Source organism: Kitasatospora sp. NPDC004615 (genome assembly GCF_042873545.1).
Taxonomy (GTDB): Bacteria; Actinomycetota; Actinomycetes; order Streptomycetales; family Streptomycetaceae; genus Kitasatospora.
This window is the reverse complement of sequence record NZ_JBIALQ010000002.1, coordinates 544549-601145: the sequence shown is the minus strand read 5'-3', so window position 1 is coordinate 601145 and position 56597 is coordinate 544549. Positions and strand designations below refer to the sequence as shown.

The window sequence follows — 56597 nt, the reverse complement described above, 5'->3', positions numbered from 1 at the left end:
GGGGCGAGGGTGGTCAGCGCACCCACGCCTTGAACGGTTCGGTGTCCAGGCTGATCCCGACCGGGTCGGGCAGCACGACGGTCTTGCCGAAGGGCCGCCGCACCAGGCTTGCGTACTGGCCGTCCTCGGGCTCGCTGTGGACCAACACTTCGCAGCTGTCCCGGTCAATGAGGAGATAGACCGGGATACTGGTCTCCGCGTAGGCCCGCGGCTTCTCGTCCCGGTCGCGGCGGTCGGTGTCGGTGTCGGTGTCGTACGAGGTCACCTCGACCACCATGACGACCTGGTCGGCGTCGGCCCATTCGCCCTGGCCGGCGAAGCCGCCCTTCGGGGCGAGCGTGCCGTCCGGCTGGGCGTGGCCCTTGCGGCAGGTCTCCACCCGCAGCCCGCGTTCGGGGTACAGCCACAGGTCGGGGCGCTGCTGCACGCACTGTTCCATCACCCAGCGGATGATCTCGTCGTGGTCGCCGTCGGGCGCTGCCTTGACTCCGATCCGCCCGTGGATGAACTCCATCCGCACGCCCTCGCGCTCGGCGGCCAGGGCGATGCGTTCGAACTCCTCGACCAGCATGTGCGGCCGGTCCTCCACTGCCGTCATCGCACACCTCCGGCTCTCCGCTTCGCCGTTGTGCTCTTCGCGCAGTACCGCTCGGCAGGAACAGGCCGGGCAATTACGGGCGCTCGCCGTGCGCTGTGCGGTGGTACGGCTTGGCCGCGCGCCCGCGTGGGCCGCTGCTTGACCTGGAGCGCGCTCCGGGTTCGAGACTCGTTGCCGCGGCCCGCACCGGGCGGGCCGCGGAGACGAGGGGAACCCGGATGCGCAAGCGCACCATCGGAACCGACCCGCGCACCCGTCGCGAGGTCAGCGTGCTCAGCCTCGGCGCGATGCTGTTCGGCACGCTCACCGACGAGGCCACCTCCTTCGCGGTGTTGGACCGGTACGTGGAGGCGGGCGGCACCTTCACCGACACCTCCAACAACTACGCGTACTGGCAGGACGGCAGCCAGGGCGGCACCAGCGAGGAGGTCCTCGGGCGCTGGCGGGCCAGCCGGGGCATCACCGACGAGGTGGTGATCGCCACCAAGCTCGGCGCCCGTCCGAAGGCCCCCGGCACCGGGTTCATCGAGAACGGAGAGGGCCTGTCCGCCGAGGTGATCCGCGCCTCGTCCGAGGCCAGCCGCAAGCGACTCGGCGTCGAGAAGCTCGACCTGCTGTACGCGCACATCGAGGACACCGCGGTGCCGCTCGCCGAGACCGTGCACGCCTTCGGGGAGCTCGTGAACGGGGGGACGGTCGGGCTGCTCGGCGTCTCCAACCACTGGTCCTGGCGGGTCGAGCGGGCCCGCCACATCGCTGCGCAGGCCGGGCTGCCCGGCTACGAGGTGCTCCAGTACGGCCACACCTACCTGCGCCGCCGCGGCGACTGGCCCGGCCTGCTCAGCCAGGACGGCGACCAGGCCGCCGTCCAGGGCGACCTGATCGCGTACCTCAAGGAGAGCCCCGAACTCACCCTGGTCGCCTACTCCCCGCTGCTCGGCGGCGCCTACGTCCGCGACGACAAGCCCCTCGGCCCGTCCTTCGACCACGCCGGCACCCCGGCCCGGCTCGCCGCGCTCGATGCGGTGGCCCGTGAGACCGGGGCGACCCGCAACCAGGTGGTGCTGGCGTGGCTGCTCGGCGGCGAGCTTCCGGTGATTCCGCTGGTGGGGGCGTCGTCGGTGGCGCAGCTGGAGGAGAGCTTGGGGGCGCTGGAGCTGGAGCTGACGGCGGAGCAGCGGGATCTGCTGGACCGGGCGCGGTAAGGCGAACCAGGGGCGCGTGGGGGCACCTCCCAGCCCCCCAGGGCTGGGGGAGAACTGCGCGAAGCGGAAGGCACCCAGCGGCAAGATCGCGACGCGGGGCCATGACTTGCACGTGATCGCGACGTTTCGGACGTGGTGTGCGCTTGTCGCGCCGTTCCCCGCGCCCCTGGTCGCTTGCTCGACGGCACTAGGCTGGGGGTTCGTTCCACCCCCCTTCCCCAGGAGTGCAGCTTCGTGGCCGTCAACCTCGCCACCATCGAGTCCGTCACCAAGGTGTACGGCACCAGGGCCCTGCTGGACGGGGTGAGTCTCGGCGTCAGTGAGGGGGACCGGATCGGTGTGGTGGGCCGGAACGGTGACGGCAAGACCACGCTGATCCGGATGCTGGCGAAGCTGGAGGAGCCGGACAGCGGGCGGATCACCCACTCCGGTGGGTTGCAGATGGCGGTGCTGACGCAGCACGACTCGCTGGATCCGACGGCGACGATCCGGCACGAGGTGATCGCGGACCGGGCCGACCACGAGTGGCTGGGCGATGCGCGGATCCGGGACATCATTCAGGGTCTGTTCGGTGGGCTTGACCTGCCGGGGTTCGCGAACGGGCTGGACACCGTGATCGGGCCGCTGTCGGGTGGTGAGCGCAGGCGAATCGCGCTGGCGAAGCTGCTGCTCGGCGAGCCGGACCTGATCGTGCTGGACGAGCCGACCAACCACCTGGACGTGGAGGGCATCGCCTGGCTGGCGAAGCACTTGCAGAACCGCCGGTCGGCGCTGGTCTGCGTCACCCACGACCGGTGGTTCCTGGACCAGGTCTGCACCCGGATGTGGGACGTTCAGCGTGGTGAGGTCCGCGAGTACGAGGGTGGTTACTCGGACTACGTGTTCGCCCGCGCCGAGCGCTCCCGGATCGAGGCGACGGAGGAGCAGAAGCGGCAGAACCTGGCCCGCAAGGAGCTGGCGTGGCTGCGTCGCGGTGCCCCGGCCCGGACGTCCAAGCCGCGGTACCGGATCGAGGCGGCGAACGCGCTGATCGCGGACGTGCCGGAGCCGCGCGACAAGTCCGAGCTGATGAAGTTCGCCAACGCGCGGCTGGGCCGGACGGTCTTCGACCTGGAGGACGTGACCGTCAAGGCGGGCGAGAAGCTGCTGCTGGAGCGGCTGACCTGGCAGCTCGGCCCGGGTGACCGGATCGGTCTGCTGGGTGTGAACGGCGCGGGCAAGACCTCGCTGCTGCGGGCGATGCAGGCCGCGTACGCGACCGAGGGCGACGTGCAGCCGGCCGGCGGCGTGATCAAGGTCGGCAAGACGGTGCGCCTGGCGTACCTCTCGCAGGAGGTGGCCGAGCTGGACCCGGAGACCCGGGTGCTGCAGGCGGTCGAGCAGATTCGCGGCCGGGTGGACCTCGGCAAGGGCCGGGAGATGAGCGCCGGGCAGCTGTGCGAGCAGTTCGGCTTCGGCAAGGACAAGCAGTGGACGCCGGTCGGCGACCTGTCCGGTGGTGAGCGCCGCCGCCTTCAGCTGCTGCGGCTGCTGATGGACGAGCCGAACGTGCTGTTCCTGGACGAGCCGACCAACGACCTGGACATCGAGACCCTCAACCAGCTGGAGGACCTGCTCGACGGCTGGCCCGGCTCGATGATCGTGATCAGCCACGACCGGTTCTTCATCGAGCGGACCACTGACACCTCGTACGCGCTGCTCGGCGACCGCCGGATGCGGATGCTGCCGAACGGCGTCGACGAGTACCTGGAGCGCCGCACCGCGATGGCGGAGGCCGCCGCCGCGGCCGCGGCCGCGCAGATCCCGGCCGCCGCGGAGACCTCCGGCCTGTCGGCGGGCGACCTGCGGGCGGCGAAGAAGGAGATGCAGAAGCTGGAGCGGCAGATCGCCAAGCTGGACCAGCAGGAGTCCAAGCTGCACGCCCAACTCGCCGAGCACGCCGCCGACTTCTCCAAGGTCGCCGAGCTGGACGCGCAGCTGCGCAAGGTCCGCGAGGAGAAGGAGGAGCTGGAGATGGGCTGGCTGGAGCTGGCCGAGCAGGTCTGAGCCCGGCGAGGGCCGCGCACCCGCGGGTGCGCGGCCCTCGCGGGTCAGCCGAGCAGGACGTCCAGTTCGTCCGCGGCCCGGGCCAGTGCGCTGCGGGTCGGGTCGTGCGGGCCGGTCGGGCGGGCGGCGCGGCCGGACGGCGGGTGGTGGGCGCGGGCGGCGTCGGTGAGGCGGTCCAGCGAGTGCAGGACGCGTTCGATCACCTCCGGTTCGGGTTCCCGTCCGCCGTAACGGAGTTGGGCGGCGTACGCGGCGACCGCGCCGGCCAGCCGTTCCAGTGCGGAGGTGGCGGGCAGCCACTCCTCGGCGAGGCGTCCGGCGGGCGGGGGTTCGGCCAGGCCCAGGTCGACCTGGCGGCGGGCGTCGGCCAGTGCCCGGTAGGCGGTGCGGCGCAGCCACACCTCGGCGACGGGTTCGACCCGGGCCACCGCGGCCAGGTACTCGTGGACGGTGGCGGCGGCCTTGACGATGCCGGGCTCGATCCGGTGCGGGGCGCGTTCGGGCCACAGCAGGTAGCCGAAGACCAGCACGATCGCGCTGGCCAGCGTGGTGTCCAGCACCCGCGGCCAGAACTCGGCGGCGCCGCTCTCCCCGCCGAGCTGCACCAGGATCAGCGCCACCGGCGTCATCACGGCGGTGTTCAGCCCGTAGTGCGCGGCCGTCGAGTACGGCAGCAGCGCCACGCACAGCGACACCGCGACGCTCAGCGCCCAGGACTCCGTGGTGACGGCCAGCAGGACCGCCGTCGCCGCGATGCCGAGCACGGTGCCCAGCACCCGGCTGACGGCCCGATGGAACACCGAGCCCAGATCCGGCTTCAGGACGAACGCCACCGTCAGCGGCACCCAGTAACTGCGGCTCAGCGTCAGCGCGTTGACGGCCGCCTCGGCGACCGCCACGCACAGCGCGACCCGCAGGCCGTAGCGCACCGAGCCGGGCGAGAGCAGACGGGCGCGCAGCCGCCACGGGTCGGGCGGCGGCGGGGCGGCGGTGTCCAGCGGCGCCCAGCGGCCCGAGACGGTGTCGGCGGCGGCCCGCAGCGCCGTGTCGAACGCCGTCCGGGACGGGGTGTCCGGCTGCCAGTCCGGGTAGGCGGGCTCGGGTCCGCCGGTGATCTGCCGGGCCAGTGCCGCCGGGAACTCCACCAGCTCCGGCGGCACCGGCCGCCACGCCCAGAGCAGCCCGGCGGCGGCCTCGGTGGTGCCCAGCGCGGCCTCGTACGAGCGGCGCAGCCAGCGCAGCCGCTCCGACTCGCGGCGGCCCGGGCGGGTCGGCGGCAGCAGGTCCTGCATCTGGTTGAGGCGTCCGGTCAGCACCCGGCGGGCCGCCGGTCCGTCTGGGGTGCCGACCGCGGCCAGCATGCCGCCGAGCGCCCGGTAGACCTCCGCCAGCGCGACGGTGCGCGGGTCGGTGCGGACGTCGGTGCGGTAGTGCAGGCCCAGCAGCAGGACCAGCGCCGCGCCGCACGGCATCATCGCGGGCGCCGCCCACCACGGGTGGGGCAGCGCCATGCCGCCGCCGAGCGAGGCCGAGACCAGCAGCAGCATCCCGGCCGCCGAGCCGCGCGGGCCGGTCGCGGACAGGGCGCCGCCGGCGAAGCCGATAAGGGTCAGCGCGATGCCGACCAGCAGGCCGCCCGCGCCGAGGTGCTGGAGCGCCGCGCCGATCAGCATGCCGGTGGTGGAGGCGGTCAGCGCCAGCGCGATCCGCGGGGCGCGCAGCCGCAGCGGCTCCACCCGGTCGTTCATGGTGGCGTGCATCGCGCCCAGCCCCGCGAAGACGCCCAGATCCAGGCGGCCGAACAGCAGGCCCGCCGACAGCGGCACCGCCATCCCGAGCGCCGCCCGCACCATCGGCCGCCACGGCACCGGCGGCCGGGCCGGCCGCAGGGCCAGCGCCCACCAGGCGGAACGGTCGGAGGAAGCACGACTGCGGCCGGGGGCTGACACGGGATCACGCGCTTTCGCTGAACGGGAGTTCGCGGCTGCTGGGCGACATTGCAGAGCAGATCGGGTCTTCTCGGGCAGTTTAGCCCGCCCACCTGGTCGAAGCTGATTTCCCAACCGGTCCGCCGACCATGTAATGTCTTCCTCGTCGCAAGGGGAACCGCAGGAACCCGGAGCAACAAGCCCCTATAGCTCAGTCGGTAGAGCGTCTCCATGGTAAGGAGAAGGTCTGCGGTTCGATTCCGCATGGGGGCTCAGCAAACGAAGGCCCCGCCACTCGGCGGGGCCTTCGGCGTTTGCCCGTTTCCCGACTCTTGGCCAAACCGCGACGGCGGTTTTTCGGTACGTCCCCTGGCGGCCCGCGCACGAATGCGCTGTGATGGTGCGTCTGTCCTGCCGAACCGGGGAGGGGGCGGCATGAGCGTGCGGCTCGTAGTGGCGGACGATCACCGGCTGATGGCCGAAGCCCTGGGCACCGCCCTGCAACAGCGCGGCCACCGGGTGCTCGGCGTGGGTTCGCCGTGCGGCTCGGTGCTCGACCTGGTCATCGGGCGGCGCCCCGAGGTGTGCTTACTCGGGACGGCCGCCGGCCCGGACGACCCGTTCGACGTGCTGCGCCGGCTGCGCCGCGACCGTCCGGAGATCGCCGTGGTGGTGCTGGGGCCGCTGAGCGCGCCCGGCCGGGTCGCGGCCGCGTTCGCCGCCGGTGCGGCGGGCTACGTGCGCAGCGACGAGCGGATCGACGTGGTGGACCGGGCGATCGCCCGGGTCCGGGCGGGGGAGGCGGCCGTCGCGGTCGAGGTGCTGCGTGCCGCGTTCGAGCACCTGCTGTGGCCGGTCGTCGAGCCCGACGACGAGGCGGTGCGGCTGCTGCGGCTGCTGACCCGCCGCGAGGTGCAGGTGCTGGGCCGGATCGCCGACGGCGAGGACACCGCGGCGATCGCCGCCGCGATGCGGATCGCCCCGTCCACGGCGCGCACACACGTCCAGCGGGTGCTGACCAAGCTCGGCGCCCGCTCCCGGCTGGAGGCCGCCGCGCTGGCCGCGCGGACCGGCATGCTGGATCAACTGGCCTGAGTTGCAGCGGTGTTCAGCGCGCCGCGTAGGCAGGGGGCGGGACGCCGACGGTGCGGGTGAACTCGCGGGTCAGGTGCGCGTGGTCGCGGTAGCCGAGCTCGGCGGCGAGCCGGGACCAGTCCGGGGCGCCCGGGCGCTGCGCCGCCTCCAGGGCCTCGTGGATCCGGTAGCGCAGGACCACCCACTTCGGGGGACGCCCACCCGGGCGGCGAACAGGCATCGCAGGCCGCGCACCGTCAGGCCGCTGCGGGTGGCGAGGTCCGCGACCCGGGCGGACCGGGGCCCGGTCGGGGCGATGGGGATGTTCGCGGAGCCGGTGGGCTACGCCGGGGACGACGCGTTCGAGGCGCTGCTGGCGCTCAGCGGGCGCGACCCCCACTGGGCGGTCCGACCGGCCGTTTAGTCAAGTGCCATATGCTCCGAGCGAGGAACACCGAGTGTTGCGGAGGTCGAGGGCATGAGCAAGTACCTGGTCACAGGCGGAGCCGGCTACGTGGGCAGCGTGGTGGCGGCGCACCTGCTGGAGGCGGGGCACCGGGTGACGGTGCTGGACGACCTGTCGACCGGTTTCGCGGAGGCCGTGCCGGACGGTGCGGAGTTCGTCCGCGGCCGGATCCAGGACGCTTCCGACGTGCTCGACGCGTCCTTCGACGGGGTGCTGCACTTCGCCGCGTCCTCGCAGGTCGGCGAGTCGGTGGCGGACCCGGAGAAGTACTGGCGCAACAACGTGGCCGGCTCGCTGGAGCTGGTGTCGGCGATGCGCAAGGCCGGCGTCGGCAAGCTGGTGTTCTCCTCGACCGCGGCCGTGTACGGCGAGCCGGAGGAGGTGCCGATCAAGGAGACCGCGCGCACCTCGCCGACCAACGCCTACGGTGCCACCAAGCTCGCCGTGGACCACCTGATCACCTCCGAGGCGATCGCCCACGGCCTAGCCGCCGTCAGCCTGCGGTACTTCAACGTGGCCGGGGCGTACGGCCGTTACGGCGAGCGCCACGAGCCGGAGTCGCACCTGATCCCGCTGGTGTTCCAGGCCGCGCTCGGGCAGCGCCCGCACATCGCGGTGTTCGGCGAGGACTACCCGACCCCGGACGGCACCTGCATCCGCGACTACATCCACATCGCCGACCTGGCCGAGGCGCACCTGCTGGCGCTGGACGCCGCCAAGCCCGGTGAGCACCTGATCTGCAACCTCGGCAACGGCACCGGCTTCTCGGTGCGCGAGGTGATCGAGTCGGTCAAGCGGGTCACCGGGCGGGAGATCCCGGTGCAGGTCGCCGACCGCCGCCCGGGCGACCCGGCGGTGCTGGTGGCCGCCGCGGACCGGGCCCGGGAGGCCCTCGGCTGGGCGCCGAAGCACCCCGAGCTCGACCGGATCGTCGCCGACGCCTGGGAATTCACCCTCGCCCACCGCGCCTGACCAGCCCCGCTCCCGGCCCGACTCCGACCCCTGAAGTCTCTGCGTACAGGAACTTCACCAAATCCCCACGCCGTACGGGCGGCCGCCCGTACGCTGATTGAGGCACCGGTGGGGGTCGGGCCAGGAGCAGGGGGGCAGGACGATGGGGCGGATTCGCGTCCTGGTGGTCGACGGCCACCGTATTTTCGCCGAGGCACTCGCCACGGCGCTCGCCGCCGAGCCCGATGTGGACGTCGGGGCGGCCGGCAGCGCCGCCGCGGCCGAACGCGCGCTGGAACGGGCGGCGGCCGAACGCCGCCCGTACGACGTGCTGCTGGTCGACGCCGACCTCGGCGCCGCCCCGGCACCACCACCCCGTCACCACCTCGGAGTGCCCCAACAGCGGCTCGCCGCCGGACAGTTGACGCGCCCACCGGCCGCCGCCCGGCCGCCCGCCGACGGGATGCGGCCGGGCGACGGGATCGCCCTGGTCGGCCGGGCCTGCCGGGCCCACCCGACGCTGCGGGCCGTGATGCTGGCCGTCGCCGACGACCCGCAACGGGCCGTCCGCGCCCTGCAAGCCGGCGCCAACGGCTGGGTGGCACGAGAAAGTTCGCTGGGCGCGCTGATGGCCGTGATCCGCGGCGTGCTGCGCGACGAGACCCACCTGCCGCCCGCCCTGCTGACCGGGGTGGTCCGCGAACTCACCTCCGCCCGCCGGGACCGCTCGGAGAGCGAACGCCTGGTCGCCGCGCTCACCCCCCGCGAGGAGGAGGTGCTGCGCTGCATGGTCGCGGGCCTGGGCAGGCAGGCGGTGGCCGAGCGGCTGTTCCTCTCCCCGCACACCGTCCGCACCCACATGCAGAACGTCCTGGGCAAGCTCGGGGTGCACTCCACGCTCGCGGCGGTCGCCGTCGCCCGCCGTGCCGGGATCGCCCCCTCCGAGCCGCCCGGGCCGCCTATCATGCCCGCCCCCGCCCCACCGCCGACCGTCGCCTCGACCGCAGGCCCCGGCGCGGGCTGAACGAGCCCCGCCTTCCGAGCAGGTTTCCACTCCGTGAGTCAGCGAGACCGGAGGTCAGATGTTGCCGCACCGCGCTTCCGCACGCCCGCACGCAGCCCGCGCCCGCACCCGCATCCCCGAGCAGCGCTACGGCTCGGCCGGCCTGCGCACCCTGGTCGTCGGGGCCGGCGCGGCCGGCACGGCACTGGTCCGCGACCTGGACCGGACCCCCGACTTCGGCCTCACCCCCGTCGGGGTACTGGACGACGACCCCGCCAAGGCCGGCCGGCACGTCTCCGGCCGCCCCGTCCTCGGCCCGCTCGCCGACCTCACCCGCCACGCCCTCGCCCACCGCGCCCAGGTGGTCGTCCTCGCCATCCCCGGCCTGCCGCACCAGCGCGTCCGGGAACTCGCCACCGCCGCCGCGGCGGCCGGCGCGGCCGTCCGCTACCTGCCGTCCTTCCTGTCCGCGCTGCGCCGCGCCGTGGTCGGCTCCGACCTGCGCACCCTGGACGTCAACCGCCTGATCGGCCGGCACGAGGTCCACGTCGTCTCGCCCGACGTCCGCACCGTCATCGAGGGCCGCCGGGTCCTGGTGACCGGCGCGGGCGGCTCCATCGGCAGCGAACTGTGCCGCCAGGTCCAGGCGTTCGGCCCCGCCGCGCTGTACATGCTCGACCACGACGAATCCAACCTGCACCGGCTCCAACTCGACATCTGGGGCGAGGCGTTGCTCACCGACGAGTCCCTGGTGATCGCCGACATCCGGGACCGCCCGCGGATCCAGCAGATCTTCCGCGACCTGCGCCCCGAGGTCGTCTTCCACGCCGCCGCGCACAAGCACCTGCCGCTGCTGGAACGCCACCCCAGCGAGGCCGTCAAGTCCAACGTCCTCGGCACCGACCACCTGGTCGAGGCCGCGCTCGCCACCGGCGTCGAACGCTTCGTCCTGATCTCCACCGACAAGGCCGCCGACCCCACCTCCGTCCTCGGCGCGAGCAAGCGTCTCGCCGAGCTGATCGTCCAGGCCAACGCGAAGGACGCCCGCAACCTCGGCACCGGCGTGTTCGCCGCCGTCCGCTTCGGCAACGTCCTCGGCTCCCGCGGCTCGCTGCTGTCCGTCCTGGAGGAACAACTGCGCAGCGGCGGGCCGGTGACGGTCACCCACCCCGACGTCACCCGGTTCTTCATGACCATCGAGGAGGCCGTCGGCCTGGTCCTGGAGGCCGGACGGATGGCCGAGGGCGGCGAGGTCTTCGTCCTCGACATGGGGGAGCCGGTGCGGATCGTGGACCTGGTCCACAACTTCGCGGAACAGGTTCAGCTGGACGCGGCGGAGGTCGAGATCCGGTACACCGGGCTGCGGGCGGGCGAGAAACTCAACGAGGCGCTGTTCTCCGACACCGAGGAACGGCTTCCCACCGCGCACCCGCGGATCTACGCGACGGCGGCGAACGCGACCGGCGTCGAGGACCTGGCGGGGGGCCTCACCGCGTTGTACGGGGCCGCGACGGGCAACGAGGATCCTGCGGTTCGCGACTGCTTGGCTGCGCTTCTGCCCGGCTACAAGAGTGCCCCGGACAAGCCTCCGGCGCTCTCGGCCCTGTATCCGGACGGCTTTTGAGTTTTTGTCTTCAGGGGCTCGGGGAACGGCGAGGCCGGGACTGCGGATGGTCAGACCTTGCGATGCGGTCGTGCTGCTTCGGGTGTCTTGAGGTATCGGGAGACCCAAAACGTATGCACGCCCAGGGCCCTGTTGATCAACCGCAGACTTGGCCCCGCCGTTCCCCGGGCCCCTGAAGAGCCGATCTTCCGGCCCCTCGAAAATCAACCTGCCCGGTCGAAAGGGATGACCAACTGGCGGAGCAGGGACGCGAGTTCGGCGCGCCGGGCGGGTGCCAGCTGCGCGAGGATCTCGCGTTCGTGGGCGAGGAGGCCGGCCAGGGCCTGGTCGGCCTTGTCGCGGCCGGCGTCGGTGAGGCGGACGAGGACGCCGCGGCGGTCGTCGGGGTCGGGGAGGCGGACGACCAGGCCCTTGGTGGTGAGGCGGTCGATGCGGTTGGTCATGGTGCCGGAGGTGACCAGGGTCTGGGTGAGGAGCTGGCCGGGGGAGAGCTGGTAGGGGTCTCCGGCCCGGCGCAGGGCGGTGAGGACGTCGAACTCCCAGGGTTCGAGGCCGTGCTCGGCGAACGCGGTGCGGCGGGCGCGGTCCAGGTGGCGGGCGAGTCGGCTCACCCGACTGAGGACCTCAAGGGGCTCCACGTCGAGGTCGGGGCGCTCTCGGCGCCATGCTGCGACCAGGCGGTCGACCTCGTCCTCCATGACGATCAGTGTATCGGGGGATGTGTCGATGTGAAGTCTCTTGACATCAAGAGATAACAAAGGAACGCTCGGCGTCCGAAAGATATCTTGACGTCGAGATACTTCTGGAGGTTCGCCATGCCCGCCGACTGGGACGCCCACCAGTACCTGCGCTACGCGGAGGAACGCATCCGGCCGCTCAATGAACTGCTCGCCCGGGTCCCCGAACTCCCGCCCCGCCCCACCGTGCTGGACCTCGGCTGCGGCCCCGGCAACTCCACCGCCGTGCTGCGACGCCGCTGGCCCGAGGCCCGCCTGCTCGGCCTGGACACCTCGCCCGCCCTGCTGGAGACCGCCCGGGCCACCGGCGAGCCCACCGCCGAGTACCGGCTGCAGGACGTCACCGCGTACGACCCCGCGCCCGAGCGGCCCGACCTGATCGCGTCCAACGCCGCCCTGCACTGGATGGACACCCCGACCGCCGACCACCTCGCCCTGCTGCCGCGCTGGGCGGCGGCGCTGCGCCCCGGCGGGGTGATCGCCTTCCAGCTGCCCGGCAACTTCGCCGCCCCCAGCCACACCCTGCTCGCCGAGCTGAGGCAGAGCGCCCGCTGGCGCGAGCGGCTGGGCACCGTCCGCCCGGACGCGTCCTGCCACGCCCCGGCGCGTTACCTGGAGGCGCTGCTGGCCGCGGGCTGCACGGCGGACGTCTGGGAGACCACGTACCTGACGGTGCTGCAGGGGCCGGACCCGGTGCTGGAGTGGGTCAAGGGCACCGCGCTGCGCCCGGTGCTGGAGCGGCTGCCCGATCCGGGCGAGCGGCAGGCGTTCCTGGCGGAGTACGGGGCGCTGCTGCGCGAGGCGTACCCGGCGGGCGAGTACGGCACGGTGTTCCCGTTCCGCCGGGTGTTCGCGGTGGCGGTCCGGCGCTGAGGGAGGGTCACTTCGCGCTGGGCAGGGCCGGGTGGCGGCCGAGGACCACCACGCCGACCACGATCGCGGCCATCCCGGCGCTCTGCCAGGCCAGCGCGGCGGGGGTGATCCGGACCCGGTCGCCGAGGAATCCGACCGCGCAGGCGATGCCGGCCAGCGGCTGGGCGGCGGTGAGCGCGGGCAGCGACATCCGCAGCGGCGCGGCCTCGAACGCGGACTGCACCAGCAGCAGCCCGACCACGCCGATGCCGATCACGGTGTACGGCTGCCAGGAGGCGAACGCGGCGGTGGCGCCGTGCTGGTCGATCAGGTCGAAGGTGGAGCGGGTGAGGGCGTCCTGGAGGCCGTAGAGCAGGCCGGCGGCCAGCGCGAGCAGGGTGGCCTCCTCGAACAGGGGGAGGCGGCGGGCCACCGAGACCAGCAGCAGGGCGAGGCCGGCGACGGTGCCGATGACCAGCCACTGCCGCACCGGTCCGACGCCGGGGCCGCCGCCCTGGGGCTGTCCGGCGGCGATGAACGCGGTGACTCCGAGCGCGATCAGGGCGACGCCGATCCAGCCGGAGCGGCCCAGCCGGGTGCCGGTGATCCGGCGGGCCAGCAGCATCGCCCAGACCAGGTTGGTGGCCAGCAGCGGCTCGACCAGGGTGACCTCGCCCTGGCTGAGCGCCAGCGCGGACAGCACCTGCCCGGCGATCATGAATCCGATGCCGAGCAGCCAGTCGGGCATCCGCATCAGGTCGAGCAGCAGCCGCCAGCGGAGCATGTCGCCCTTGGGGGCGCGCTGGGCGGCGTGCTGCTGCAGGACGAAGCCGAGTCCGAGGCAGCAGGCCGCGCCGAGGGCCAGCAGGAAGACCGTCAACGGGTTCTCCTGTCGTGCGGGACGGCCCGGTGGCCCCGGTGACGGGGCCGGGCCGGTCAGTTCTTGCGGTCCCCGACCAGCTTGGGGTGCCGTTCCAGGCCCTCCAGGCCGTGCCAGGCGAGGTTGACCAGGTGGGCGGCGACCTCCGCCTTGGCGGGCTTGCGCACTTCCAGCCACCACTGGCCGGTCAGCGCCACCATGCCGACCAGCATCTGCGAGTACATCGGCGCCAGTCGGGCGTCGAAGCCGCGGGACTTGAACTCCAGGCCGAGGATGTCCTCGACCTGGGTGGCGATGTCGCTGATCAGCGAGGCGAACGAGCCGGTGGACTGGGCCACCGGCGAGTCCCGGACCAGGATCTTGAAGCCGTCCGTGGAGGTGTCGATGTAGTCCATCAGCGCGAACGCGGCCTGTTCCAGCAGCTCCCGGGAGTGCCCGCCGGTGAGCGCGCCGGTGACCATGTCCAGCAGGAGCTGCATCTCGCGGTCGACGACCACGGCGTACAGGCCCTCCTTGCCGCCGAAGTGCTCGTAGACGACCGGCTTGGAGACCCCGGCGCGTTCGGCGATCTCCTCCACCGAGGTGCCGTCGTAGCCGCGTTCGGCGAAGACCGTTCGGCCGATCTCCAGCAGCTGCTCGCGGCGCTGCTTGCCGGTCATCCGCACCCGGCCACTTGTCTTCGCGGCGGCGCCGCGGGCCGCGCCGCGCCGCGAAGGCTGCTGATGGCCGGCGCTGTCTCCGTTGGTCCCGTTCACCCCTCCATCATGCTGCAGGCGCTGCCTCATGCGGCGCGGCGGGCGGCGATCCGCTCCGCACCCGGCCAGCGGACGTCGGTGGCCCAGCCCGCCTTCTCGAACCAGCGGATGACCCGCGCCGAGGAGTCGACCTGGCCGCGCAGAACGCCGTGCCGGGCCGAGGTGGGGTCGGCGTGGTGCAGGTTGTGCCAGGACTCGCCGCAGGACAGTACGGCCAGCCACCACACGTTGCCGGACTTGTCGCGGGACTTGAAGGGGCGTGAACCGACCGCGTGGCAGATCGAGTTGACCGACCAGGTGACGTGGTGCAGCAGGGCGACCCGGACCAGCGAGCCCCAGAAGAAGGCGGACAGCGCGCCCTGCCAGCTCCAGGTGGCCAGGCCGCCGATCACCGCGGGCAGCGCCAGCGAGAGCGTCGTCCAGAGCCAGAACAGCCGGGAGATGCGCCTCATGGCCGGGTCGCGGACCAGGTCGGGCGCGTACTTGAGCTGCGGGGTCTGCTCCTCGTCGAACATCCAGCCCATGTGCGCCCACCACAGGCCCTTGAGCAGGGCGGGCACGCTCTCGCCGTAACGCCACGGGGAGTGCGGGTCGCCCTCCTTGTCGGAGAAGCGGTGGTGCCTGCGGTGGTCGGCGACCCAGCGCACCAGCGGGCCCTCGACGGCGAACGAGCCGAGCACGGCGAGGCCGATGCGCAGCGGCCGCTTGGCCTTGAACGCGCTGTGGGTGAAGTAGCGGTGGTAGCCGATGGTGATGCCGTGGCAGGTGAGGAAGTACATGGCGACGGCGAGGCCGGCGTCCAGCCAGGACAGGCCCCAGCCCCAGGCGATCGGGACGGCGGCCAGCAGGGCCAGGAACGGCACCGCGATGAACAGGGCGAGGGTGATTCGTTCTGCGGGGCCCTGTTTCTCGCCACCCCTGGTGGCGGACAGACGGGGGAGAAGGTCCTCGGCGGCGCTCGGCGGCGCCTGCCCGGCCTGGATGGTCATGGCGCTTCCCGGGGGAGGAGGGTGGTGCCAGCGGATACCTACGTTTCCGTAACCTACGGCATCGTAGGTATCGGACGGCGGTAAGCGGAAGGCTCGCGCGCGGACGTGTCGCGGTGTTCGTCGGTCGCATTCCGGCAGGACGGCCACCCGAGTCGGGTGTGTCGTTCGTGTGCTTCGCGGAAGGTGGTGGAGCTACGGGCCGTCAACCCGTAGGCTGTGCTGGGCGCGGCAACCGCGCCTTTCCGCCGTGGTGTAATGGCAGCACAGGGCCCTTTGGAGGCCTTTGTCTGGGTTCGAATCCTAGCGGCGGAGCCTCCACGACCGTTTCGGTCGTTTTCCGCCCGTCTCGTCTCGGTATTCTCGGTGCACCCTCACCCCGCATCGACCGAGGAGTCTTCCCGCGTGAGTGCAAACCAGCCCGCTGCCGTGATCGTGCTCGCCGCCGGGGGCGGTACGCGGATGAAGTCCAAGGCCCTGCCGAAGGTGCTGCACGAGATCTGCGGCCGTTCCCTGGTGGGCCACGCGGTGTCCGCCGCCCAGGAGTTGACGCCCGGTCAGCTGCTGGTGGTGATCGGCCACCTGCGCGAGCTGGTGCAGGCGCACCTGGCCGAGCAGTACCCGGCGGCCCGCCCCGTCGTGCAGACCGAGCAGCTCGGCACCGGCCACGCGGTGCGCACCGCGCTGCAGGCGCTGGCCGCCGACGGCGTGGAGCTGGACGGCACCGTGCTGGTCACCACCGGCGACGCCCCGCTGCTGACCGGCGGCACGCTGTCCGCGCTGGCCGCCGCGCACGCCGAGCAGGGCAACGGCGTCACCGTGCTGACCGCCCTCGTCCCCGACGCCACCGGCTACGGGCGGATCCTGCGCGAGAGCGACGGCGCGGTCGCGGCGATCGTCGAGCACAAGGACGCCAGCCCCGAACAGCTGGCGGTCAACGAGATCAACTCCGGGGTGTTCGCGTTCGACGCCAAGCTGCTGGCGCACGCGCTGTCGCTGGTCGGCACCGACAACTCGCAGGGCGAGGAGTACCTGACCGACACCCTGGAGATCCTGCGCCGCGAGGGCCACCGGGTGGGCGCGGTGGTGGCCGCGGACCACCGCGAGATCGTCGGCATCAACGACCGGGTGCAGCTGGCCGAGGCCCGCCGCCTGCTCAACGACCGGCTGCTGGAGCGCGCGATGCGGGCCGGCGTGACGGTGGTCGACCCGGCCACCACCTGGATGGACGTCCAGGTCGGCTACGAGCCGGACGCGCTGGTGCACCCCGGTACCCAGCTGCTCGGCGCGACCCACCTGGGCGAGGGCTGCGAGGTCGGCCCGAACACCACGCTGACCGACACCTCGGTCGGCGCGGGCGCCCGTGTGAGCAACACCACGGCGGAGCGCGCCGAGATCGGCCCGGAGGCCTCGGTCGGCCCCTACGCGTACCTGCGGCCGGGCACCGTGCTGGCCCGGAAGGCGAAGGCCGGCACCTACGTGGAGATCAAGAACTCCCAGCTGGCCGAGGGCGCGAAGGTGCCCCACCTGTCGTACATCGGGGACGCCTCGATCGGTGAGGGCACCAACGTGGGTGCGGCGTCGGTCACAGTGAACTACGACGGTGTGAACAAGCACCGCACGGTCATCGGAGCCCACTGCCGCACGGGTTCCGACAACATGTTCATCGCCCCGGTGACGATCGGTGACGGCTCCTACACCGCCGCCGGATCCGTGATCACCAACGACGTCCCGGCCGGTTCGCTGGCCGTCGCGCGGGCCCAGCAGCGCAACATCGCAGGCTGGGTTGAGCGGAAGCGGCCCGGTTCGGCGTCCGCCCGCGCCGCCGCCGAGGCGTCCTCGCCGGAGTAGCCGGACCGGACGGCCGGGGATCTTGAACGGAGGTCCCCGGCCGTCGGTCACGGTCCGGGGCGCGTAACCTGAAGTACATACGTGCGCCATCGGGCCTGCTGGGCCGTGCCTCGGCGTACTCACTCAGAGTGGCAAATACACGAGGAGACGGTGCAGTGAGCGGGATCACGACCTCCGGTGAGAAGAAGCTCAAACTCTTCTCCGGTCGAGCCCACCCGGAACTTGCCGAGGAGGTTGCCCGCTCGCTGGGCACCGAACTCGTCCCGACCAAGGCCCTGGACTTCGCCAACGGCGAGATCTACGTCCGCTTCCTGGACTCCGCGCGCGGCGCCGACTGCTTCGTGATCCAGAGCCACACGGCTCCGATCAACCAGTGGATCATGGAGCAGCTGATCATGATCGACGCGCTGAAGCGCGCGTCGGCCCGCAGCATCACCGCGATCCTCCCGTTCTACGGCTACGCCCGGCAGGACAAGAAGCACCTCGGCCGCGAGCCCATCTCGGCCCGCCTGGTGGCCGACCTGCTGCGCCAGGCCGGTGCCGACCGCCTGATGGCCGTGGACCTGCACACCGCGCAGATCCAGGGCTTCTTCGACGGCCCGGTCGACCACCTGTTCGCGCTGCCGATGCTCGCCGACTACGTCGGCGACCGGGTCGCCGACCGGTCCAAGCTGACCATCGTCTCGCCGGACGCCGGCCGGGTGAAGGTCGCCGACCAGTGGTGCGACCGCCTGGACGCCCCGCTGGCGATCATCCACAAGCGCCGCGACATGACGCAGGCCAACACCATCCTCTCCGCCGAGGTGGTCGGTGACGTCCGCGGCCGCACCTGCGTCCTGGTCGACGACATGATCGACACCGCCGGCACCATCTGCGCCGCCGCCGACGCGCTGTTCGACGCCGGCGCCGCCGACGTCATCGTGGCCGCCACCCACGGCGTGCTCTCCGGCCCCGCCGCGGACCGGCTGAAGAACTCCCGGGTCAGCGAGTTCGTGTTCACCAACACGCTGCCGACCCCGGCCGAGCTCCAGATGGACAAGATCACCACGCTGTCGATCGCCCCGTCGATCGCCGCCGCCGTGCGCGAGGTGTTCGAGGACGGCTCGGTCACCAGCCTGTTCGAGGGCGTGCACTGACCTCTCGCGGGCGCTGACCCCTTGTCAGCCCCTTGATCGGCCCCCGGTTCCGCCTGGAACCGGGGGCCGATTTCACGTCCGCGCCACCGCCCGGTTAGTCTGGGGAGACTGCTCGGCGAGGGATGCCCGTTTTCGGTGCTCCGTGATCGACGCGCGAGAACGATGCGCTTTGATCGAACCGCCGAGTGTCCCCCCAAACGTTATTGAGGGTGTGGCCCGGCGGTTCTGTCGTTCCTGCACCCCTGCGCATTTCCGAGGAGTGCAGTCGTGTCCGAGATCCGCATCGCCGCTGAGTCCCGCACCGAGTTCGGCAAGGGTGCCGCCCGTCGCGCCCGTCGCGCCGGCTTCGTCCCCGGTGTCGTCTACGGCCACGGCCACGCCCCGGTTCACCTGAACCTGCCCGGCCACGACCTGATGATGGCCCTGAAGACCCCGAACGCCCTGCTGGTCCTGCCGATCGACGGCAAGGACGAGTACGTGCTGCCGAAGGCCGTCCAGCGCGAGGCCATCAAGCGCTCCATCGAGCACGTCGACCTGCTGCTGGTCAAGCGTGGCGAGAAGGTCACCGTCGAGATCCCGGTCCACACCGAGGGCGAGCTGGCCCCCGGCGGCAACCTGGTCGAGCACGTGCTGAACGCGCTCCCGATCGAGGCCGAGGCCACCCACCTGCCCGAGTCGGTCACCGTCTCGATCGAGGGCCTGGAGGCCGGCGCCTCCATCACCGCCGGTGACATCGCCCTGCCGGCCGGCGTCGCGCTGGCCGTCGAGGCCGACGCCGTCGTGCTGCAGGTCATCGGCGCCCAGGCCCCCGAGGCCACCGAGGAAGAGGCCGAGACCGAGGCCGTCGAGGGCGAAGAGGCCGCTGTCGAGGCCTGATCCTCGCGATCTCTCCGTCGCTGCCCCGGCCGCCTTCCGCTTCGTGCGGGCGGCCGGGGCAGCGGCATGTCCGGGATGATGGACGACGCAACGACACCCGCGTGAGGAGCGGCATGAGCGAGTACGACGGCCCCTGGCTGGTGGTGGGCCTCGGCAACCCCGGCGAGGGCTACGCCCGCAACCGGCACAACATCGGCTTCATGGTGGCCGACCTGCTGGCCCAGCGGATGGGCGCCAAGTTCAAGGCCCACAAGAGCCGCGCCCAGGTCGCCGAAGGGCGCCTCTCGGGCAAGCGGGCGATCCTCGCCAAGCCGATGACCTTCATGAACCTCTCGGGCGGTCCGGTCACCGCACTGCGCGACTTCTACAAGGTGCCCGCCTCGGCGATCATCGCCGTCCACGACGAACTCGACCTCGACTACGCGGCGTTGCGGATCAAGCTCGGCGGCGGCGACAACGGCCACAACGGACTGAAGTCGATCACCAAGTCGCTCGGCCCCGACTACCACCGGGTGCGCTGCGGCATCGGCCGCCCGCCCGGCCGGATGGAGGTCGCGGACTTCGTGCTCAAGGACTTCTCGTCCACCGAGCGCAAGGACCTCGACTGGTTCGTCGACCGCTCCGCGGACGCCGTCGAGGCACTGCTCGCCGACGGCCTGGAGCGCGCACAGCAGAACTACAACTCCTGACCTGCTTCGACCACCCTCCGTACACAACATTCATGCAACGCTTGCCTCGTGGAAGCTGACTGGTGGTCAGAACACGCCAGGAATCGGATACCGTCGGACCCGGTGCAAGGATTGAAGTGCCGTCACTGGGGGTATGGAGCGTGATCCGCTCGAAGCGTGTGGGCAAGGTCGTCGGTGGCACCGTGCTGTGCCTGGCCGCCGGAGGATGGGCCGCTGCGCCGGCGCTGGCCGCCGAGCCTGTCGTCGCGGTCACCCCCGAGCCGGCCGCGGCCAAGCTCGCCCCGCCCACCGGCTCCGTCGGCTCGGCCGGCGTGTACGCCGTCGGCGGCGGCCTGGTGGTGGTGGCCGGCGGTGCGGCGACCTGGCTGCGCAAGCGCAAGAAGGCCTAGCGGGAGTCCACAAACGGACGAGGTCCGCTCCGCCGGGGAGTTCCCCCGCGGAGCGGACCTCGCTGTTTCGGTGCGTCAGCCGGTGTTGCGCAGGCCGGCCGCGATGCCGTTGACGGTCAGCAGCAGCGCGCGGGCCCGCAGCGGGTCCTCGGGGCGGCCGTGGGCGACCTCCTCGCGCTGGCGGCGCAGCAGCGCCACCTGCAGGTAGGAGATCGGGTCGAGGTAGGCGTCGCGGACGGTGAAGGTCTGCTTCAGGACCTCGTTGTGCTCCAGCAGCTCGGACTCGCCGGTCAGCCGCAGCACCTCCCGCAGCGTCAGCTCGTGCTCGGCGACGATCTGGTCGAAGACGTGCCGCAACTCGCCCGGCACCAGCTGCTCGACGTAGTGGCGGGCGATCCGCAGGTCGGTCTTGGCCAGCGTCATGGCGACGTTGGACAGGAAGTTGCGGAAGAAGTGCCACTTCCCGTACATCTCGTCGAGCACGTCCGCCAGGCCGGCCTCGCGGGCCGCCGCCAGGCCGGAGCCGACGCCGTACCAGCCGGGGACGATCTGCCGGGACTGGGTCCAGCCGAACACCCACGGGATGGCTCGCAGGCCGTCCAGGCCGGCGCCGCTGTCGGGGCGGCGGGACGGGCGGGAGCCCAGGTGCAGCGAGGCCAGCTGGTCGACGGGGGTGGACGCGAAGAAGTACTTCGGCAGGTCCTCCTGCTCCACCAGCGCCCGGTAGGCGGTGTGCGCGGCCTCCGAGACCCGGTCCATCGCGGCGTCCCAGCGGGCCAGCTCCTCCGGGGCCTGGCGCGGGGCGGTGTGCAGCGCGGACGCGGCCAGCGTGGCGGAGAGGGTCAGCTCCAGGTTCTCCCGGGCCAGCGACGGCAGCAGGTACTTGTCGGAGATCACCTCGCCCTGCTCGGTGACCTTGATCTCGCCCTCCAGGGTGCCCCACGGCTGGGCGAGGATCGCCTCGTGCGAGGGGCCGCCGCCGCGGCCCACGGTGCCGCCGCGGCCGTGGAACAGCCGCAGCCGGATCCCGTACCGGTGCGCGACGTCGCGCAGCCGGCGCTGGGCGCGGTGGATCTCCCACTGCGAGGTGGTGATGCCGCCGAACTTCGAGGAGTCCGAGTAGCCGAGCATGACCTCCTGGATGTCGCCGCGCAGCGACACCAGCAGCCGGTACGACGGGTCGGAGAGCATCTCCTCCAGGATCCGGTCGGCCTGCTGGAGTTCGTCGGTGGTCTCCAGCAGCGGCACGATGCCGATCTTGGCGATGCCCGCGTGCAGGTCGATCAGCCCCGCCTCGCGGGCCAGCACCACGGCCGCGAACACGTCGTCCGCGCCCTGGCACATCGAGATGATGTACGACTCGACGATCTCGTCGCCGAACCGCTCGAAGCCCTGCCGGATGGTGCTGAACACGCCGAGCGTCTTCGCGCCCGCCGCGTCCAGCGGGGCCGGGGTCGGGGCCAGCGGGCGGCGCGAGCGCATTTCCTTCGACAGCAGGCGCTGGCGGTACTCGCGCGGCATGTCGGTGTAGCGCCACGCCTCCTCGCCGAGCCGGTCGAACAGCTGGCCCAGCGCGTGGTGGTGCGCCTCGGCGTGCTCGCGGACGTCCATGGTGGCCAGCTGGAGGCCGAACGCCTCGATGGTGCGGATCGCCCGGGCGAGCCGGCCGTCGGCGATCAGGCCGCCGCGGTGGGCGCGCAGCGAGTCCTGGATCAGCTTCAGGTCGGCGATCAGGTCCCGGGTGCCGACGTAGTCCCGGCCGGGGACGTGCGGGGTGCCGGCGGCCAGCCGCTCGCGGGTGTTCTCCAGCTTGATCCGGATGCAGGTGGCCTTCAGCCGGTACGGCTCCTCGGCGTTCATCCGCTTGTAGCGCGGGCTCAGCTCCGGAAGGTGCGTCAGGTCGGCGTCCAGCGAGGCCAGCAGCTCCTCGGAGGCGCCCGCCAGGCGCACCGAGGTGGACAGCGAGGCGCGCAGGTCGTCGATCGCCGCCAGCGCGTCCTTGATGCCGTACTCGTGCTGCAGGTTGAGCACGTCCCAGGTGACCTGCGGGGTGACGTTCGGGTTGCCGTCGCGGTCGCCGCCGATCCAGGTGCCGAAGGTCAGCGGGCGCACCCCCTCCGGCAGGGCCAGGCCGACCCGGGCGAGCTCCTCGTGCAGCTCCTCCAGCACCGCCGGCACCGCCTCGCGGTACAGCTCGTCCAGGTAGTAGACGGCGTTGCGGGCCTCGTCGGTCGGCTCCGGGCGGGCGATCCGCAGCTCGTCGGTCTGCCACAGCAGGTCGATCACCTCGGCCAGGCGGCGGTCCGCCTGCCGGCGAGCGGAGGTCTGCCGGGCCGAGTCGACCTGGCCGGTCGCCGCCTGCTCGCGGTGGATCCGCTCCAGCAGCTCGCCGACCCGGCGCAGCTTGTTCAGCACGCTGCGGCGGGCCGCCTCGGTCGGGTGCGCGGTGAAGACCGGACGCACCGCGAGGTTGGCCAGCGTGTCGGCCAGGTGCTTCGGGTCCGCCTCCTTCAGCTGGTCGGCGGTCTGCGACAGCACCGAGCCCTCACGGGCCCGGCGGGACGCGAACTCCCGTCCGCGGTGCACCTGTTCGGTGACGTTCGCGAGATGGAAATAGGTCGAGAACGCGCGCACCAGCTTCGCGGCGGTGTCCAGATCGATCGACGCCAGCAGCTGGGCCGTCGCCTCGCCGTCGGTACGGCTCAGCAGGCGCACCTGTTCGACCAGGCCCAGCAGTTCCGGGCCCTCCTGACGCACGAGGGTCTCTCCGAGCAGGTCGCCGAGGCGGCGGATGTCCGCACGCAGCGCGGCATTGTCTGCCTGGTCGGCGGTCGGGGATGGGTTGTCCGCCGAAGTGGGGACCGGAGCGGTCACGGCTGGCTCCCTGTGGTGGTGGGGTGTTCGGCAACGGCTCTGCCATCACCGCGATGCGGGTGACGGGTGCGGACCGCGCTGTCCGACGGGCAACAGCATAGGTGGCACCCGGTGCCAGAACGGAGAGGTGGCCGGATGGCGGACAGGGGGGCGCGAGCGCAGGCGGGCGAACAATCAGGGGCTCCGCCGTTCCCCGGGCCCCTGCTTTCGCACCGGCCTGCGTAAGGTGTCCGTTATGAGTAATCAGCCGGCGGGGGACGGCGTGTGGTGGTGGGCGCGGAGACGCGGCGCGGCGCTGGACGTGGGATTGGCGTTGGTGGCGGCGTCGGAGTGTGCGGCCGGGGCGTACGGGCTGGTGAGGGTCCGGCTGGAGCTGGGCCTGGGGCCGGCCGTGGTCGGGATCGTGCTCGGGGCGCTGGCCGGGCTCTCGCTGGTGGTGCGGCGCAAGTGGCCGGTGCTGCCGGTGGTGGTGGCGCTGGTGTTCGTGCCGGGCTTCTTCGGCGTGATCCTGCTGGTGGTGTCGTTGTACACGCTGGCGGCGACCTGGGAGTGGCCGGTCAGGCGGGCCCGGGTGATCGTGCTGTCGGCGGTGGCCGCGGTGGAGACCTTCGGCATGGTGGTGCTGGCGATGTTCGCGCCGAACCCGTCGCCGCCGCAGGAGCCGTTGCCGCCGGCGTGGGTACTGGTGATCGCCTCGGCGTTCGTCGCGGTCGGCATGGCGGTGGCCCCGGTGGTGACCGGCCTGTACATCGGGGCGCGGCGCCGCCTGGTGGAGTCGCTGAAGGACCGCGCGGAGGGCCTGGAGACCGAGCTGACGCTGCTCGCCGAACAGGCCCGGGAGCGGGCCTGGCGGGCCAGGGTCGAGGAACGCACCCTGATCGCCCGGGAGATGCACGACGTGGTCGCGCACCGGGTCAGCCTGATCGTGGTGCACGCGGCGGCGGTGGAGCGGATCATCCCCAAGGACCCGGCGAAGGCCCAGCAGTCGGCGAACCTGATCGGCGAGGTCGGCCGGCAGGCGCTGGACGAGCTGCGGGAGATCCTCGGCGTGCTGCGGATGACCGAGGCGCAGGACCAGGTGGAGGCGCCGGTCGGCGGTCTCGGGGAGCTGCCGGAGCTGGTGGACCAGTCCCGGGCGGCCGGCATGGCCGTCTCGCTGACCGTCAGCGGCGAGCACCTGGTGTACGTCGCGGAGGCCGAGCAGACCGCGTACCGGGTGGTGCAGGAGGGCCTGACGAACGCCCACAAGTACGCCGGCGGGGCGCGGGTGGCGGTGCTGCTGGCGTACGTGCCGAACGGTGTGCGGGTGTCGGTGGTCAACGACTGCCCGGGCGGCGCGGCCGTGCCGGTGGCGCTGCCCAGCGGCGGCAACGGGCTGGTGGGGATGCGCGAGCGGGTGCTGGCGCTGGGCGGGATGTTCCACGCCGGGCCGGAGAGCGACGGTGGCTTCCGGGTCGAGGCGGTGCTGCCGTCCCGGCTGCGGCTGGCCGTCGCACCGCTGGACTGACCTCCGGCTATGCCCCGGCCTCCGCCTATGCCTCGGCGGTGCGCAGCCGGTGCGGGGCCAGGCCGAGTACCAGGGTGGCCAGCGCCTGGTCGACGCTGTGGCCGAGGAACCATTCGCCGGTGTGGTCGAGGCTGTAGACCCGGCCCTGCTCGTCGATGGCCAGCAGCGCCTGCCCGTGCAGCTCCTCGCCGAGCGGGGCGAGCCGGGTGCCCAGGGCGCGCCCGAGGTCGGTGAGGGTGCGCGGGGCGTGCAGGCCGCAGCGCGGGTCGAGCAGGAACGGCGTACGGGCCATCGTCCGCCCGGGGCCCGGGACGTCGAAGGCCAGGCCGCCGAACTCGGCCCAGGCCTCGACCGCGGCGGGGAACACCGCGTGCTGCGGGTCCGTCGGACCGCCGTGCGCGACCATCGCATCGGCCCACTGCTCGGCCTGGCGGATCTCCCACCGGCCCGGGTGCCAGCCGGCCTGCTTGAGGGCGGCGGCCACGTCGGCCGGGAAGCGGGGTTGGGTACGGACGGTGCTGGCGTTCAGGACGTGCTCCGGTGGTTCGGGGACGGGGAACAGGAGGGTCAGCGGCGGCCGGGCGGCCCGACCGCGACGCTGGCCACGCTCAGATGATCCAGCAGCGGAGCGCAGGAGCGGCACGGCGGTGCGTGCGTGCCGTGCGCCGGGTCGCCCTCCTCGCGGATCCGCACCGTGGTCATCCGGGCGCCCTTCAGCGCCTTCCGGGCCTCCTGCACCGTCATCGGCTTGCGCGAGGCACGCTTCGAGCGGGACGCGTCGACCTGCCCCAGGTACTGCGACAGCAGTGCCGGCTCCGGGCAGCGGCCGAGGAAACGCTCCCGCTTGTCGACCGGCAGCGCCGCCAGGAACTCGCCGACCAGCGGGTGCAGCATCGGCGACAGGTCGGACTTCTCCCCGGCCAGTGTGTGCACCTCGCCGCCGCGCAGCATCAGCGCCGCGGCCACCGCGGGCAGCAGGCTGTCGCGCTGGTGCCGCAACACGGGCGGCGGGCCCGACTGGTCCATGACTGCTCCTCGACGTTGTACGGCGCACCGGCAGTTTTCCGCTGCCGGGGGTCTGCTGACGGACGGTGAATCCTCACCCCGAAGCATCCAGCCTGCCAAACGGATCCGACTTCTGCCGAGCCGGGGTGCGACACGGGGGCGCGCGGAGGTGTACGGAGGGCTCAACTCCCGTACCGCACGCTCCTGGTGGCGTTCACCGGGTTTTCCGATTGTGCCTCGGCCGGACCGGCCGGGCCGGTACCGTTCGAGCGACGCGGCGGCAAGGGGGGTCTTGCGATGGGGTCGAACGTCGTGGCGCACGAGGCGCCTGGGGAACACGTGCCCACACCGGGCAGTACCGACCGAGAACCCGACCGGCGGATCGGACTCGCCGTCGTCGGAGCCGGCTACTGGGGACCGAACCTGGTCCGCAACGCCCAACAGACCGCTGCACTGCACCTGCACTGGCTGTGCGACCTGGACGAACAGCGCTCCCGCAAGGTCCTCGGCGAGTACTCCACCGTCACCGCCACCACCTCCTACGAACAGGTGCTCGCCGACGAACGGGTGCAGGCCGTCGCCATCGCCACCCCCGCCGCCGCCCACCACCGCCTGGCCCGGGCCGCCCTGGAGGCCGGCAAGCACGTCCTGGTCGAGAAGCCGATCACCACCACCGTCGAGGAAGCCGCCGACCTGGTCGCCCTCGCCGAGGAACGCGGCCTGGTCCTGATGTGTGACCACACCTTCTGCTACACCCCCGTGGTGCGCCGGATCCGCGAGTTGGTGCACAGCGGCGACATCGGCGACATCCAGTTCTTCGACTCGGTCCGGATCAACCTCGGACTCGTCCAGCCCGACGTCGACGTGCTGTGGGACCTCGCCCCGCACGACCTGTCCATCCTCGACTTCGTGCTGCCGCCCGGCGTCGAACCCGTCGGCGTCAGCGCCCAGGCCGCCGACCCGATCGGCGCCGGCCGCGCCTGCGTCGCCTACCTGACGGTGCGCCTGTCCAACGGCGCACTCGCCCACTGCCACGTCAACTGGCTCTCCCCGACCAAGGTCCGCACCACCCTGATCGGCGGCTCCCGCCGCACCCTGGTCTGGGACGACCTCAACCCGCAGGCCCGCCTCGCGATCCACGACCGGGGCGTCGACCTCACCCCGCCCGACGAACTCACCGACGCCATCCGGCACCGCGCCCTGATCTCCTACCGGGTCGGCGACATGGTCGCCCCCGCCCTGGTCGAACAGGAAGCCCTGCGCAACGTGATGGCCGAATTCGCCGCTGCGATCGACGAGGGCCGCACCCCGCTCACCGACGGCCGGGCCGGGCTGCGCGTGCTGCGACTGCTGCACGCCGCGTCCCTCAGCCTCGAACTCGGCGGCTCGACCGTCCCCGTGGAGACCACCCGTCAGACTGCCGTGTTGGAGAGGGCCACCGTCCGATGAACGCCGCCGCCCAGCTGGAAGGCTCGCGCTGTGTGGTCACCGGCGGCGCCGGAACCATCGGCTCCACCGTCGTCGACCAACTGATCGAAGCCGGCGCCCGCGAGGTCGTCGTACTCGACAACTTCGTCCGCGGCCGCACCGAGAACCTGGCCCGCGCCCGCGAAATCGCCGCCCCCGGCCAACTGACCGTGGTGGACGGCGACATCCGCGACCGCGCGCTGCTGCGCGAACTCCTCGCCCCCCGCACCGACGTGCTGTTCCACCTCGCCGCGATCCGGATCACCCAGTGCGCCGCCGAACCCCGGCTCGCCGTGGAAGTCATGGTCGACGGCACCTTCGACGTGGTGGAGGCCGCCGCGGAGACGGGGGTGGGAAAGGTGATCGCCTCCTCCACCGCGTCCGTGTACGGGCTGGCCGACACCTTCCCGACGCCGGAGAACCAGCACCCCTACAACAACGACACCCTGTACGGGGCCGCCAAGGTCTTCAACGAGGGCCTGCTGCGCAGCTTCCACAGCATGTACGGCCTCGACTACGTCGCCCTGCGGTACTTCAACGTGTACGGCCCCCGGATGGACGTCCACGGCCGCTACACCGAGGTCTTCATCCGCTGGATGGAACGCATCGCCGCCGGACAACCACCACTGATCTTCGGCGACGGCGCCCAGACCATGGACTTCGTCTACACCGAGGACATCGCCCGGGCCAACCTGCTCGCCGCCACCGCACCCGCCACCGACCGGGTCTACAACATCGCCTCCGGCACCGAAGTGTCGCTGCGCGGCCTCGCCGACGCGCTGCTGGAGGCCATGGAATCGGACCTTGACGTCGAACACGGGCCCGCGCGGGACACCGCCGGGGGCGTGGTCCGGCGGCTCGCGGACATCTCGGCGGCCGAGCACGACCTGGGCTGGAAGCCGGAGCTGGGGCTGGCGGACGGGCTGCGGAAGCTCGTCGCCTGGTGGCGCGAACAGGTCTGACAGGGCGGACTCGAACGTCGGAAAGATCGCGGCAGGACGAGTGACTTGCACGTGGGCGCGACCCAGCGAAGGAGCAACCCGATGTCCACCATTCCCGTCATGATCCCGTGGCTCGGCGAGGAAGAGGCCCGGGCCGCGGCGGATGCCGTCCGTTCCGGGTGGGTCGCGCAGGGCCCGCGCGTCGCCGAGTTCGAGCGGGCGTTCGCCGAGGCGGTGGGCGTGCCGCACGCCGTCGCGGTCTCGTCCTGCACCACCGCGTTGCACCTGGCGCTGATCGGCGCGGGCGTCGGGCCCGGTGACGAGGTCGTCGTCCCGTCGTTCTCGTTCATCGCCACCGCCAACGCCGTCACCTACGTCGGCGCGACACCCGTCTTCGCGGACGTCGACCCGGCCGGCGGCAACCTCACCCCCGAGACCGTCGCCCCGCTGCTCACCGACCGGACCCGGGCGGTGATCGCCGTCGACCAGGGCGGCGTCCCCGTCGACCTGGACGCCATCGAGGAGCTGGTCCGGCCGCGCGGCATCGCCGTCGTCGAGGACGCCGCGTGCGCCGCCGGCTCCGTCTACCGGGGCCGCCCGGCCGGCGCGGGCGCGGACATCGCCGCGTTCTCGTTCCACCCGCGCAAGCTGCTCACCACCGGGGAGGGCGGCATGGTCACCTGCCGGGACGGCGAACTCGCCGCCCGGCTGCGGCGGTTGCGGGAGCACGGCATGAGCGTCTCCGCCGCCGAGAGGCATTCCGGGGCGGGCGGGGCGGCCGTGCTGGAGACGTACGACGAGATCGGCTTCAACCACCGGATGACGGACGTCCAGGCGGCGATCGGGCTGGTGCAGCTCGGGAAGCTTCCGGCGATGGTCGCTCGGCGGCGCGAACTCGCTTCTGCGTACCGGGAGTTGCTCGGGCCGGAGCTCGGGGGGCGGCTGGTGGGCGATCCGGCGCACGGGACGTCGAACTTCCAGTCGCTGTGGCTGCTGCTGCCGGAGGGCGCGCCGGAGCGGGGGCAGGTGCTCGCTTCGCTGGCGGCGGAGGGGGTTTCGGCGCGGCGGGGGATCATGGCTGCGCATCTGGAGGCGCCGTACAAGGGGGCGGCGAGGGTGCCGTTGCCGGTGACGGAGTTGCTGACTTCGAGGACGTTGATTCTGCCGCTGTACCACTCGTTGACGGGGGAGCAGCAGGAGCGGGTGGTGAGGGCTTTGAAGCGGGCGCTCTGACTGCTCGCGGCGCGCCCACGTGCAACTTGCTGTCTCTGCCGCGATCTTTCCGGCGTTCGTCTTCCGACTCTCGCAGTTCCCCGAGCCCCTGGTTGGTGATTCTCAGTGAACGACATTCCGCTGGTTGATCTGCACGCCGCGCACGCGGAAATCGCCGATGAGGTTCGGGAGGGCTTCGAGGCGGTGCTGGCGAGTGGGGCGTACATCAAGGGCCCCGACGTTGCCGCGTTCGAGCGGGAGTTCGCGGCGTTCTGTGGGGTGGGGCACGCGGTCGGGACGGCGAACGGGACCGACGCTCTCGAACTGGCGTTGCGGGCACTCGACTTGGCGCCGGGGGGTGGGGTGGTGCTGCCGGCGAACACGTTTGTGGCCACGGCGGAGGCTGTGGTGCGGGCGGGGCTCAGGCCGGTGCTGGTGGATGTGGACGAGGAGTGCCTGCTGATCGATGTGGAGCAGGTGGCCGAGCGGGTGGCGGGGGCCGTCGCGGTGGTGCCGGTGCATCTGAATGGGCAACTCGCGCCGATGGAAGCGGTGTTGGAGGTTGCCGGCGGCTTGCCGGTGGTGGAGGACGGGGCGCAGTCGCAGGGGGCTGCGCGGCATGGGCGGGTGTCGGGGAGCTGGGGGCGGATCTCGGCGACCAGTTTCTATCCGGGGAAGAACCTGGGGGCGTACGGGGACGCGGGTGCGGTGGTGACGGACGACGCGGAACTCGCCGGGGCGGTGCGGCTGATCGGGGACCACGGGTCGGCGCGGAAGTACGTGCATGAGCGGTTCGGGTTCAACTCGCGGATGGACACCTTGCAGGCGGTGGTGCTGCGCAGCAAGTTGCGGCGGCTTCCGGCGTGGAACGAGGCCCGGCGGGCGGCGGCCGAGCGGTACGACAAGCTGTTGGGCGGATTGGAGGGGGTGACGTTGCCGCGGACGCTGCCCGGCAACGAGCACGTCTGGCACCTGTACGCGGTACGGGTGGAACGGGATCGGGAGCGGGTGCTCGCGGAGTTGCAGCAGGCCGGGATCGGGGTGGGCGTGCACTATCCGGTGCCGGTGCACCTCCAGCCGGCGTTCCGTGAACTGGGATACCCGGAGGGCGCTTTCCCGGTCACCGAGCGGGCCGCCGGGCAGTTGCTCACGCTGCCGATGTTCCCGCAGCTCACCGAGGGGCAGCAGGTGCGGGTGGCGGAGACGCTGGTGCGGGCGGTGCGCCGGAGCTGACGTGGTGTCGGTCCCGGCCGGGCGGTACCCCGGCCGGGTACCCCCGTGACCCTTATCGTGGTCGGTCGTTGCCCTACGCTGGTCCCCGAGGATTTCGGCTTCTGCTGTGGGGGACCCCAGATGACGACAGGTCGGCCCGGCACCGCTGCCGTGCCCAACGCGGCGTACGCGGGCCAGGTGGTGCAGTTCCCGGACCCGGTCCGGGCCGAGCGGCACCCCCAGGGCGTCCGCATCGACGAGCACGGGTTCCCGGACTTCTCGCCGTACGCGGTCGCCGCCGCCGAGGTCGCCGACCCGCCGGAGGGCTTCGGCGTGGACGAACTGCGGCTCACCGACTACGTGTCGGCGAACGCCGCGCTCTACACCCAGGGCCACGAACTGTGGGCCGACCTGGACACCGCCGTCGCCACCCCGCAGGGCTGGACCTGGCACCACGTGGTCGGCCGCGCCCCGGCGGGCTGGCGGCGGATGGAGCTGATCCCGGTCGAGGTGAAGGCCCTGCTGCGGCACCACGGCGGCCTGGCGGTCTCCACCGCCGACCACGCCCGGCGCGGCACCCGCCCGCTCCAGGAGCGCCGCCCCGTGCACCTCCCGCTGGCGAAGGACGGCGGCGACCCGCTGGCCGTCACCGAGGACCTGGTGCAGCGCGCCGAACAGCGCCTGGGCCACCCGCTGCCGCCCGTCTACCGCGACTTCCTGAAGCTGGCCGGCGGCCGCGCCCCGGCCGGCGCCGCGCTGGACGTCGACCTCGGCCTGCTGGTCGACCAGCCGTTCCTCACCCTCAGCGAGGAGTACGGCACCCAGGACCTGGTGTACGCCAACAAGTGCCTGCGCGACCACCTGACCAAGGACTACCTGGCCATCGCCTACCAGCAGGGCGGCCTGCTCACGCTCAAGGTCCGCGGCGAGCAGACCGGTTCGGTCTGGTTCCTGCCCTACGACGACGCCCGCGACCAGGGCACGGACGAGCCGCCGGAGCAGCGGGTGGCCCGGCTGCTGCTGCCCTGCGGCGACAGCTTCGACGCCTTCCTGCTGCGGCTCGCGGGCAGCCCCCCGGAGCTGGAGACCGTCGCCGAACTCATGGTGGACGGCGGCTTCGCGCGCGCCGTCCCGGTGAACTGACCGAACGACAGGGGTGGGACGAGACGTGGTGACCACGTACGCGCAGGCGCAGGAGACCGCCGAGGACTGGATCAACGCCGGCGTGCCGCGCTCGCTCCAACGCGAGGTGCGGGTCCGGGAGTTCGACCTCGGCTACGTCTGCTGGGCGGTGGACGGCAGCGAGCACGGCGGCGGGCCCGGCACCTCGCCGCGGCTGGTGATCGCCCGCGACAGCGGCGCCAGCATGCTCTGGCCGCCGCTGCCGATCAACGAGGTGGTCCAGCAGTTCGAGGAGCTGTACGGGAGCCCCGCCGAACCCAACCCGGCCGGCGCCGCCAAGCCGGTGCGCGGGGCGGTCGAGGCCACCTCCTTCCTGCTCAGCCCCCCGCAGTGGCTGCAGGACGCCGGTGCCGCGGCGGTGGCCGCCGAGGCCGCGCAGCTGTCCGGGTCCGCGACGCCGCCGCCCGCCGCGATGCCGGCTGCGCCGGTGCCGACGCCGCACGTGCCGGTGCCGCCCGCGCCGGTGCTGCCCGCGCCGGTGGCTGCTGCTGCGCCGCCGGTGCCGCCGATGCCGTCCGTGCCGGGTGAGGAGGGCCCCAACTACTTCGACGCGTCCGGGATGCCCCTCCCCGGCGCGCCCGTTCCGCCCCCGCCGGGCGCGGAGGCTGCGACCGTGCTGGCGCCGGCCCAGCCGTTCCCGGTCGGTGGGACGCCCGTTCCCGGGACGCCGGTGCCGGTCGGGGCGACGCCGCCGTTCCCGCTCGGCGGGCCGGCAACTCCCGTGCCCGTCGGGGCGACGCCGCCGTTCCCGCTCGGCGGGCCGGCAACTCCCGTGCCCGGTACGCCCGTTCCGCCGGACGGCCCCGCGCCGTCGATCGACTACGCGCCGACCATGCTGGCCACCGACGGCCCGCCCGGGCTGATGGGGCTGCCCGGTGCGCCCGGCACGCCCGCGCATGGAGTACAGCTCGGCCGGTCCGGTCCGACCGCTCCGCCGCCGCCCCCGCCGAACGACCTGCTGCCGCCGACCGGCGGCCCCGCGCACGTCGGCCTCGGCCGGTCCGCTCCGACCGCTCCGCCGCCGCCCCCGCCGAACGACCTGCTGCCGCCCACCGGCGGCCCCGCGCAGGGCCCCGGCGGCCGCACCGGCCCCGGTGCCCCGCCGCCGCCCGCGCCCGCCGAGCTGAGCGGCGCCGCCGGTGCGCCCGCCGCGCCGCCGGCCGCTCCGGCGCCCGAGGCCGCCGCCGTCGCGTACCAGGCGACCCAGCTGGCCCCGGCGATCGAGATGCCGCCGACGGGTGGCATGGCGACGCCGCCGTTCCCCGTGCCCGGGCCGCAGCAGGGTGCCCCGTTCCAGGCCCCGCCGCCGTTCCCCGGTCCGCCGCAGGGCATGCCGCCGCAGCCGTTCCCGGGCGCCCCCGTGCCGCCGCCGGGCCCCGGCCCGGCGCCGGTCGCGCCGGTGCCGCCGTCCGGTGTGCCGACCACCGGTCCCGGCACCACCGCGGTGGTCAACTACCGGGCGCCGGACGGCTCCGAGCGGAGCCTGGTGATGATGTCCGAGCTCGGCACCCCGCACCCGGAGTGGAAGGCGCTGCAGGAGCTGCGCCGGATCGGCGTGCCCGCCGACCAGGTGCTGGAGGTGCACACCGACCTGGAGCTGTGCGACCTGCCCGGCGGCTACTGCGCCCGGATGGTGAAGGCGTCCTGGCCGAACGCGCGGATCAGCCACACCGCCCCGTACGGCCGGGACACCGCCGCCCGGCAGGCCGGCATGGCGGTGCTGAGCGAGCACGTCGAGCAACTGCACCAGCTGGTGTCCGCGCCGCCGCGCCCCCGTACCCAGCGGGTGCCGCTGCCGCCGCCCGGCTCGGTGCCGCCGCTGCCGCCGATGGTTCCGCAGCAGCTGGCCGCCGAGCTGGGGCAGCTGTTCGGCCCGGGCGTGTTCCGGTTCGAGCAGCGCGCGGTGGCCCGGCAGGGCGTGCCGGACGCGGTGGCCCAGACCCTGATGTGGGTCGGTCTGCCGCGCGAGTTCCCGCCGTTCTTCTGGGCGCAGGCTCAGGAGGGCCGGCCGATCCCGACGCTGGCCGAGCTGGCCGCCGAGCGCGGCCTGCCGCCCGGCCCGGACTTCGGCGGCTACCTGGTGCTCGGCAACGACTACGGCCGCCAGCTGTGCGTCCAGTACGGCACGGCCGCGGTGGTCGCCGTGGACATCGAGAACCCGGCCGAGCCGCCGCGGTTCGTCAACAGCGGTGTCCCGGAGTTTGTCCGCTGCCTGACCGTGCTGGCCCGGATGTGGCACCTGCGACACGGCCTCACGCCCGAGCAGGCCGGCCGCTGGACCACCGACCTCCAGGCCCAGCTGCTGGCGGCCGATCCGGCCGCCGTGCACACGCCCGAAAGCTGGTGGGCCGTGCTGGTCGAACAGCTCTGGGACGGACTGTTGTAGCCCCTCCCGCGCGGCCGGTTCCCCCGGCCGCGCGGCAGCGGCCTGTTTGGTTTGCGTTCGTATCTGCGCAAAATAGGTCAATGGGACGGACGATTCCGCCCACCGAACCACGCACCCGGCGGGGCTGCGCAGCCCGCGAGCACGAGGAGAACAGCCGAATGAGCGACGCCGTGTCCCAGTACGGCTTCACCGTCTCCCGGCGCGGTTACGCGCCCGAACAGGTCGACGCGGCCGTGTCCGCGCTCAGCCGCGAACGGGACGAGGCCTGGGAGCGCCTCAGCGTGCTCGGCTCCGGGCTGCGCGAGATGGAGAAGCGCCTCACCGACATCCAGCAGGCCGCCGAGGACGCCCCCGACCCCGACTTCGGCGAGCTCAGCGAGCAGGCCGCCGCCCTGCTGAAGATCGCCCAGAACGAGGCCGAGGCGATCCACAACAAGGCCAAGCGCTCCGGCGAGGACGCCCGGGACGCCGCCCACGAGGCCGGCGAGGCCGCCGCCCGGGACGCGAAGCAGTACGCCGCCAAGCAGCGCGAGGACACCGACCGGTTCGCCCGCAGCACCGACGAGCGCAGCCGCGCCGAGGCCGAGCGGATCCGCGCCCAGGCCGACGCCGAGGCCCGCGCCGTCGTGCACGCCGCGACCGGCCACGCCGCCCGGATCCGGGTCTCCGCCGCCGACGCCTCCGAGCAGTCCGAGGTCACCCTCGCCGAGCGCCGCCGCAAGGCCGACGAGGAGTTCGCCACCGCCGAGGCCGACGCGGACGCCGCCGTCGCCAAGATCACCCTCGCCGCCGAGACCCGGGTCAAGGAGGCCGAGCAGCACCGCGAGGCGATGCTCGCCGAGGCCCGCCGCCTCGACACCCAGGCCCAGGTCAAGGCCGACGCGGAGATCGCCGCCGCCAAGGAGAAGGCCGCCCGGATCAAGCTCGCCAGCGAGCGCGAGCAGGCCGACTTCACCAAGCGCCTCGACAAGGTGCAGACCCACCTCGACCACATCAAGGGCACCCTGGCCTCGCTCACCGGCGCCGCCGTCGGCGCGATCGAGGACCCGGAGGACGGGACGCCGGCCGCCGCCGCGAAGAAGGCCGACCTCACCAAGGGCCCCGTCGGTACTGCCACGGCCACCAAGCCGGCCGTCGAGAAGCCCTCCGAGAAGCCCGTCGCCGAGAAGGCCAAGCCGGTCGACCAGCCGACCGCGGTGCTGCTGGGCCCCGTCAAGGGCGAGTCGGCCGCCAGGCCCGCGGCCGCCGACCCCCGCAAGCCGTACACCCCGACCGTGGCCGAGCCCCCGGCGCCGCCCACCAAGCCCGCCAGCTTCGCCAAGGACCCGCTGCCGCCCAAGCCCGCGACCCCGCCCGCCGCGTCGGCCGAGCCGGTTGCGCCCGCCGCGCCTGTTGCGTCGGCCGAGCCGGCCGTGCCCGCGCCCGTGACCGCTCCGGAGGCGGAGACCAAGATCGTGCCCAAGATCGTCATCGTCGACGACCTCGGGCTGAACCACGACACCCGCCCCAACCGCGACCGCATCCAGCGCCGGGGCTGAGCGCCCGGAAACACCTCCGCCCCGTTCGGCAGCAGGCAGCTGTCGGACGGGGCGGAGGTGTTTCGTCCGGCGGTCAGCCCAGGAGGGTCTCGCCGATCCAGCCGCCGGGTGCGCAGCCGGGCGGGATGGCGAAGACGGCGGAGCCGATCGGGGTGGTCCACTGGTTGAGCAGGTCGGACGCGGCGAGGGCGCGCTGGATGGGCAGGAACTGGGTGGCGATGTCCCGCTGGAACGAGGCGAAGAGCAGGCCGGTGTCGGGGGTGCCGTCGGCGGCCGGGGCGTCGTCGTAGTTGAACGGGCGGCGGAAGATGCGCTGCCGGGGGTCGCTCACGTGGGCGCGCCGGACGTGGGCGAAGTCGGAGATCACCGGGAAGCCGAGCCGGTCCTTGGCGTCGAAGTCGGGCGGGTCCGTCTCGGCGGTGCCGGTGAGCGGGGCGCCGGTGTCGAGGGTCCGGCCGATCGAGAACTCCTTGGCCTTGGAGTCGGCGGCGTCCCAGGTCTCCAGCTCCATCCGGATCCGCCGCAGCACCATGGTCGTGCCGCCGCGCAGCCAGTCCGGGCCGTCCTCGGCCCACACCGCCTGGGCGAAGATGTCGCTGCCGAGCTCCGGGTTGACGGTGCCGTCGATCTGGCCCATCAGGTTGCGCTGGGTGACGCCGTCGGCCTGGACGCCGCGGCCCCGGCGGAAGCCGCGCTGCGCCCAGCGAAGCCGGGCGAAGGTGCGGGCGTCCTTGATCAGCATCCGCTGGGCGTGGGCCACGGTGAGCGGGTCGTCGGCGCAGATCTGGATCAGCAGGTCGCCGCCGCACCAGTGGTCCTGGAGCCGGTCGATGGAGAACACCGGCAGCTGTTCGACCGAGGCGGGCCGCCGGTCGTCCAGCCCGGCGGCCTTGAAGAAGCCCGGGCCGAACCCGAAGGTGACGGTCAACCTGGCGGGCAGTTCGGCGAGTTGGGCCTCGGTGTCGGCGAGCGCCGGCTCGCCCTGGGTGAGCCGCACGGCGTCGTCGGTGAGCAGCCGCATCATGCGGCCCAGCGCGGCGCGGTCCGTTCCGGCGTCCAGGTCGAAGCCGAGGAACACGCCGTGGGCCTGGGCGGGGGTGTCGATCCCCGCCTGGTGCGGCCCGTGGAAGGGGATCTTCTGGACGCCGTACGCGGGCGCTGCCGACCGCTCCTCGCCGGGGCGGCGGGGGCTGTCGGCCACGGCGGCGCCGATACCGCCGCCGGCCAGCGCCCCGCCGAGGGCGAGCGCGCCGCCGGTCAGCAGCCGGCGGCGGCCGACCGCAGCGGTGGCGGGTGCAGCGGCTTCGGTGGGGCTGGTGTCCATCGGGAGCTCAGCCCTTCGTCATGCCGGAGTTGTAGTCCTCCTTGCCGCCCGCGAACGCCTTGGCGACAGCGGTGAACTTCAGCGTCTTGCCGTCGTCGAGGGTCAGCGTGACGGTGACCTCGTCGCCCGGCTTCACGGGCTTGGACAGGCCCATCAGCATCACGTGGTCGGCGCCCGGCTTGAGCTCGTGGCTGCCGTTCGCCTCGATGACGAAGCCGCCTGCCTTCGGGCGCATGGTGGGCTTGCCGTCCACGTCCGCGACCTCGTGCAGTTCGGTCTTCGCCGAGACGGTCGAGGTGCCGGACACGACGGTGACCTTGGCGCCGGTGTTGTTGACCAGGGTGGCGAACACGCCGGTCATCTCGGTGTCGGACGCCTTCACCCACGGGTCCTTGACGGTGACCGGTGCCGAATCGGCCTTCGCGGTGGTGCTGGGCGAGGTGCTGGCCGCCGGGCTCTTGGCCGAGGAGGACGAGTCGCTGCTGCCACAGGCGACGAGGGCGGTGAGGGATATCGCCCCGACCGCCGTGGCAGCGACGAGGCGGCGCAGGCGGGGGGAACGGGCCGGGGCGGTGGTGATCGGCATGGGGGTGCATCGGCTTTCGACTCGGGTGCGGGCGTGGTTGTGTGCCGCAGTTACCGCAGTGGTCGGACCGGGTGGGCGGGAAGTTCCCGCGATGTGCCGGGAACTTCCGGGAGGCTGGCGACGACCACTGACACGTGAAGCCCCGAGTTCCCTCCCGCCCGGCGGCCGTGCCGTTGCTCTTGGCACTGCTGCTGGCCGCGCTGTCCGTCCTGGTGTCCGCGCCCCGGGCGGCGGCGCACGCGCAGCTGCTCGACTCCAGCCCGGCCGCGGACTCCGTGGTCGCCGAGTCGCCGACCTCGATCACGCTGACCTTCGACAGCGCGGTGCAGGCCGGCTACACCACGATCGTGGTCGCCGGCACCGACGGGACGTCCTACAGCGACGGCGCGCCGACCGCGACCGACCGCGAGGTGCGGCAGAAGGTCACCCGCCTGCCGAGGGGCCTCGTCCAGGTGACCTGGCGGGCGGTCGCGGCCGACGGGGCGCCGCTCCAGGGGCGCTTCAGCTTCACCAACGACGACCAGACCGCCCCGACCCAGCCGCCTCCGCGACCGTCGGCGTCCGCGTCCGCGCCCGCTTCGGGGGTGCCGTCCGCAGCCGCCACGGCCAAGGCCGAGGACAGCGCCGACTGGCAGTGGTGGGCGGCGGCCGGCGGTCTGTCGGTCGTCGCGGCGGCGGCCGTGACCGTCCTCGTGCGCCGGTCCGACGCCCGCTCGCGAGGCTGACTCACAGCACCTCGACCGAGGCTCCCGTCAGGCGGTGGCGGCAGTCCAGGACGTACTGGGCGTGGGTGGTGACGGCGGTGTAGTCGAACTCGTCGTGGTCGGCGAGCAGGATGACCGCGTCGGCGGCGGCGAGTTCGGCGGGGGTGGCCTCGACGCGGTGGACGGTGGCGAGCGGGCCCGCGTCGTGGGGTTCGGCGACGTGGACGCCGGCGACCACGTGCGGGTCGGCGGCGCGGACTTCGGCGCCCTGGCGGGTGAGGAGTTCGACGATCCGGGCCGCCGGGGTCTCGCGGGCGTCGCCGGTGTTCTTCTTGTAGGCCAGGCCGAGCAGCAGCACCCGGGAGCCGTTGACGCTGCGGCGGCGCCGGTTGAGCGCGTCGGCGAGGCGGCGGACCACGTAGTCCGGCATGTGGCTGTTGACGTCGTTGGCGAGCTCGACGAAGCGGAAGGACTGGCCGAGCGCGCGCTCCACCCGCCAGGACAGGTACGAGGGGTCGATCGGCAGGCAGTGGCCGCCGACGCCCGGGCCGGGCGTGAAGCGCAGGAAGCCGAACGGCTTGGTGGAGGCCGCGTCGATGGCCTCCCAGACGTCGATGCCGAGGTCGTGCGCGAACATCGCCAGCTCGTTGACCAGCGCGATGTTGACGTGCCGGAAGGTGTTCTCCAGCAGCTTGGTCAGCTCGGCCTCCTTGCAGGAGGAGACCGGCACCGTCCGTTCCACCAGCTGTCCGTAGAAGTCCGAGACGGCCGCGAGCCCGTCCGGCGTGGTGCCGGAGACCACCTTCGGGGTGTTCTCCAGCTTCCACACCGGGTTGCCCGGGTCGATCCGCTCGGGGCTGTAGCCGAGGTGGAAGTCGTCCCCCGCCCGCAGTCCGGAGCCGGCCTCCAGCAGCGGGGCGAGCAGCTCCTCGGTGGTGCCCGGGTACGTGGTGGACTCCAGGACGACCGTCGCACCGCGCCTCAGGTGCCGGCCCAGCAGCTTCGCGGACGCCTCGATGTAGGAGAGGTCGGGCGCGCCGTCCCGCAGCGGGGTCGGGACGGTGATCACCGCGATGTCGAACCCCGCCACGTCGGCCGGGTCGGCGGACGGCAGGTACCGGCCGCCGTCCAGCAGCGGGCGCAGCCGGTCGCCGGGGATGTCCTCGACGTACGACTCACCGACCGCGAGCCGCTTGATCCGGCGGTCGTCCACGTCGTACCCGACCACCTGATGGCCCACCTCGGCGGCGCGGACCGCGAGCGGGAGACCGACATAGCCCTGACCTGCGATGACAACGCGCATGGCGAACCCAACCCCCTGGAAATCCCCCGGTGTCCCCACACCTTCTTCACAAGAGAGTACGGAGGCGCGACCGTCGCGCGGGCGGCTTCGCGGGAAGTGGCCGGAGACGGGCGGGTGACTGAACTCGGCCACCCCGCAAGGCCGGTGGATATCGGCGGACAGCGCGCCGACGCCGAGATCTCGCGGCGCAAGCCCCAGGCAAGCGCCGCGAGTCCCGGCGTGAGTGGCGCGGGCGCCCCCACCCAGGGTCGCCCGGCCTTCGCACTCCCGACCCCCATCGAGGTGCGATCGCGCTTCCGCAGCCATCCCCCACGGTTGGATGCGGCCTGCGCTGTGCTCCATCCTGCGCGGCCACCATGGACAGACAGTGACAGGAGTGTGTCGGCTGCATGATCTCTGGACGAGCCTGTACGAATACCGGTAAGTCGCCCCGGCGCCGCCGGTCCAGGACGCCACGCCACGTGCGGGGCCCCCGCGCGGCGTAGGCTGGACACCCCCCGGGCGCACCGCGTTCCGGGACTGTCGCGCTGCCCGGCGGCCGTCTGCTTCCGGGCCAACTCCCCGCCGTGGAGAACTTGACGTATGAGCCTGTCCGGACTGCTCGATGTCGTCGTACGGGACGCCGCAATCGCCGAGGCGATCGAGGCGGCGGCCACGGGGCACAGGCAGCACCTCGACCTGGTCGGCCCGCCCGCCGCCCGGCCGTTCGCGATCGCGGCGCTGGCCCGTTCGCTGGCCGCCCGGGCCGGTGAGAGCGGCCGCCCGGTGCTGGCGGTCACCGCCACCGGCCGGGAGGCCGAGGACCTCGCCGCCTCGCTGCGCTCGCTGCTGCCGCCCGACGCGGTCGCCGAGTTCCCGGCCTGGGAGACGCTGCCGCACGAGCGGCTCTCCCCCCGCTCGGACACCGTCGGCCGTCGCCTCGCCGTGCTGCGCCGGATCGTCCACCCGCGTGCCGACGACCCCGCCGCGGGGCCGGTGCAGGTGGTGGTCGCCCCCGTGCGCAGCGTGCTGCAGCCGCAGGTGAAGGGCCTGGCCGAACTGGAGCCGGTGGCTCTGCGGCGCGGTGAGCAGCACGACCTGAACGAGGTCGCCCACAAGCTCGCGGCCGCCGCCTACGCCCGGGTCGAACTGGTCGAGAAGCGCGGCGAGTTCGCCGTCCGCGGCGGCATCCTGGACGTCTTCCCGCCGACCGAGGAGCACCCGCTGCGGGTGGAGTTCTGGGGCGACGACGTCGAGGAGATCCGCTACTTCAAGATCGCCGACCAGCGTTCGCTGGAGATCGCCGAGCACGGCCTGTGGGCGCCGCCCTGCCGCGAGCTGCTGCTGACCGACGAGGTGCGCGCCAAGGCCGCCGAACTGGCCGCCCAGCACCCCGAGTTGGGCGAGATCCTGGACAAGATCGCGCAGGGCATCGCGGTCGAAGGCATGGAGTCGCTGGCCCCCGTGCTGGTCGACGACATGGAGCTGCTGCTCGACGTGCTGCCCACCGGCTCGATCGCGGTGGTCTGCGACCCGGAGCGGGTCCGCACCCGGGCCGCGGACCTGGTCGCCACCAGCCAGGAGTTCCTGGCCGCGTCCTGGGTGGCCGCGGCCGCGGGCGCCGACCGGCCGATCGACCTGGAGGCGATCGACGTCTCCGCCGCGTCGCTCCGGTCGCTGGCCGACGTGCGCGAGCACGCCGCCGGGATCGGGCTGCCCTGGTGGTCGGTCAGCCCGTTCGCGACCAGTGACTCGACTGTTTCCGAGATCCTCGCCCGCGGCGGAGCCGCTGATTGGCACGGCGACGCCGACACGCTGACGCTCGGCATGCACGCCGTCGAGGCGTACCGGGGCGACACCGCGCGGGCGATCACCGACGCCCGGGAGCGGCTGGCCGCCGACTGGCGCGTGGTGCTGGTGACGGAGGGCCACGGCCCGGCCGCCCGACTGGCCGAGGTGCTCGGCAACGAGGGCATCCCGGCCCGGCTGGTCGCCGACCTCGGCGAGGCCCCGACCCGGGACGTCGTCTACGTCTCCTGCGGCTCGATCGAGCACGGCTTCGTCGACGAGGCCCTCAAGCTCACCGTCATCACCGAGACCGACCTGTCCGGCCAGAAGTCCTCCACCAAGGACATGCGCCGGATGCCGTCCCGCCGCCGCAACGCCATCGACCCGCTGGCGCTGGCCGCCGGCGACTACGTGGTGCACGAGCAGCACGGCGTCGGCCGGTACGTGGAGATGGTGCAGCGCACCGTGCAGGGCGCCACCCGCGAGTACCTGGTGCTGGAGTACGCGCCCGCCAAGCGCGGCCACCCCGGCGACCGGCTGTTCGTGCCCACCGACCAGCTCGACCAGGTCACCAAGTACGTCGGCGGCGAGGCCCCGACCCTGCACCGCCTCGGCGGCGCGGACTGGGCCAAGACCAAGCAGCGGGCCAAGAAGGCCGTCAAGGAGATCGCCGCCGACCTGATCAAGCTGTACTCGGCCCGCATGGCCGCCCCCGGCCACGCCTTCGGCCAGGACACCCCCTGGCAGCGGGAGCTGGAGGACGCCTTCCCGTACGCCGAGACCCCCGACCAGCTGACCACCATCGGCGAGGTCAAGTCGGACATGGAGAAGTCCGTCCCGATGGACCGGCTGATCTGCGGCGACGTCGGCTACGGCAAGACCGAGATCGCCGTCCGGGCCGCCTTCAAGGCCGTGCAGGACGGCAAGCAGGTGGCCGTCCTGGTGCCGACGACGCTGCTGGTGCAGCAGCACTTCTCGACCTTCGCCGAGCGGTACGCGAACTTCCCGGTCAACGTGAAGGCGCTGTCCCGCTTCCAGACCGACACCGAGGCGAAGGCCGTCCTGGAGGGCCTGTTCGAGGGCTCGGTGGACGTCGTCATCGGCACGCACCGGCTGTTCTCCTCGGAGACCCGGTTCAAGGACCTCGGCCTGGTCATCGTCGACGAGGAGCAGCGCTTCGGCGTCGAGCACAAGGAACAGCTGAAGAAGCTCCGGGCCAACGTGGACGTGCTCACCATGTCCGCCACCCCGATCCCGCGCACCCTGGAGATGGCGGTCACCGGCATCCGCGAGATGTCCACCATCACCACCCCGCCCGAGGAGCGCCACCCCGTCCTCACCTTCGTCGGCCCCTACGACGAGAAGCAGATCTCCGCCGCGATCCGGCGCGAACTGCTGCGCGAGGGCCAGGTGTTCTACATCCACAACCGGGTCGAGTCGATCGACAAGGCCGCCGCGCGGCTCAAGGACCTGGTGCCCGAGGCGCGCGTCGCCACCGCGCACGGGCAGATGGGGGAGACCCAACTCGAAAAGGTCGTCGTCGACTTCTGGGAGAAGGAGTTCGACGTCCTGGTCTCCACCACCATCGTCGAATCCGGCATCGACATCTCCAACGCCAACACCCTGATCGTCGAACGCGGCGACACGTTCGGGCTCTCGCAGCTCCACCAGCTGCGCGGCCGCGTCGGCCGAGGGCGGGAGCGTGGCTACGCGTACATGCTGTACCCGCCGGAGAAGCCGCTCACCGAGACCGCGCACGAACGCCTCGCCACCATCGCCCAGCACACCGAGATGGGCGCCGGCATGTACGTTGCCATGAAGGACCTGGAGATCCGCGGCGCGGGCAACCTGCTCGGCGGCGAACAGTCCGGCCACATCGCCGGCGTCGGCTTCGACCTCTACATGCGGATGGTCGGCGAAGCCGTCGCCGACTTCCGCCAGTCCCTGGAGAGCGGCGGCGCCGAACCGGAGGAGGAGCCGCTCGAAGTCAAGATCGAACTGCCGGTCGACGCACACGTCCCGCACGACTACGCCCCCGGCGAGCGGCTGCGCCTCCAGGCGTACCGGTCGATCGCGGCCGTCAACTCGGAGGCCGACATCGCGCAGGTCCGCGAGGAGCTGACCGACCGCTACGGCAAGCTCCCCGAACCGGTCGAGAACCTCCTGCTGGTGGCCGGCCTGCGACTGTTCGCGCGGCGCTGCGGCATCGGCGACATCACCCTGCAGGGCAACTTCGTCCGCTTCGGGCCGGTCGACCTGCGCGAGTCCCAGCAACTCCGGCTGAACCGGCTCTACCCCCGCACCCAGATCAAGTCCGCGGCCCAGCAGCTGCTGGTGCCCCGGCCCAGCTCCGGCGGACGCATTGGCGGCAAGCCGCTGGTGGGGCGGGAGTTGCTGTCGTGGAGTACGGAGTTCCTGAGCACCATGTTCGACGACCTCAAGCGATAAGGCAGGGGGACTCGCGCGAGGGGTTGGGCGCGAGCGGTTGGGCGCGAAACCAGGGGCGCGGGGAACTGCGCGAGCAACGAGCGCACGTCAGCAAGGTCGCGATCAATGGCAAGTCATTGCCCGCGTCGCGATCTTGCTGGCGGGTGCCTTCCGCTGCGCGCAGTTCCCCGCGCCCCCGGTTTCGCGCCCGTCTGCGTTTCGCGCCCGCCTGCGTTTCGCGCCCGCCTGCGTTTCGCGCCCGCCTGCGTGCCCTTACAGCTTCCACTGCCCCGTCTGCTGCGCGAAGCCGCTGTCCAGCGCGAACTGGATCTTGTCGAGCTTGGCGTCCGCCGGGATCTCGAAGGTGATGAAGCCGAGGGCGGTCTCGCCGGGGGCGATGTTCGCGGGGACGGGGAACTCGGGGCCGGCCTTGGTGTCGGCGACGGTGGAGCTGTAGCCCTGGCCCTTGTCGTCGAGGACCTTCGCGCTGTTGGCGGGGGCGTCGGCGTAGGCCGCGCTGCCGGTGGCCTTGATCCGGAACTGGACGGAGACGAAGCGCTTGCCGTCGGCGGGCTTGGTGTACTCGTCCGCGCCCTCCGAGTTGTCGACGACCTTCACCAGCGTGACGTCCGCGGTGTTGGACTTCTCCACGCCCTTCAGGCCGATGGTGTCGCCGGGCTTGGCCACCGAGGAGCCGGCCGCCTTGCCCTGGTCGCCGCCGGCGCTGGAGGCGCTCGAGGAGTCGGCGGCCTTGGGGGCGGTGGAGACGGAGTTCTTGTCGGGGCCGCAGGCGGTCGCGGCGGCGAGCAGGCAGGCGCCGAGGAGGACGGCGGCGGTGCGGCGGGTGCTGATGCGGATGGACATGACGGGCTCTCCCCCAGGGATTCTGCGGTGGGCCGGGGTTCCGGCGATGACTCCAGTAAAGCCCCGACTGTGAACAGTGTCAATGAGAGTTCACGAAACGTCTCTGTTCACGTGTGAACGCGTCGGGGTGGCGTCCTGGCTATGCTGTGTGGCCACACCCAGCTGCTGAGGAGCCCGCGCATGTCGGAAAGTCCCGAGGTCACGGCCGCCGAGATCGCCCGGCTTGCCGGGGTCGGCAGGGCCGCCGTGTCCAACTGGCGCCGCCGCCACACCGACTTCCCCCGGCCCGCGGGCGGCACCGAGACCAGCCCGACGTTCCGGCTCGACCAGGTCGAACAGTGGCTCCGCGCGCAGGGGAAACTCGCCGAACTTCCGCTGTTGGAACGGGTCTGGCAGCAGCTGGAGCTGCTCCGCGACCCGTCCGGCTCGGCCGTCGCCCCGCTGGTGACGGCCGGTTCGCTGCTGCTCCTGCTGCACCGCGCCCCGTCCGCGTGGGCCGAACTCGCCGAGCAGCCGGACACCCGGCTGGCCACCGCGCTGCCCAAGGCGCTGCGCCGCACCGTCGGGGCGCTGCTCGGCCCGGACGCGCCCGCGACGCTCGACCTGCCGCTGATCGCCGGTGCCACCCACCTGGACCTGGCCCGGCTGCTGGCCCGGCTGACCGCGGAGAGCGCCCCCGCCGCCGCGTACGAGCAGCTGCTGACCAGGTACACCGAGGCCAACCCCCGTCTCCAGCAGCCGATTCCGGCCCAGACCGCCGCCCTGCTGGCCGCCCTCGCCGGACCGCCGGGCAGCGACCAGGCGGTGCTGGACCCGGCGTGCGGCACCGGCGGGGTGCTGCTCGCCGCCGCGCCCGCCGCGCGCCGCGGGCAGGACGCCGACCCGGGCTTGGCCGGCGTCGCACTGCTGCGCCTCGCGCTGGCCGCCCCCGCCGACCTCCCCGGCCCGCTGCCGGTGGACGTCCGGGCCGGGGACGCGCTGCGCGCCGACGCCTTCCCGGGGCTGGCCGCCGACGCCGTGCTGTGCCGGCCGCCGTACAACGAACGCGACTGGGGCCACGACCAGTTGCAGTACGACAGCCGCTGGCCCGGCGGGGTGGTGCCGCCGCGCGGCGAGTCCGAACTGGCCTGGGTGCTGCACTGCCTGGCGCACACCCGCCCCGGCGGGACGGCTGTCCTGCTGCTGCCGCCCACCGTCGCGTCCCGCCGGGCCGGCCGCCGGGTGCGGGCCGAACTCGTTCGCTCGGGCGCGCTGCGCGCCGTGATCGCGCTGCCCGCCGGCGTCGCCCCGCCCTACGGCGTGCCGCTGCACGTGTGGGTGCTGCGCGGACCCGAGCCCGGCGACGACTTCCGGCACCTGCTGCTGCTGGACGCCGCCGCCGACGGAGGCCGGGAACGGATCGACCGCACCGCGCTCCAGCAGGACGTCCTGACGGCGTGGCAGGCGTTCGACACCGCCGCCCGCACCGGCGGCCCGCTGCCCGCGGACCGGCCCGGCCGTTCCCGGGCCGTGCCCGCGCTCGACCTGCTGGACGACGAGACCGACCTCACCCCCGCCCGCCACCTGCCCGCCCTGCCCGCCGAGGCCGCCCCCGACGCACTCACCGCCCTGCGCGAACACCTGGCCGCCGAACTCGCCCGGCTCGCCGACCTGGACGCCGCCCTCCCCGCCCTCGCCGCCACGGGCGCGGCCGCACCCCCGCAGGTCAGCATCGGCGAACTCGCCCGCTCCGGCGCGCTCGAGGTGCACTCCTCCGGCCAGGGCGCCCCCGCCCGCCCCGGCGGCCGCACCCCGCTGCTCACCGACCAGGACCTCCAGGCCGCCTCCCCACCGAGCGCCGCCACCGACGCTTCGGACGCGCTGACGATCCGCCACGGCGACGTACTGGTACCGGCGTTGGGCGGCGAGGGCGCACAGGCGGTGCACCCCGGCAGCCCCTACGCGGGCGCCGCACTCGGGGCCAGGCTCCACCTGCTCCGGCCCGACCCCGCACTGCTCGACCCCGACTTCCTGGCCGGCCAGCTCCGTGCCACCGGCGCCGGCCGACGCGCCAGCAGCTACGCATCCACCACCAGCCGCCTCGACATCCGCCGGGTCGAAGTCCCGCGCGTCCCGGTCGAGCAGCAGCGCGCCCTGGGCGCCGCGTTCCGCCAACTCGCCGACTACGAGGCCGCCCTGACCCGCACCACCACCGAGGCCCGCACCCTGACCCGCGCCCTCACCGACGCCCTCGCGGCCGGAACGGCGAAGCCATCCTGACGCGCGCTGGGGAACGGCGAAGCCGTTCAGGGGCTCGTGGGGGCACCTCCCAGCCCCCAAGGGCTGGGGGAGAACGGCGAGGGCGAGTCTGCGGAGGACCAGCGGGGCGGGTGAGGTCCCGCCGTTTCCGGTCCCCGTCTTTGACCCGCCATCAGTCGTGGCAGCAGCTTCCGGTGGGGGTAGCGTGTGCGCAGCACATTCCCGTCGTCGAGGAGCGTCCATGCCCGCCCGCGCCGTCTCCGGCCCGCCCCGGATCTGGGTGACGCTGCTGTGCGCGGCGGTGCCGGTGCTGACCCTCGGGATGCTCGGCATGGTGCCCTCGCTGGTGCTGGCGGTCGGGCGGCGGCGCCGGGCCGACATCGTCGGCGCGATCATCATCGGGCTGATGCAGCTGGGGTTGTACGTGGGTGCCGGGCTGACCCCGGAGGGCGGGACGATCAACAACCTGGTGGGTCTGCTGCTGCTGCTCCCGCTGTTCCTCGGCACGCCGGTGCACTACCTGCTGATGAACCAGCGCCGGTTCTGGCCGCAGGCCGTGGCCACCCCGCCGCCGTACCCGTACCCGGCGTACCCCGGGTACTCGGCGTCGGCCCCGACGTACCCCTCCGGCACCCCGTACCCCTACCCGGCCCCGGCCCCGGTCGCGCAGCCCGCCACCCCGCCCCCCGCCGCCGCACCGGGTGGCGCGACCGGCACCGCCGAGCTGCGCGAGCTCGGTGAGCTGCTGCGCCGTCAGGCCGGGGACGGGCAGCCGTGAGCCGCACCGTCGGTGGGCGGTACGTGCTCGAGGAGAAGATCGGGCACGGCGGGATGGGGCAGGTCTGGGCGGCCCGGGACCAGCAGCTGGGGCGGCAGGTCGCGGTGAAGCTGCTGCGCGCCGACGCGGTGCCGGACCAGGCCGGGCGCGGCGACAGCCAGGGCGAGCTGCTGCGGCAGCGGTTCCTGCGCGAGTGCCGAATAGGCGCGTCCCTCGACCACCCGGGCCTGGTCACCGTGTACGACGCGGGCGCCGACGGGGACGAGCTCTACCTGGTGATGCAGCGGGTCCCCGGGATGAGCCTGGCCGACCTGATCGCCGAGGAGGGCCCGCTCGACGTTGTTCGGGCCGTCGCGGTCGCCGGGCAGCTGTGCGCCGCGCTGTCCGCCGTGCACGGGGTGGGGGTGGTCCACCGGGACCTGAAGCCGAGCAATGTGATGGTCCGTCCGGACGGGCGGGTGATCCTGCTCGACCTCGGCATCGCCGCCGCCATCGATCCCACCGCCACCCGGCTCACCCTCACCGGCAGTCCGATCGGCAGCCCCGCCTACATGGCCCCCGAGCAGGCCATGGCCGCCGACACCGACCGGCGCAGCGACCTGTACGCGCTCGGCTGCATGCTGCACGAGATGCTGGCCGGCGGCCCCCCGTTCCCCGCCCCCACCGCGCTCGGCGTGCTGCGCCGCCAGCTCGACGACCCGCCACAGCCTTTGCGCGGGCTGCGTCTCGAAGTCCCGCCCGCGCTGGAGAAGTTGGTGCTGTGGCTGCTCGCCAAGCAGCCCGACCACCGGCCGGTCGACGCGGCCGAGGTGCACGCCCTGCTGATGCCGCTGCTGCCCGCCCCGACCGGCCGCCCGCGCACCCGGCTGCCCGCCGTCCCCGACCCGGCGGACCCGTACCGCTACCCGCACCACCCGGAGCCCGCCGGGGGAGCCGAACTGCCGCCGCCGGAGCCGGTGTTCATGCCTGCCGTGCCGCCGCCCGTCCGGTTCGAGCAGCCGCCCGGGCAGGAGACCCTGGCCGTGGCCTGCGCCCGGCTCTCCGACCTGGTCGCGGCGGGCCGGCACGGCGAGGTGCTCGAGCTGTCCGCACGGCTGCTGCCCCGGGCCGTCGCCGAGCAGGGCGAGGCCGCGCCACTGGTGAAGACGGTGCGGGCGATCCGGGCCCGCACCCTGCTCGCCGAACGGCAGTGGGCCGAGGCGCTGCCCGAACTGCGCGTGCTGGCCGCCGCCGCGGCGGCCGAGCGCGACCCGGCCGCGCTCGACCACCGCCGCCACGCGGCCCGCTGCCTGGAGCAGCTCGGCCTCACCCGCGAGGCCCTCACCGAGTACCGGGCCGTCCTCGCGTCCCTGCCGCCCGGCTCCGCGCACGCCCCTGAACTGCGCGAACGCATCGGCCTGTTGCTCGCCGCCACCGGCCATGTCGAGGCGGCCTGGCAGAGCCTGCTGGAACTCCTGCTGGAGACCGAGCGCCGTCAGGGCCCGCACCACCCCGACGTCCGCCGCCTGCGCGCGCACCTGGAGCAGCTCGGCAGTCACCGCACCACCACCAACCCGTACGCGACCTGACCGGGGAGCCGGCCCTGCGGCGTGTATCGGAAGTGGATCCCGGGCGGTGAACGATCGCGGTGCGGGCCGACCGGGCACACACTCGCGACGGTCCTCAGACGACGTCGAACTCGTTGCCCTCGGGATCCCGCATGGCCGCGGCGTACAGCCCCATGCTCGGCTCGTCCCTGATCTCCAGCACGGTGGCACCGGCCTCGACCAGCTGATCCACCGCGGCCCTGACCCGCTGCGCGCGGACGTCCAGCGGGACGTCACGACCGCCACCGACCGTGAGGTCGAAGTGCCACCGGTTCTTGACGGTCTTCGGCTCCGGCACCTGCTGGAACCACACGCGCGGTCCACGACCCGCCGGATCGACGATCGACTCAGGAATGTCGCCGGCCCCGGCCGGCAACTCCTCCGCAGGCACCCCTATCGCCTCCCAGTAGGCGCGCCACGTGGCGTGCCCGTCGGGCGCGGGCTCGGGCACATAGCCCAGGGCCTGCGCCCAGAAGGCCACCATCCGCTGCGGATCGGAGCAGTCGATCGTCAGCTGCATTGTCATCTCCATGCCCGGAGCCTCCCAGACGGATCTGACGGATCTGACGGTCGATTCCGGCGTCGCCGCTGTGGGCGCCGAGATCGACCGCGACGATCCGCCGTCGCCGCGGCGGGGGCTGTCAGCCCGCCGGGGGGATGCGCCATTGCTGGGTGGTGTTGCCCGGGGTGCAGTTCTCCATGGTGGCCGCGTTGCCGGAGCCGTTGTCGGTCAGGCAGAGGCTGGCCATGTAGTCCTTGAGGTAGTACGCGCCCGGCGTGGGCGCCTGGACCACCGACCAGCTGGTCAGGACGTTGAATCCGGAGCGGAGGGTGACTGCCGTCCCGGTGGCGTTCTGGACCAGGATCGGCTTGCTCATGTTGCAGGGGTACAGCGTGTACCAGCCGCCCGGGTCCGGGCCGGAGCGGTACCAGCCGAACGAGGTGTTGCGGTCCATCACCGCCGCCGTGCCGCCCGCCAGGGTGTTCGCCGCCAGGCCGAGCCGCTGTCCGCTGCCCACCGAGGTCAGGTATCCCCAGCCGGCGCCCCCGCAGCCTGCGGGGGGTCCGGGGGTCGTGCCGCCGTTGGCGGGTGGCGTGTTCGGCGGGGCGGTGGTGCCGCTGGGTTGCTGATTGCCACCACCGTTGCTGCTGCTGCTGCCTCCGCCGCCGGTTCCGCCGCCGCCGGTTCCGCCGCCGCCGGTTCCCCCGCCGCCGGTTCCCCCGCCGCCGGTTCCCCCGCCGCCCTGGGCCGGGCGGGTGTCGGTGGTGCCCGGCTGGTCGGACGAGGGCTGTTGCGGGCCGGGGGAGGGCGAGTCGGAGGCCGGGGCCGGGGCGGAGGCGGACGGCGAGGCGGACCCGGGCGGGCCGCCCGACGTCGACGCCACCGGGAGCGGCGATCCGCCGCCGGGTGCCGAGACCGGGCCGGAACCCGTCTGCGAGGTGTCGGACTTCCACGGCGCGGCCTGGACCAGGAAGACGCCGCCCGTGCCCAGGGAGATCACCACCGGCACGACGATCGGCAGCAGCAGCCGGCGCCGCCGACTCTCCGGGGGAGGGGTCTCCGCGGTCCGCGCGCCGGTGTCCGCCGGAGGGGCGGCCGGGACGGTACTCGGCGTCGGGCTGTCCGGCACGGTGGCCAGCAGCGTGTCCGCCGCCACCGCCTTTGCCGAGGCCGGGAGTTCGGCCGCCGAGCGCGCCGCCGCGGCCATCGCCGCCGCGTCCGGGAAGCGGTCCGCCGGGTCCTTGGCGAGCGCCCGCGCGACGAACGCCCGCACCGGCGCCGGGAACGCCTCGGCCAGTCCCGGCGGCGGCTGCTGGAGGTGCTTGACCACCACCTCCAGCACTGTTTCACCCGTGAACGGCGGTTGCCCCGTGAGCAGTTCGAAGCAGACCACACCGATCGAGTACAGGTCGGAGCGGGGCGTGACGGCCTGGCCGCCGGCCTGCTCCGGCGCCGCGTACAGGGCCGTGCCCAGCACCGAGTGGGTGGTCGTCAGCCGGGTGCCCGCCAACGCCCGGGCTATCCCGAAGTCCGTGACCACCACGCCGCCGTCGTCCCGCACCATCAGGTTCGACGGCTTCAGGTCCCGGTGCACGATGTCCCGCGCGTGCGCGGCGTGCAGCGCGTCCAGCGCCTCCGCGACCAGCCCCAGCGCCCGGGCCGGCACCATCGGGCCGTCCTGCGCCAGCACCAGGTGCAGCGGGCGGCCCTCGATCAGCTCCATCACGATGTACGTCGCCCGGACGTCGGTGGTCTCGGCCGGCTCGCAGTAGTCGATCACCTGGACGATGCCCGGATGCCGCACCGTCGCCAGGATCCGGGCCTCGCGCCGGAACCGCTCGATGAAGTCCTGCTCGTCACCCAGCCCCGGATGCATCACCTTGATCGCGACTGCCCGGCCCAGTACCCCGTCCTCGGCCCGCCAGACCTCGCCCATGCCGCCACTGCCCAGCCGCTCACCGAGCGTGTAGCGCCCGCCCAGTACTGTGCCCGGTCCCCACATCCCGCTTCCCCCATGAATCGGGCTGACATGACATCTCGTCAAGAGTCCCAAGCTTTCCGGACCTGCGACACCCGCCCGCCGTCAATCCCGCTCCTCGTTGCCGAACTGCGACCTGCGACCTGCGATGTCCGCGTCCGACCGGGCCGAAGCCGACCACCAGGTCGACGGAGTGCGGTCTACCGCAGTGCCACCCAGAACGAGCTGGTCGAGTTAGCGGCCTGGCCGAACGTCACCTTCGCGGGCAGCCCGGTCTGGCCGGTGCCGTACTGGCCGTAGCGCGGCGGCTGGCCGGGGAGGCCCACGTTGATGGCCGTGGTGGAGAGGAAGGAGCCGCGGCCGAAGCCGGGGCTTGTGGCGCCGTTGGTGAGCAGGGCCACCCAGTACGAGCCGGCGGGCAGGACGGCGGGCACGCCGGCGGTCCTGGTCAGCGGGACGGTCTTCAGGCCGGTCCCGGTCCAGTCGGCACTCTGGTCCGCGCTGCTCGCCAGCAGCGACCCGTCCGCCCCGTACAGGCCCACCAGGTTCTGGCCGGCCGTCAGCCCGGAGCCGGCGCCGGTGACGGCGACCAGCGCCGCGGAGACCTGCTGCGGGGTGCGCAGCAGGACCCGGACCAGCTGGATCGTCCCGGGCGTCGGCACCCCGGTGCTGCCGAGCGAGGACGGGTCGAACGCCCAGGTCAGCAGCCCCTGATCGGCGGGCTGCGGGGTCGGGTCGAGCAGCGGGGTGACGACTCCCGCGCTCGCGAAGGACAGCTGGTCGGGGCCGCTGCGCAGCCCGTCGGAGGGGTTCCAGGCGGTGGCGTTGTTCTGATACGTGCCGGTGATCAGGTTCGGTCCGGTGCTCAGCCGGCCCTGCCCGTCCCAGTTGACCGCCTGCCCGCCCGCGATCGTGGACAGCGCCGCGGCCTGCAGGCCCACCGAGGACGAAGTGGCCACGGTGAGGCCGTAGTACGGGGACTCCTTCGTCGCCTTGTCGTCGCGGAACGCCGTGACCACCATGCCGGTCAGCAGGACGGGCGCGGTGCAGCCGGTGATGCTGACGCCGGAGAACCGGCCGCCCGCGGTGCTGCCGTCCCGGCGGGCGCAGCAGCCGTCGAACTGGACCGCGGCCACGCCGCCGATCCGCTCCAGGTGGAAGCCGTCCTGCTCGTTCTGGTCGGTGGTGCAGGCGGTGAGGACGACCGCGCCGATCGGCTGGTCGTCCGTCCACTCGAAGCCGTGCCGCGCGCTGTGTTCGGAACGGCACTGCGCGAACTGGTTGTTGCTGGACCGGACGAGCCGCCAGCCGGACCCTCCGCTGCGGTACGCCAGGCAGCCGGTGAACTGGCTGTCCCGGGCGTCCAGTTCGAAGCCGTTCCCCTGGGTGCCCCAGGTGCCGACCTGGCGGAACCGGACGGTGGTCGGGGCCTTGCCGTTCGCCGCGAGCAGCCGGATCCCGGCGCCCTTGGTCTGCGTCACCTGGACGTTCTCCACCAGCAGTTGGGAGACCGCCCCGACCACGTCCAGGCCGACTGCCGTCCCGGGCGGGGCGTCCGCCGCGCGCAGCGTGAGGTCGCGGATCGACACCGCGATGTTCTCGCCCCGGCTGTCGTCGATCAGCATCAACTGGTTGCCGGAGAACGACGGCGAGGCGTTGATCACCGTCTCCCGGGAACCGCCGCCCGAGTACCAGGACGAGCCGCTGCCCTGGATCCGCACGCCGGTCGGTACCACCAGCGGCGACGAGATCAGGTAGTTGCCGGTCGGCAGGACCACCACGCCGCCCGGACCGGCATCGTTCAACGCCTTCTGCAGCGCCGGCGCGTCGTCGCCCGTGCCGTCGCCCTTGGCCTGGTAGGCCACCTTGACGTCGATCCAGCCCAGCGGCCGGGCCGGGTCGGCGACGGCCGCCGCCGCGCTCCCGGTGCCCGCCATCGTCGCCGCGCCGACTCCCGCGCCGGCCGCGGCGACCCGCAGCAGGTTCCGTCGAGTGGTCATGTTCCGTGTCCCCCAGGTGAGTAGGCCGAATCGCGGCAGATCCTAGGCGAACGTTCGTCCACCCCGGGGAGCGGTGGACGATCTCGGACGGGGGACCTGCGCGCGGGGTCTGGCACCAGGGGACGGGGCTCCCTATTGTTCGTCCCAGCCACGTACGCGAAGCACCACCGGAACGCGCTCCATCGACCAGGAGGCCCCAGTGACCCGCACCAGCTCCGTCCGCCGACTGCGCGCCGCACTCGGCGTGACAGTCGCCGCCGCCGCGCTCTCCGCCTGTGGCGGGGCGCCGGCGCACCAGGGGGCCGCCGCCGTGGTCGGCGACGAGCGGATCACCATCGCGCAGGTGCAGGCCAGGATGTCGGCGGTCCGCGCGGGCGGCGCCGGGCAGGCCGGCGGGCAGGCGGCGAACGAACAGTCCGGGCTGGTCAGGCACACCGTCAACGAGCTGATCTTCGACAAGGTGATCGGCCGGGCGCTGGCGGACCGCCGGCTGAAGGTCGACGCGAGCGAGATCGGCGCGGCCCGGGCCGCGGACAGCCGCACCGTGGGCGGCGACGCCAAGTTGGCCGAACTGCTGCGGGTCAAGCAGGGCGTCCCGGCCGACGGGATCGACGACTTCTACCGCCAGCAGCTCGGCCTCACCAAGCTGGCCGGCGGCCAGGACCCGACCGGCGCCGCCGGTGACGCCGCGATCCGCAAGGCCCTGGTGGACGCGGGCACCGCGCTGCACATCCAGGTCAACCCGCGCTACGGGACGTGGGACACTGCCCGGATCGGACTCACCGACACCAATGACAACTGGCTGCCGATGAACGTCCGCCCGCTCTGATCCGGGCCCGCTCCGCTCCGGCTCAGTACAACTCGGGCTGGCACAGCGGCAGTTCGCAGCTGCCGCCCCAGGAGGTGTCGCCGGTCGGGCTCGCGCCGTCGGCCCGCACGGCCGCCGCCGGGCCGGACTGCGCCGCCGCGATCACCGCGGGGGCCGCACCGGCCAGGGCGAGCAGCAGACCGGCGAACGCGACGGTGCGAGCGAACCGCTTCATGGCAGAGTCCTCCTGAGGACGGGAAGAGACGGGGATCTCGGTGTCCGGGCTTTCAACCAAGGCCCGGCGCCTGGGAACTAGCATGGCGACCGCCGGGTGCCCGAACCATCGTGCAGCCACCTCACCAACTGCTCTGGCAGCAAGATGACCGAGGGACGAAAATGGACCTATCGGCCCAAGCTCCGTGCGCCGGAGCCGAGTTCGCGCCCGATCCGGCCGACGCCGCGGCCTACTCCTGGGTGCTGGAACACGGCCGCCTCGACCCCGACGCGCTGGCCGGACACCTCGCCCGCCAAGGGCTCGACCCGGCCGCCGCCACCACCGCCCTGGACCGCCTGGCCGCCTGGCAGCTGCTCCAGCCCGACCCGGCCGACCCCGGCCGCTGCCGGGCCCTGCCCCCGCAGACCGCGATCGCCGCACTCGCCGCCCCCGTCGAGGCCGAGATCCAGCGCAGCCGCGCCGAACTCGCCCACCGCCAGGCCCAGGTGGCCGGTTTCCTGGCCTACCACCGGCAGGTCCGGGAGACCGGCGGAGCGGGCGAGATCGAGGTGATCGGCGACCTCCAGGACGTCCGCGACGCCCTCGACCGGGCCTCCGCCGAATGCCGCAGCGAAGTGCTCACCAGCCAGCCCGGCGGCGGCTCCCGCGTCCCCGCCGCGATGGAGGAGGCCCTGCGCCGCGACCGCGCCCTGCTCGGCCGAGGGGTCCGGATGCGCACCCTCTACCACCACACCGCCCGCTTCAACGGCCCCAGCCAGGCCTACGTGGAGGCCGCCACCGCCCTCGGCGCCGAATACCGCACAGCGCACGAGCTGTTCGGCCGCCTCATCGTCTTCGACCGCGAACTCGCCTTCCTCCCCCTCAGTGACGGCACCTGGGGCGCGCTGGTGGTCCGGCAGGAAGCGCTGCTGGCCTACCTCTGCGGCATCTTCGAACAGGCCTGGTCGCTTGCCCGCCCGTTCGCCGCCGCCGCCGAGGACGGCCTCGAACAGGTCTCCCAGGAACTCGACCGCACCATCGTCCGCATGCTCGCCGCCGGCCTCAAGGACGAGGCCATCGCCCGCCGCCTCGGCATGTCACTGCGCACCGCACGCCGCCACATCGCCGACATCATGGACGAGTTGGGCGCCGAGAGCCGCTTCCAGGCCGGCGCCGCCGCCGCCCGGGCCGGCCTGCTCGACGACTGACTCGCCCCGCCTCCGCGTGTCACGCGGTCCCGGGACCGGCCACCCGTTACCGGCCGCCCGGGACCGCCAAGCCGTGACTGTCCGTCAATTCCGCCGCGCCGCACCATTGATGTCAGCGGGGCACACCGGGCCCCACCGGACAGCGGAACGGAGGTGGCGACAGTGCACTGGGGACAGGACGAAGACCGTCCGGCCGACCCGGAACGCGAGGTCGTCGCCTTCCTGAACCGCCGACTCGGCACCGGCCCGGCACTCCTGTGGACCGAAGGCGAACACCCCGGCGGCAACCCGCCGGACGCCGCCCCGGCGCACGGCGCGGCCCACTGGGCCGAGACCCTGCGTCACCACCTCGGCCGCCCCGTCGAACCCGCCCCGAGCCGGCCCGTCCGGCGGCTCGCCGCCCCGGAGGACAGCAGCCTGCTGCTCTTCCAGCACCACGGCGGAAGCCGGGTCCACCCCACCGGCCTCGGAACCCACCAGGGCGTCCGGCTCCTCCCCGGCCACTGGCTGCTGCTGCCCCCCGGCTGCGGCTGCGACCTCCAGTGCCGCCCCGGCGCCGAACCCCTGGCCCTGCGGATCCCGACCGTCTGACCCCCGCGCCGCACCCGTGGGCGGAACACGCCCCGAGCGGCCCGATTCATCCCGATTCATCCCCTCCCCGAAGGAGTCCTGTCATGGGTGTTCAGAGCACCGAGTCCGCTTCGAAGTTCGCTGCGCTGGCCCGTCAGGCCGCGCTGTCGGTGGCGGTTGCTGCCGCTGTGGGTGGTGCGGTGTTCGCGCCGGCCGTGTCGGCGCAGGCCGCGACCGCCCCGTCGGTGAGCGCGGGTCACGCGACCACCGACGGCTGCGGCGCGTGCTACCCGGACGTCATCTGATCCACCTCTCTCCCGCCGTCCTCGAACCGATCAATTAGGAGTCCTGTCATGGGTGTTCAGAGCAC

General features: G+C 73.2%; 48 protein-coding genes, 2 tRNA genes and 1 pseudogene (1 of these 51 running past the window's edge). 33 read left to right on the top strand and 18 right to left on the bottom strand.

The features are described from left to right. Window positions 1–33: the end of a 4-(cytidine 5'-diphospho)-2-C-methyl-D-erythritol kinase gene (locus tag ACFYS8_RS09575; protein WP_387638136.1), read on the top strand. 897 nt of this gene lie to the left of the window's left edge; the window shows 33 of its 930 coding nt (coding positions 898–930); the start codon falls outside the window, past its left edge; the stop codon is at window positions 31–33. Here the strand turns inward: ACFYS8_RS09575 and ACFYS8_RS09570 are convergent. Then, a complete protein-coding gene (locus ACFYS8_RS09570) occupies window positions 14–598 on the bottom strand; it encodes a Uma2 family endonuclease (protein ID WP_387638134.1) in 585 nt (194 codons plus the stop codon). The genes ACFYS8_RS09575 and ACFYS8_RS09570 overlap by 20 nt on opposite strands. 218 nt (window positions 599–816) lie before the next feature. On the opposite strand from ACFYS8_RS09570, the gene ACFYS8_RS09565 reads away from it, so the two are divergent. Continuing rightward, the gene (locus tag ACFYS8_RS09565; RefSeq protein ID WP_387638131.1) at window positions 817–1803 is read left to right on the top strand and encodes an aldo/keto reductase; all 987 of its coding nucleotides are present in this window, start codon (window positions 817–819) and stop codon (window positions 1801–1803) included. 234 nt (window positions 1804–2037) lie between these two features. Beyond that, window positions 2038–3849, top strand: coding sequence for an ABC-F family ATP-binding cassette domain-containing protein (locus ACFYS8_RS09560; protein ID WP_387638129.1), 1812 nt, complete (start codon window positions 2038–2040; stop codon window positions 3847–3849). Between the two features lie 44 nt (window positions 3850–3893). Here ACFYS8_RS09560 and ACFYS8_RS09555 read toward each other — a convergent pair whose 3' ends face one another. Further along, complete coding sequence (locus ACFYS8_RS09555) at window positions 3894–5798, bottom strand: FUSC family protein (RefSeq protein WP_387638127.1); 1905 nt, start codon at window positions 5796–5798, stop codon at window positions 3894–3896. Between the two features lie 179 nt (window positions 5799–5977). Here ACFYS8_RS09555 and ACFYS8_RS09550 point away from each other — a divergent pair. Together ACFYS8_RS09550 and ACFYS8_RS09545 are read left to right on the top strand one after the other, a co-directional pair. Beyond that, a tRNA-Thr gene (locus ACFYS8_RS09550) sits at window positions 5978–6050 on the top strand. A 162-nt stretch (window positions 6051–6212) separates the two neighbouring features. Beyond that, a complete protein-coding gene (locus ACFYS8_RS09545; RefSeq protein ID WP_387638124.1) occupies window positions 6213–6872 on the top strand; it encodes a LuxR C-terminal-related transcriptional regulator in 660 nt (219 codons plus the stop codon). A gap of 13 nt (window positions 6873–6885) precedes the next feature. Here the strand turns inward: ACFYS8_RS09545 and ACFYS8_RS09540 are convergent. Beyond that, a pseudogene (locus tag ACFYS8_RS09540) lies at window positions 6886–7142 on the bottom strand (helix-turn-helix domain-containing protein); the annotation flags it as partial. Between ACFYS8_RS09540 and ACFYS8_RS09535 the strand changes: the two are divergent. The 4 genes from ACFYS8_RS09535 (at window position 7123) to ACFYS8_RS09520 (ending at window position 10895) form a co-directional block, all read left to right on the top strand. Continuing rightward, window positions 7123–7275 (top strand): hypothetical protein, encoded by a 153-nt coding sequence (locus ACFYS8_RS09535; RefSeq protein WP_387638121.1) that lies wholly within the window; start codon window positions 7123–7125, stop codon window positions 7273–7275. The pseudogene ACFYS8_RS09540 and the gene ACFYS8_RS09535 sit on opposite strands and share 20 nt — an antisense overlap. Before the next feature lie 54 nt (window positions 7276–7329). Further along, window positions 7330–8289, top strand: coding sequence for a UDP-glucose 4-epimerase GalE (gene galE, locus ACFYS8_RS09530; protein WP_387638118.1), 960 nt, complete (start codon window positions 7330–7332; stop codon window positions 8287–8289). A gap of 142 nt (window positions 8290–8431) precedes the next feature. Next, window positions 8432–9292: a LuxR C-terminal-related transcriptional regulator gene (locus ACFYS8_RS09525; RefSeq protein WP_387638115.1), complete on the top strand. Its 861-nt coding sequence runs from the start codon at window positions 8432–8434 to the stop codon at window positions 9290–9292. 58 nt (window positions 9293–9350) lie between these two features. Further along, window positions 9351–10895 carry a polysaccharide biosynthesis protein gene (locus tag ACFYS8_RS09520; RefSeq protein WP_387638112.1) on the top strand — a complete coding sequence of 515 codons (1545 nt, stop codon included), beginning with the start codon at window positions 9351–9353 and terminating at the stop codon, window positions 10893–10895. Window positions 10896–11098: 203 nt separating this feature from the next. On the opposite strand, the gene ACFYS8_RS09515 is transcribed toward ACFYS8_RS09520, so the two are convergent. Beyond that, window positions 11099–11593 (bottom strand): MarR family winged helix-turn-helix transcriptional regulator, encoded by a 495-nt coding sequence (locus ACFYS8_RS09515; protein ID WP_387638109.1) that lies wholly within the window; start codon window positions 11591–11593, stop codon window positions 11099–11101. Between the two features lie 117 nt (window positions 11594–11710). Here ACFYS8_RS09515 and ACFYS8_RS09510 point away from each other — a divergent pair, with 117 nt between their 5' ends. Then, on the top strand, window positions 11711–12505 hold the full coding sequence (locus ACFYS8_RS09510; RefSeq protein WP_387638107.1) for a methyltransferase domain-containing protein: 795 nt from the start codon (window positions 11711–11713) through the stop codon (window positions 12503–12505). A 7-nt stretch (window positions 12506–12512) separates the two neighbouring features. Here the strand turns inward: ACFYS8_RS09510 and ACFYS8_RS09505 are convergent, their stop codons facing one another. The 3 genes from ACFYS8_RS09505 to ACFYS8_RS09495 are packed head-to-tail and all read right to left on the bottom strand — an operon-like array spanning window position 12513 to window position 15108. Further along, a complete protein-coding gene (locus ACFYS8_RS09505) occupies window positions 12513–13364 on the bottom strand; it encodes a DMT family transporter (RefSeq protein WP_387638104.1) in 852 nt (283 codons plus the stop codon). A 56-nt stretch (window positions 13365–13420) separates the two neighbouring features. Further along, window positions 13421–14119, bottom strand: a complete 699-nt coding sequence (locus ACFYS8_RS09500) for a TetR family transcriptional regulator (RefSeq protein WP_387638102.1) — start codon at window positions 14117–14119, stop codon at window positions 13421–13423. A 26-nt stretch (window positions 14120–14145) separates the two neighbouring features. Continuing rightward, window positions 14146–15108, bottom strand: coding sequence for an acyl-CoA desaturase (locus ACFYS8_RS09495; RefSeq protein ID WP_387638099.1), 963 nt, complete (start codon window positions 15106–15108; stop codon window positions 14146–14148). Window positions 15109–15349: 241 nt separating this feature from the next. On the opposite strand from ACFYS8_RS09495, the gene ACFYS8_RS09490 reads away from it, so the two are divergent. From ACFYS8_RS09490 to ACFYS8_RS09465, 6 genes are all read left to right on the top strand, one after another. Beyond that, window positions 15350–15420 (top strand) — tRNA-Gln (locus ACFYS8_RS09490). 90 nt (window positions 15421–15510) lie between these two features. Beyond that, window positions 15511–16956, top strand: coding sequence for a bifunctional UDP-N-acetylglucosamine diphosphorylase/glucosamine-1-phosphate N-acetyltransferase GlmU (glmU, locus tag ACFYS8_RS09485; protein WP_387638096.1), 1446 nt, complete (start codon window positions 15511–15513; stop codon window positions 16954–16956). A 155-nt stretch (window positions 16957–17111) separates the two neighbouring features. Next, complete coding sequence (locus ACFYS8_RS09480; RefSeq protein WP_387638093.1) at window positions 17112–18092, top strand: ribose-phosphate diphosphokinase; 981 nt, start codon at window positions 17112–17114, stop codon at window positions 18090–18092. Window positions 18093–18359: 267 nt separating this feature from the next. Next, window positions 18360–18968, top strand: coding sequence for a 50S ribosomal protein L25/general stress protein Ctc (locus tag ACFYS8_RS09475; protein WP_387638090.1), 609 nt, complete (start codon window positions 18360–18362; stop codon window positions 18966–18968). Window positions 18969–19081: 113 nt separating this feature from the next. After that, window positions 19082–19657: an aminoacyl-tRNA hydrolase gene (gene pth, locus ACFYS8_RS09470; protein ID WP_387638088.1), complete on the top strand. Its 576-nt coding sequence runs from the start codon at window positions 19082–19084 to the stop codon at window positions 19655–19657. Between the two features lie 140 nt (window positions 19658–19797). Further along, on the top strand, window positions 19798–20046 hold the full coding sequence (locus ACFYS8_RS09465) for a hypothetical protein (RefSeq protein WP_387638085.1): 249 nt from the start codon (window positions 19798–19800) through the stop codon (window positions 20044–20046). A 75-nt stretch (window positions 20047–20121) separates the two neighbouring features. Here ACFYS8_RS09465 and ppc read toward each other — a convergent pair whose 3' ends face one another. Beyond that, window positions 20122–22920: a phosphoenolpyruvate carboxylase gene (gene ppc / locus ACFYS8_RS09460; protein ID WP_387638082.1), complete on the bottom strand. Its 2799-nt coding sequence runs from the start codon at window positions 22918–22920 to the stop codon at window positions 20122–20124. Between the two features lie 235 nt (window positions 22921–23155). Here ppc and ACFYS8_RS09455 point away from each other — a divergent pair, with 235 nt between their 5' ends. Beyond that, on the top strand, window positions 23156–24427 hold the full coding sequence (locus tag ACFYS8_RS09455) for a sensor histidine kinase (RefSeq protein WP_387638079.1): 1272 nt from the start codon (window positions 23156–23158) through the stop codon (window positions 24425–24427). A gap of 25 nt (window positions 24428–24452) precedes the next feature. Here ACFYS8_RS09455 and ACFYS8_RS09450 read toward each other — a convergent pair whose 3' ends face one another. Beyond that, window positions 24453–24911: an SUKH-3 domain-containing protein gene (locus ACFYS8_RS09450; protein ID WP_387638077.1), complete on the bottom strand. Its 459-nt coding sequence runs from the start codon at window positions 24909–24911 to the stop codon at window positions 24453–24455. An 83-nt stretch (window positions 24912–24994) separates the two neighbouring features. After that, window positions 24995–25453, bottom strand: coding sequence for a YwqJ-related putative deaminase (locus ACFYS8_RS09445; protein WP_387638074.1), 459 nt, complete (start codon window positions 25451–25453; stop codon window positions 24995–24997). A 276-nt stretch (window positions 25454–25729) separates the two neighbouring features. Between ACFYS8_RS09445 and ACFYS8_RS09440 the strand changes: the two genes are divergently transcribed. The 7 genes from ACFYS8_RS09440 to ACFYS8_RS09410 all read left to right on the top strand — a co-directional run bounded on the left by ACFYS8_RS09440 (window position 25730) and on the right by ACFYS8_RS09410 (window position 35370). Continuing rightward, window positions 25730–26881, top strand: a complete 1152-nt coding sequence (locus ACFYS8_RS09440) for a Gfo/Idh/MocA family protein (RefSeq protein ID WP_387638071.1) — start codon at window positions 25730–25732, stop codon at window positions 26879–26881. Further along, window positions 26878–27861: an NAD-dependent epimerase/dehydratase family protein gene (locus tag ACFYS8_RS09435; RefSeq protein WP_387638068.1), complete on the top strand. Its 984-nt coding sequence runs from the start codon at window positions 26878–26880 to the stop codon at window positions 27859–27861. Before ACFYS8_RS09440 ends, ACFYS8_RS09435 begins: the two co-directional genes overlap by 4 nt. An 81-nt stretch (window positions 27862–27942) precedes the next feature. Next, on the top strand, window positions 27943–29073 hold the full coding sequence (locus ACFYS8_RS09430) for a DegT/DnrJ/EryC1/StrS family aminotransferase (RefSeq protein WP_387638066.1): 1131 nt from the start codon (window positions 27943–27945) through the stop codon (window positions 29071–29073). A gap of 105 nt (window positions 29074–29178) precedes the next feature. Continuing rightward, window positions 29179–30285, top strand: coding sequence for a DegT/DnrJ/EryC1/StrS family aminotransferase (locus tag ACFYS8_RS09425; protein WP_387638063.1), 1107 nt, complete (start codon window positions 29179–29181; stop codon window positions 30283–30285). Window positions 30286–30405: 120 nt separating this feature from the next. Continuing rightward, on the top strand, window positions 30406–31407 hold the full coding sequence (locus tag ACFYS8_RS09420) for an SMI1/KNR4 family protein (protein WP_387638060.1): 1002 nt from the start codon (window positions 30406–30408) through the stop codon (window positions 31405–31407). A gap of 25 nt (window positions 31408–31432) precedes the next feature. Then, on the top strand, window positions 31433–33832 hold the full coding sequence (locus ACFYS8_RS09415) for an SUKH-4 family immunity protein (protein WP_387638057.1): 2400 nt from the start codon (window positions 31433–31435) through the stop codon (window positions 33830–33832). Window positions 33833–33990: 158 nt separating this feature from the next. Beyond that, the gene (locus ACFYS8_RS09410; protein WP_387638054.1) at window positions 33991–35370 is read left to right on the top strand and encodes a hypothetical protein; all 1380 of its coding nucleotides are present in this window, start codon (window positions 33991–33993) and stop codon (window positions 35368–35370) included. A 73-nt stretch (window positions 35371–35443) separates the two neighbouring features. Here ACFYS8_RS09410 and ACFYS8_RS09405 read toward each other — a convergent pair whose 3' ends face one another. Together ACFYS8_RS09405 and ACFYS8_RS09400 are read right to left on the bottom strand one after the other, a co-directional pair. Next, complete coding sequence (locus ACFYS8_RS09405; RefSeq protein ID WP_387638052.1) at window positions 35444–36694, bottom strand: Dyp-type peroxidase; 1251 nt, start codon at window positions 36692–36694, stop codon at window positions 35444–35446. 7 nt (window positions 36695–36701) lie between these two features. Further along, window positions 36702–37280: a copper chaperone PCu(A)C gene (locus ACFYS8_RS09400; protein WP_387638046.1), complete on the bottom strand. Its 579-nt coding sequence runs from the start codon at window positions 37278–37280 to the stop codon at window positions 36702–36704. A 167-nt stretch (window positions 37281–37447) separates the two neighbouring features. Here ACFYS8_RS09400 and ACFYS8_RS09395 point away from each other — a divergent pair, with 167 nt between their 5' ends. Continuing rightward, window positions 37448–38005 (top strand): copper resistance protein CopC, encoded by a 558-nt coding sequence (locus ACFYS8_RS09395; protein WP_387638043.1) that lies wholly within the window; start codon window positions 37448–37450, stop codon window positions 38003–38005. Between the two features lies 1 nt (window position 38006). Here ACFYS8_RS09395 and ACFYS8_RS09390 read toward each other — a convergent pair whose 3' ends face one another. Further along, window positions 38007–39287 carry a nucleotide sugar dehydrogenase gene (locus ACFYS8_RS09390; protein ID WP_387638041.1) on the bottom strand — a complete coding sequence of 427 codons (1281 nt, stop codon included), beginning with the start codon at window positions 39285–39287 and terminating at the stop codon, window positions 38007–38009. A gap of 582 nt (window positions 39288–39869) precedes the next feature. Here ACFYS8_RS09390 and mfd point away from each other — a divergent pair. Continuing rightward, on the top strand, window positions 39870–43502 hold the full coding sequence (gene mfd / locus ACFYS8_RS09385; RefSeq protein WP_387638038.1) for a transcription-repair coupling factor: 3633 nt from the start codon (window positions 39870–39872) through the stop codon (window positions 43500–43502). A gap of 252 nt (window positions 43503–43754) precedes the next feature. Here the strand turns inward: mfd and ACFYS8_RS09380 are convergent, their stop codons facing one another. Continuing rightward, a complete protein-coding gene (locus ACFYS8_RS09380; protein WP_387638035.1) occupies window positions 43755–44345 on the bottom strand; it encodes a DUF4352 domain-containing protein in 591 nt (196 codons plus the stop codon). 180 nt (window positions 44346–44525) lie between these two features. Between ACFYS8_RS09380 and ACFYS8_RS09375 the strand changes: the two genes are divergently transcribed. The 3 genes from ACFYS8_RS09375 to ACFYS8_RS09365 all read left to right on the top strand — a co-directional run bounded on the left by ACFYS8_RS09375 (window position 44526) and on the right by ACFYS8_RS09365 (window position 48929). Beyond that, entirely contained in the window at window positions 44526–46604 is a 2079-nt protein-coding gene (locus tag ACFYS8_RS09375) for an N-6 DNA methylase (RefSeq protein ID WP_387638032.1), read from the top strand. 220 nt (window positions 46605–46824) lie between these two features. Continuing rightward, complete coding sequence (locus ACFYS8_RS09370; RefSeq protein WP_387638029.1) at window positions 46825–47361, top strand: hypothetical protein; 537 nt, start codon at window positions 46825–46827, stop codon at window positions 47359–47361. Then, window positions 47358–48929 (top strand): serine/threonine-protein kinase, encoded by a 1572-nt coding sequence (locus ACFYS8_RS09365; RefSeq protein WP_387638026.1) that lies wholly within the window; start codon window positions 47358–47360, stop codon window positions 48927–48929. Before ACFYS8_RS09370 ends, ACFYS8_RS09365 begins: the two co-directional genes overlap by 4 nt. Window positions 48930–49023: 94 nt before the next feature. On the opposite strand, the gene ACFYS8_RS09360 is transcribed toward ACFYS8_RS09365, so the two are convergent. From ACFYS8_RS09360 to ACFYS8_RS09350, 3 genes are all read right to left on the bottom strand, one after another. Continuing rightward, the gene (locus ACFYS8_RS09360) at window positions 49024–49479 is read right to left on the bottom strand and encodes a VOC family protein (protein WP_387638023.1); all 456 of its coding nucleotides are present in this window, start codon (window positions 49477–49479) and stop codon (window positions 49024–49026) included. Window positions 49480–49588: 109 nt separating this feature from the next. Beyond that, entirely contained in the window at window positions 49589–51451 is a 1863-nt protein-coding gene (locus tag ACFYS8_RS09355) for a protein kinase (protein ID WP_387638020.1), read from the bottom strand. Between the two features lie 176 nt (window positions 51452–51627). Then, window positions 51628–53427 carry a glycosyl hydrolase family 28-related protein gene (locus ACFYS8_RS09350; RefSeq protein ID WP_387638017.1) on the bottom strand — a complete coding sequence of 600 codons (1800 nt, stop codon included), beginning with the start codon at window positions 53425–53427 and terminating at the stop codon, window positions 51628–51630. Window positions 53428–53626: 199 nt separating this feature from the next. Between ACFYS8_RS09350 and ACFYS8_RS09345 the strand changes: the two genes are divergently transcribed. Then, window positions 53627–54256, top strand: a complete 630-nt coding sequence (locus ACFYS8_RS09345; protein WP_387638014.1) for a hypothetical protein — start codon at window positions 53627–53629, stop codon at window positions 54254–54256. 22 nt (window positions 54257–54278) lie between these two features. Here the strand turns inward: ACFYS8_RS09345 and ACFYS8_RS09340 are convergent, their stop codons facing one another. Continuing rightward, entirely contained in the window at window positions 54279–54470 is a 192-nt protein-coding gene (locus ACFYS8_RS09340) for a hypothetical protein (protein WP_387638012.1), read from the bottom strand. A gap of 161 nt (window positions 54471–54631) precedes the next feature. Here ACFYS8_RS09340 and ACFYS8_RS09335 point away from each other — a divergent pair, with 161 nt between their 5' ends. From ACFYS8_RS09335 to ACFYS8_RS09325, 3 genes are all read left to right on the top strand, one after another. Next, complete coding sequence (locus ACFYS8_RS09335; RefSeq protein ID WP_387638010.1) at window positions 54632–55657, top strand: LuxR C-terminal-related transcriptional regulator; 1026 nt, start codon at window positions 54632–54634, stop codon at window positions 55655–55657. Between the two features lie 162 nt (window positions 55658–55819). Then, window positions 55820–56248, top strand: coding sequence for a hypothetical protein (locus tag ACFYS8_RS09330; protein WP_387638007.1), 429 nt, complete (start codon window positions 55820–55822; stop codon window positions 56246–56248). Between the two features lie 83 nt (window positions 56249–56331). After that, window positions 56332–56532: a hypothetical protein gene (locus ACFYS8_RS09325; RefSeq protein ID WP_387638004.1), complete on the top strand. Its 201-nt coding sequence runs from the start codon at window positions 56332–56334 to the stop codon at window positions 56530–56532. Window positions 56533–56597 lie beyond the last annotated feature (65 nt).

Bases quoted from the DNA above. Each gene is read 5' to 3' on its own strand.
- ACFYS8_RS09370 (WP_387638029.1), top strand. From the start codon at position 46,825: ATGCCCGCCCGCGCCGTCTCCGGCCCGCCCCGGATCTGGGTGACGCTG.
- ACFYS8_RS09375 (WP_387638032.1), top strand. From the start codon at position 44,526: ATGTCGGAAAGTCCCGAGGTCACGGCCGCCGAGATCGCCCGGCTTGCC.
- ACFYS8_RS09380 (WP_387638035.1), bottom strand. From the start codon at position 44,345: ATGTCCATCCGCATCAGCACCCGCCGCACCGCCGCCGTCCTCCTCGGC.
- ACFYS8_RS09360 (WP_387638023.1), bottom strand. From the start codon at position 49,479: ATGGAGATGACAATGCAGCTGACGATCGACTGCTCCGATCCGCAGCGG.
- ACFYS8_RS09335 (WP_387638010.1), top strand. From the start codon at position 54,632: ATGGACCTATCGGCCCAAGCTCCGTGCGCCGGAGCCGAGTTCGCGCCC.
- ACFYS8_RS09355 (WP_387638020.1), bottom strand. From the start codon at position 51,451: ATGTGGGGACCGGGCACAGTACTGGGCGGGCGCTACACGCTCGGTGAG.
- galE (WP_387638118.1), top strand. From the start codon at position 7,330: ATGAGCAAGTACCTGGTCACAGGCGGAGCCGGCTACGTGGGCAGCGTG.
- ACFYS8_RS09545 (WP_387638124.1), top strand. From the start codon at position 6,213: ATGAGCGTGCGGCTCGTAGTGGCGGACGATCACCGGCTGATGGCCGAA.
- ACFYS8_RS09420 (WP_387638060.1), top strand. From the start codon at position 30,406: ATGACGACAGGTCGGCCCGGCACCGCTGCCGTGCCCAACGCGGCGTAC.
- ACFYS8_RS09565 (WP_387638131.1), top strand. From the start codon at position 817: ATGCGCAAGCGCACCATCGGAACCGACCCGCGCACCCGTCGCGAGGTC.
- ACFYS8_RS09495 (WP_387638099.1), bottom strand. From the start codon at position 15,108: ATGACCATCCAGGCCGGGCAGGCGCCGCCGAGCGCCGCCGAGGACCTT.
- ACFYS8_RS09435 (WP_387638068.1), top strand. From the start codon at position 26,878: ATGAACGCCGCCGCCCAGCTGGAAGGCTCGCGCTGTGTGGTCACCGGC.
- ACFYS8_RS09325 (WP_387638004.1), top strand. From the start codon at position 56,332: ATGGGTGTTCAGAGCACCGAGTCCGCTTCGAAGTTCGCTGCGCTGGCC.
- ACFYS8_RS09400 (WP_387638046.1), bottom strand. From the start codon at position 37,280: ATGCCGATCACCACCGCCCCGGCCCGTTCCCCCCGCCTGCGCCGCCTC.
- ACFYS8_RS09340 (WP_387638012.1), bottom strand. From the start codon at position 54,470: ATGAAGCGGTTCGCTCGCACCGTCGCGTTCGCCGGTCTGCTGCTCGCC.
- ACFYS8_RS09390 (WP_387638041.1), bottom strand. From the start codon at position 39,287: ATGCGCGTTGTCATCGCAGGTCAGGGCTATGTCGGTCTCCCGCTCGCG.
- mfd (WP_387638038.1), top strand. From the start codon at position 39,870: ATGAGCCTGTCCGGACTGCTCGATGTCGTCGTACGGGACGCCGCAATC.
- pth (WP_387638088.1), top strand. From the start codon at position 19,082: ATGAGCGAGTACGACGGCCCCTGGCTGGTGGTGGGCCTCGGCAACCCC.
- ACFYS8_RS09405 (WP_387638052.1), bottom strand. From the start codon at position 36,694: ATGGACACCAGCCCCACCGAAGCCGCTGCACCCGCCACCGCTGCGGTC.
- ACFYS8_RS09445 (WP_387638074.1), bottom strand. From the start codon at position 25,453: ATGGACCAGTCGGGCCCGCCGCCCGTGTTGCGGCACCAGCGCGACAGC.
- ACFYS8_RS09430 (WP_387638066.1), top strand. From the start codon at position 27,943: ATGTCCACCATTCCCGTCATGATCCCGTGGCTCGGCGAGGAAGAGGCC.
- ACFYS8_RS09350 (WP_387638017.1), bottom strand. From the start codon at position 53,427: ATGACCACTCGACGGAACCTGCTGCGGGTCGCCGCGGCCGGCGCGGGA.
- ACFYS8_RS09525 (WP_387638115.1), top strand. From the start codon at position 8,432: ATGGGGCGGATTCGCGTCCTGGTGGTCGACGGCCACCGTATTTTCGCC.
- ACFYS8_RS09570 (WP_387638134.1), bottom strand. From the start codon at position 598: ATGACGGCAGTGGAGGACCGGCCGCACATGCTGGTCGAGGAGTTCGAA.
- ACFYS8_RS09410 (WP_387638054.1), top strand. From the start codon at position 33,991: ATGAGCGACGCCGTGTCCCAGTACGGCTTCACCGTCTCCCGGCGCGGT.
- ACFYS8_RS09520 (WP_387638112.1), top strand. From the start codon at position 9,351: ATGTTGCCGCACCGCGCTTCCGCACGCCCGCACGCAGCCCGCGCCCGC.
- ACFYS8_RS09440 (WP_387638071.1), top strand. From the start codon at position 25,730: ATGGGGTCGAACGTCGTGGCGCACGAGGCGCCTGGGGAACACGTGCCC.
- ACFYS8_RS09515 (WP_387638109.1), bottom strand. From the start codon at position 11,593: ATGGAGGACGAGGTCGACCGCCTGGTCGCAGCATGGCGCCGAGAGCGC.
- ACFYS8_RS09510 (WP_387638107.1), top strand. From the start codon at position 11,711: ATGCCCGCCGACTGGGACGCCCACCAGTACCTGCGCTACGCGGAGGAA.
- ACFYS8_RS09455 (WP_387638079.1), top strand. From the start codon at position 23,156: ATGAGTAATCAGCCGGCGGGGGACGGCGTGTGGTGGTGGGCGCGGAGA.